At 56.8% G+C, this 57671-nt stretch carries 41 protein-coding genes, 2 pseudogenes and 1 other annotated feature (2 of these 44 running past the window's edge); of the genes and pseudogenes, 21 read left to right on the top strand and 22 right to left on the bottom strand.

Features of this window, described 5'->3' with window-relative positions:
* The 3 genes from ACR2TX_RS13940 to ACR2TX_RS13930 form a co-directional block, all read right to left on the bottom strand.
* Positions 1 to 2963, bottom strand: the 5' portion of a protein-coding gene (locus ACR2TX_RS13940) for a PKD domain-containing protein (protein ID WP_434129858.1). Its footprint begins 4324 nt before the window's first position; only the first 2963 of its 7287 coding nucleotides appear in the window; the start codon lies at positions 2961 to 2963; the stop codon falls past the left edge of the window.
* Positions 2964 to 3056: 93 nt separating this feature from the next.
* Positions 3057 to 3626: a PEP-CTERM sorting domain-containing protein gene (locus ACR2TX_RS13935; RefSeq protein ID WP_077728985.1), complete on the bottom strand. Its 570-nt coding sequence runs from the start codon at positions 3624 to 3626 to the stop codon at positions 3057 to 3059.
* A gap of 720 nt (positions 3627 to 4346) precedes the next feature.
* The gene (locus ACR2TX_RS13930) at positions 4347 to 5714 is read right to left on the bottom strand and encodes an alkaline phosphatase family protein (RefSeq protein ID WP_434129856.1); all 1368 of its coding nucleotides are present in this window, start codon (positions 5712 to 5714) and stop codon (positions 4347 to 4349) included.
* Between the two features lie 173 nt (positions 5715 to 5887).
* Here ACR2TX_RS13930 and ACR2TX_RS13925 point away from each other — a divergent pair, with 173 nt between their 5' ends.
* On the top strand, positions 5888 to 6382 hold the full coding sequence (locus tag ACR2TX_RS13925) for a recombinase zinc beta ribbon domain-containing protein (protein WP_143735086.1): 495 nt from the start codon (positions 5888 to 5890) through the stop codon (positions 6380 to 6382).
* Complete coding sequence (locus ACR2TX_RS13920; RefSeq protein ID WP_434129855.1) at positions 6379 to 6867, top strand: hypothetical protein; 489 nt, start codon at positions 6379 to 6381, stop codon at positions 6865 to 6867. Before ACR2TX_RS13925 ends, ACR2TX_RS13920 begins: the two co-directional genes overlap by 4 nt.
* Before the next feature lie 396 nt (positions 6868 to 7263).
* On the opposite strand, the gene ACR2TX_RS13915 is transcribed toward ACR2TX_RS13920, so the two are convergent.
* From ACR2TX_RS13915 to ACR2TX_RS13865, 11 genes are all read right to left on the bottom strand, one after another.
* Complete coding sequence (locus ACR2TX_RS13915; protein ID WP_434132476.1) at positions 7264 to 7881, bottom strand: alpha-isopropylmalate synthase regulatory domain-containing protein; 618 nt, start codon at positions 7879 to 7881, stop codon at positions 7264 to 7266.
* A 23-nt stretch (positions 7882 to 7904) separates the two neighbouring features.
* Positions 7905 to 8825, bottom strand: a complete 921-nt coding sequence (gene cimA / locus ACR2TX_RS13910) for a citramalate synthase (protein ID WP_205781110.1) — start codon at positions 8823 to 8825, stop codon at positions 7905 to 7907.
* A 131-nt stretch (positions 8826 to 8956) separates the two neighbouring features.
* A complete protein-coding gene (locus tag ACR2TX_RS13905) occupies positions 8957 to 9397 on the bottom strand; it encodes a hypothetical protein (protein ID WP_086134835.1) in 441 nt (146 codons plus the stop codon).
* A 232-nt stretch (positions 9398 to 9629) separates the two neighbouring features.
* Positions 9630 to 11492 (bottom strand): inositol monophosphatase family protein, encoded by a 1863-nt coding sequence (locus ACR2TX_RS13900; RefSeq protein ID WP_086134834.1) that lies wholly within the window; start codon positions 11490 to 11492, stop codon positions 9630 to 9632.
* Complete coding sequence (locus ACR2TX_RS13895; RefSeq protein ID WP_086134833.1) at positions 11489 to 11845, bottom strand: hypothetical protein; 357 nt, start codon at positions 11843 to 11845, stop codon at positions 11489 to 11491. Before ACR2TX_RS13895 ends, ACR2TX_RS13900 begins: the two co-directional genes overlap by 4 nt.
* 93 nt (positions 11846 to 11938) lie before the next feature.
* Positions 11939 to 12826: a WYL domain-containing protein gene (locus tag ACR2TX_RS13890; RefSeq protein ID WP_086134832.1), complete on the bottom strand. Its 888-nt coding sequence runs from the start codon at positions 12824 to 12826 to the stop codon at positions 11939 to 11941.
* A gap of 3 nt (positions 12827 to 12829) precedes the next feature.
* Entirely contained in the window at positions 12830 to 13045 is a 216-nt protein-coding gene (locus tag ACR2TX_RS13885; protein ID WP_086134831.1) for a hypothetical protein, read from the bottom strand.
* Positions 13046 to 13603: 558 nt separating this feature from the next.
* The gene (locus ACR2TX_RS13880) at positions 13604 to 14278 is read right to left on the bottom strand and encodes a hypothetical protein (protein ID WP_139841121.1); all 675 of its coding nucleotides are present in this window, start codon (positions 14276 to 14278) and stop codon (positions 13604 to 13606) included.
* Positions 14279 to 14443: 165 nt separating this feature from the next.
* Entirely contained in the window at positions 14444 to 15742 is a 1299-nt protein-coding gene (locus ACR2TX_RS13875; protein ID WP_168183855.1) for a diguanylate cyclase, read from the bottom strand.
* Between the two features lie 195 nt (positions 15743 to 15937).
* Positions 15938 to 16117 carry a hypothetical protein gene (locus tag ACR2TX_RS13870; protein ID WP_139841119.1) on the bottom strand — a complete coding sequence of 60 codons (180 nt, stop codon included), beginning with the start codon at positions 16115 to 16117 and terminating at the stop codon, positions 15938 to 15940.
* 184 nt (positions 16118 to 16301) lie between these two features.
* Positions 16302 to 18431, bottom strand: coding sequence for an ATP-binding protein (locus ACR2TX_RS13865; RefSeq protein ID WP_086134827.1), 2130 nt, complete (start codon positions 18429 to 18431; stop codon positions 16302 to 16304).
* Between the two features lie 277 nt (positions 18432 to 18708).
* Between ACR2TX_RS13865 and ACR2TX_RS13860 the strand changes: the two genes are divergently transcribed.
* A complete protein-coding gene (locus tag ACR2TX_RS13860; RefSeq protein WP_086134826.1) occupies positions 18709 to 18891 on the top strand; it encodes a hypothetical protein in 183 nt (60 codons plus the stop codon).
* Positions 18892 to 19548: 657 nt separating this feature from the next.
* Positions 19549 to 20052 carry a hypothetical protein gene (locus ACR2TX_RS13855; RefSeq protein WP_434129850.1) on the top strand — a complete coding sequence of 168 codons (504 nt, stop codon included), beginning with the start codon at positions 19549 to 19551 and terminating at the stop codon, positions 20050 to 20052.
* Here the strand turns inward: ACR2TX_RS13855 and ACR2TX_RS13850 are convergent, their stop codons facing one another.
* A complete protein-coding gene (locus ACR2TX_RS13850; RefSeq protein ID WP_434129848.1) occupies positions 20053 to 21003 on the bottom strand; it encodes an IS1595 family transposase in 951 nt (316 codons plus the stop codon).
* Between the two features lie 457 nt (positions 21004 to 21460).
* Here ACR2TX_RS13850 and ACR2TX_RS13845 point away from each other — a divergent pair, with 457 nt between their 5' ends.
* Entirely contained in the window at positions 21461 to 21910 is a 450-nt protein-coding gene (locus ACR2TX_RS13845) for a hypothetical protein (RefSeq protein ID WP_434129847.1), read from the top strand.
* Between the two features lie 236 nt (positions 21911 to 22146).
* On the opposite strand, the gene ACR2TX_RS13840 is transcribed toward ACR2TX_RS13845, so the two are convergent.
* The gene (locus ACR2TX_RS13840; RefSeq protein ID WP_434129845.1) at positions 22147 to 22458 is read right to left on the bottom strand and encodes a hypothetical protein; all 312 of its coding nucleotides are present in this window, start codon (positions 22456 to 22458) and stop codon (positions 22147 to 22149) included.
* 95 nt (positions 22459 to 22553) lie between these two features.
* Here ACR2TX_RS13840 and ACR2TX_RS13835 point away from each other — a divergent pair.
* From ACR2TX_RS13835 to ACR2TX_RS13825, 3 genes and pseudogenes are all read left to right on the top strand, one after another.
* Positions 22554 to 23290: pseudogene (locus ACR2TX_RS13835) on the top strand (IS3 family transposase); the annotation flags it as partial.
* Positions 22832 to 22948 (top strand) — a sequence feature (AL1L pseudoknot). It overlaps the preceding pseudogene by 117 nt.
* A 512-nt stretch (positions 23291 to 23802) precedes the next feature.
* Complete coding sequence (gene ltrA, locus ACR2TX_RS13830) at positions 23803 to 25044, top strand: group II intron reverse transcriptase/maturase (protein WP_156882039.1); 1242 nt, start codon at positions 23803 to 23805, stop codon at positions 25042 to 25044.
* A 67-nt stretch (positions 25045 to 25111) separates the two neighbouring features.
* A pseudogene (locus ACR2TX_RS13825) lies at positions 25112 to 25607 on the top strand (DDE-type integrase/transposase/recombinase); the annotation flags it as partial.
* Positions 25608 to 25802: 195 nt separating this feature from the next.
* Here the strand turns inward: ACR2TX_RS13825 and ACR2TX_RS13820 are convergent.
* Genes ACR2TX_RS13820 through ACR2TX_RS13810 form a run of 3 tightly spaced genes read right to left on the bottom strand, consistent with a single transcriptional unit; the run spans position 25803 to position 27248 of the window.
* Positions 25803 to 25949, bottom strand: coding sequence for a hypothetical protein (locus ACR2TX_RS13820; protein WP_168183846.1), 147 nt, complete (start codon positions 25947 to 25949; stop codon positions 25803 to 25805).
* Between the two features lie 33 nt (positions 25950 to 25982).
* Positions 25983 to 26864: an ImmA/IrrE family metallo-endopeptidase gene (locus tag ACR2TX_RS13815; RefSeq protein WP_086134591.1), complete on the bottom strand. Its 882-nt coding sequence runs from the start codon at positions 26862 to 26864 to the stop codon at positions 25983 to 25985.
* The gene (locus ACR2TX_RS13810) at positions 26865 to 27248 is read right to left on the bottom strand and encodes a helix-turn-helix domain-containing protein (RefSeq protein ID WP_086134590.1); all 384 of its coding nucleotides are present in this window, start codon (positions 27246 to 27248) and stop codon (positions 26865 to 26867) included.
* Positions 27249 to 27486: 238 nt separating this feature from the next.
* On the opposite strand from ACR2TX_RS13810, the gene ACR2TX_RS13805 reads away from it, so the two are divergent.
* The 4 genes from ACR2TX_RS13805 to ACR2TX_RS13790 all read left to right on the top strand — a co-directional run bounded on the left by ACR2TX_RS13805 (position 27487) and on the right by ACR2TX_RS13790 (position 30887).
* A complete protein-coding gene (locus tag ACR2TX_RS13805) occupies positions 27487 to 28524 on the top strand; it encodes a CBASS cGAMP-activated phospholipase (RefSeq protein WP_086134589.1) in 1038 nt (345 codons plus the stop codon).
* Positions 28521 to 29723, top strand: a complete 1203-nt coding sequence (locus ACR2TX_RS13800) for a nucleotidyltransferase domain-containing protein (protein WP_086134588.1) — start codon at positions 28521 to 28523, stop codon at positions 29721 to 29723. The genes ACR2TX_RS13805 and ACR2TX_RS13800 overlap by 4 nt, the downstream gene beginning before the upstream one ends.
* 86 nt (positions 29724 to 29809) lie before the next feature.
* Positions 29810 to 30451 carry an SEC-C domain-containing protein gene (locus ACR2TX_RS13795; protein WP_139841101.1) on the top strand — a complete coding sequence of 214 codons (642 nt, stop codon included), beginning with the start codon at positions 29810 to 29812 and terminating at the stop codon, positions 30449 to 30451.
* Between the two features lie 163 nt (positions 30452 to 30614).
* Positions 30615 to 30887, top strand: coding sequence for an IS3 family transposase (locus ACR2TX_RS13790; RefSeq protein WP_086134586.1), 273 nt, complete (start codon positions 30615 to 30617; stop codon positions 30885 to 30887).
* Between the two features lie 42 nt (positions 30888 to 30929).
* Here ACR2TX_RS13790 and ACR2TX_RS13785 read toward each other — a convergent pair whose 3' ends face one another.
* The 3 genes from ACR2TX_RS13785 to ACR2TX_RS13775 all read right to left on the bottom strand — a co-directional run bounded on the left by ACR2TX_RS13785 (position 30930) and on the right by ACR2TX_RS13775 (position 45027).
* Positions 30930 to 33611, bottom strand: coding sequence for a helicase-related protein (locus ACR2TX_RS13785; protein ID WP_205781092.1), 2682 nt, complete (start codon positions 33609 to 33611; stop codon positions 30930 to 30932).
* Positions 33612 to 33615: 4 nt separating this feature from the next.
* The gene (locus ACR2TX_RS13780; RefSeq protein WP_434129839.1) at positions 33616 to 41127 is read right to left on the bottom strand and encodes a sacsin N-terminal ATP-binding-like domain-containing protein; all 7512 of its coding nucleotides are present in this window, start codon (positions 41125 to 41127) and stop codon (positions 33616 to 33618) included.
* A gap of 114 nt (positions 41128 to 41241) precedes the next feature.
* Complete coding sequence (locus ACR2TX_RS13775) at positions 41242 to 45027, bottom strand: AAA family ATPase (RefSeq protein ID WP_086134583.1); 3786 nt, start codon at positions 45025 to 45027, stop codon at positions 41242 to 41244.
* Between the two features lie 281 nt (positions 45028 to 45308).
* Here ACR2TX_RS13775 and mads1 point away from each other — a divergent pair, with 281 nt between their 5' ends.
* The 9 genes from mads1 to ACR2TX_RS13730 all read left to right on the top strand — a co-directional run.
* Positions 45309 to 45518 (top strand): methylation-associated defense system helix-turn-helix domain-containing protein MAD1, encoded by a 210-nt coding sequence (gene mads1 / locus ACR2TX_RS13770; protein ID WP_086134582.1) that lies wholly within the window; start codon positions 45309 to 45311, stop codon positions 45516 to 45518.
* Positions 45515 to 45913, top strand: a complete 399-nt coding sequence (locus tag ACR2TX_RS13765; protein ID WP_434129837.1) for a hypothetical protein — start codon at positions 45515 to 45517, stop codon at positions 45911 to 45913. Before mads1 ends, ACR2TX_RS13765 begins: the two co-directional genes overlap by 4 nt.
* A gap of 21 nt (positions 45914 to 45934) precedes the next feature.
* On the top strand, positions 45935 to 48061 hold the full coding sequence (locus ACR2TX_RS13760) for an HsdM family class I SAM-dependent methyltransferase (RefSeq protein WP_434129835.1): 2127 nt from the start codon (positions 45935 to 45937) through the stop codon (positions 48059 to 48061).
* The gene (locus tag ACR2TX_RS13755; RefSeq protein ID WP_434129833.1) at positions 48061 to 49590 is read left to right on the top strand and encodes a hypothetical protein; all 1530 of its coding nucleotides are present in this window, start codon (positions 48061 to 48063) and stop codon (positions 49588 to 49590) included. Before ACR2TX_RS13760 ends, ACR2TX_RS13755 begins: the two co-directional genes overlap by 1 nt.
* Positions 49591 to 49606: 16 nt before the next feature.
* A complete protein-coding gene (locus ACR2TX_RS13750) occupies positions 49607 to 50800 on the top strand; it encodes a hypothetical protein (protein ID WP_434129831.1) in 1194 nt (397 codons plus the stop codon).
* Positions 50790 to 51950, top strand: a complete 1161-nt coding sequence (locus tag ACR2TX_RS13745) for a hypothetical protein (RefSeq protein WP_434129829.1) — start codon at positions 50790 to 50792, stop codon at positions 51948 to 51950. The genes ACR2TX_RS13750 and ACR2TX_RS13745 overlap by 11 nt, the downstream gene beginning before the upstream one ends.
* 593 nt (positions 51951 to 52543) lie before the next feature.
* Positions 52544 to 56233: a hypothetical protein gene (locus ACR2TX_RS13740; protein ID WP_434132474.1), complete on the top strand. Its 3690-nt coding sequence runs from the start codon at positions 52544 to 52546 to the stop codon at positions 56231 to 56233.
* Positions 56230 to 57057 (top strand): hypothetical protein, encoded by an 828-nt coding sequence (locus ACR2TX_RS13735; RefSeq protein ID WP_086134576.1) that lies wholly within the window; start codon positions 56230 to 56232, stop codon positions 57055 to 57057. Before ACR2TX_RS13740 ends, ACR2TX_RS13735 begins: the two co-directional genes overlap by 4 nt.
* 5 nt (positions 57058 to 57062) lie before the next feature.
* Positions 57063 to 57671 carry the 5' portion of a hypothetical protein gene (locus tag ACR2TX_RS13730; protein ID WP_086134575.1) on the top strand. The gene runs 531 nt beyond the window's last position, so 609 of the gene's 1140 nt are visible here — the first part of the coding sequence; the start codon lies at positions 57063 to 57065; the stop codon falls past the right edge of the window.

Below are 57671 nucleotides of genomic sequence, written 5' to 3'. Positions count from 1 at the left end.
AGATCATTGAGCAGCAACGTGGGATCGAAGGTACCGAGCGTGCCGTTAACCACCGGCGTCGTACCGGTCGCGAGCACAGTGAAATGGGTCTCGCCGGCAGGAGCATAATCGAGTACGTACTTCAGGAAGTTGGCGTCGCTCGCGGTGCCCTTGACTTCCGTCGGATCGGTCACGGTGCTGTCTGCCGCGGGAGCGGTGAGGACCGCAATCGGCAGAGTGGTATCCGAGACCGTCGCACTGACGGTTAGGAGGGTAGTACCAGCGATCGCGCCCTGGCTGGCACGGATCGTCGTGCTACCTTCGGTCAGGGCCGTGACCACCCCATCGGCCGTGATGGCGGCCACTGACGGATTACTGCTGTCCCAAGTCACTTGCCCCGTCATGTCTTGACCGGTGCCGTCGCTGTTGGTGCCGATGGCACTGAACGGCTGGGTCTGCCCCACCAGGATCGTGGGGCTCGGTGGAGTTACCGTGAGCTGGCTCAGAACCACCGGCGCAGCCCCGGTAGAGACAATCAGGTCGACCGGCGTACCGGCAGCCACGTTGGTTCCACCGACCGGTGTCTGGCTGACGACGCTGCCGGACGGGATCGTATCGCTACTCTGCTGGGTGACGATACCGACGCTCAGTCCGACGCCGGTAATGGCGGCCGTAGCCGCTGCCTGGGTTTGGCCGACGACATTCGGCACAGTGACTAGGGCGGGACCGGAGGAAACGACTAGGTTAACCGCCGAACCCTTGGCGACGGACGCCCCGGCCAGCGGATTCTGGCTGATCACCTGCCCGGCCGGGACCGTATCGCTGGCCGCGGGGGTGACCGTGCCGAGCGTCAACTGGGCGGCGCTGATCGCCGCCGCGGCCGCCGCCTGGGTCTGACCGACCAGGTTCGGCACACTGACCAGCGCCGGGCCCGTGGACACCACGAGGGTGACCGCACTGGCCTTCTCCACCTCGGTGCCGGCCACCGGAGCCTGGCTGATCACGGTTCCGGCGGGCACGGTGTCGCTGGCTTGTGCGGTGATCGCGCCCACCGTCAGTTGCGCGGTGATAAGGGTGGCCTCGGCCGCCGCCTGGGTCTCACCGACCACATTCGGTACCGTGACCATGACCGGCTTGGCCTCGATCGTGACCGTGTCGGCCTCGCTGTTGAGCTGGCCGTCGTTCACGATGAGTTGCAGCACATAGGCGCCGGTCCGATCCGCGACGAAGGTGGGGGTCGCGCTGGCAGGATCCGACAGCGTGGCCGTGCTGTCCTGGGGCTTGGCCGTGAACGACCACTGGTAGGTCAAGGGGTGGTGGTCGGCATCGCCGGAGGCGCCGCCGTCCAGCTGCACGGCATCGCCTGCTTTAACCTCCTGGTCGGGTCCGGCATTCGCTACCGGCCGGCTGTTTTCGGTGCTGATGATGACGTTCGCGGGATCACTCGCCAGGTGACCATCGTTGACGATCAGCTGGGCGATATACGAACCGGGGAGATCGACCAGGAACTGCGGCTGTTGCGCGCCAGGGTCGGACAATGTGGCGGCGCTGCCGAACGGAATGCTCGTCAATGACCATAGGTAGGTCAGAGGGTCGTTCTCGGCATCGGAGGAGAGACTTCCGTCCAGCGTAACAGTAGTCTGCAGATGTACCGTCTGAGGAGTGCCGGCATTCGCCACGGGCTTGGTGTTCTCGGTCGTCAGGATCACCGAGGCCGGCGCGCTGTTGGCTTTGCCGTCATTGACGATCAGCTGGGCGACATAATCACCGGGCAGATCGGCGGTGAATTTGGGTTTGACCAGGCTCGGATCGGAGAGAGAGGCAGTGCTATTGGCCGGTTTTCCGATCAGCGACCACAAGAAGCTGAGGGTGTCGCCGTCAATGTCCATGGAGGCACTGCCGTCCAGCACCACTTCCGCCTGGAGCGCGATCTTGCGGTCCGACCCGGCATGGGCCACCGGCGGCGTGTTTTCGGTGCTGATGATGAGCGGCGTCGGAGTGCTGTCCTCGGTGCCGTCGTTGACGATGAGTTCGACCGTGTACTGGCCGGCCTTGTCGATCGGCAGGGTCGGTGTCACGGTGGCTGAATCCGACAGAATCGCCGTGCTGCCCGCCGGCTGGCTCGTGAGGGTCCATCGGAAGGTCAGGGGGTCGCCGTCGACATCCGATGATGCGCTGCCGTCGAGCTGCGCGGTTTGTCCCACGCGAACCGCTTGGTTCAGACGGGCCACCGCCACGGGCGGAGTATTGAGCGTGCTGATCGTGACCTGGGCCGGCAGGCTGGATGCCTTGCCATCATCGACCACGAGCTGGAGGGTGTAGTCGCCGGGCCGGTCGATCACAAACGTCGGCTTGATGGCGGCGGCATCGCTGAGCTGCGCCGTACTACCCGGGGGGACCGCCACGAAGGACCAGGCATAGGTGAGATCATCGCCGTCCGGATCGGACGAGCCGCTGCCGTCCAAGGTGACGGTGCCGCCCACGGCCATGGTTTGGCCGGCCCCCGCGTTTGCTGCCGGGGCTCGATTGGCCTGGACCGTCCACACCAAATCGTTCGGATTAAACGGGACGGTGCGGTTTTGGCGAATGGTGAACGTGTCCTGACTGAACAGCGTCGCGCCGCCCGTTACTTCGCCGAAAAACACCGCGCCATCGACGATCATCGTGCTGGCGGCCTGGCTCACCACGGTGGCGGCGACGTCGGGGAAGGTCTCCGTACCGCTGTTGGTGATCTCCGCGCGGTAGGTAAAGTCGATCAGCGTGCTGGACACGCGCTTGGACCCGATCAGCTGGTAGGTCCCGGTGACCGCTAACTCGGTGACTGCCGCGGATGATGGAGAGTCGGAAGGCGTTGCAGCAACAGCGGGGGCCGGCAGACCGAGAAAGATTTGAGTGAAGATTAAAAGCCGCGCGAAAAAGCGGAATAGCGCGGTCTCGTTGAAATGCTCGAGAAATCCTTTGTAGGTATCGGTCTGCATGGACATCGCCATAATCCTTATCTCCCCTCAGATTTAGTAGGCGGCAGGTGTAGACGAGCCGCTTTTGTCACTGCCAACAATCCGGCAGCGGAAAAATGGCTACGGCTTGGAAAGCTCGCGTTGGCTGCGCCGGGTCCGAAACCAGGTCAATCCGAACAGTCCTACGAGCAGCAACGCGGGAACCGCGGGTTCTGGGATCGCTTCACCGAACGGTCTGGTGCGCCCGGCTTCGAGGATGTCGAAGTTGGCATCGTAAATCGCAAAGCTTTGCCCACCCGGGGCTCCGGTCCCGGGCCAGACAAAGTTGACGCTGAAATAAGTATCGGGAAGATTCGGTAGAACCGGCGAAACGGCGACGATCTCGGCATAAAAACGGCCGTCGTCCGGCAGGACCGGGTCGGGCTGAAGGAGGACGACCGTCCAGTCGCCATTGGGCGCCAGCGGATCGCTCAAGTCGCCCGCCTGGTAGCCCTCGCTCAGATTGAAGAACACATCGAACCCCACGGCCGATCCGGGCAAGCCGCTAACGTCATAGCGGTATTGCCAGAGATCCTGACCGACCACGCTGTCGGCGAGATCGATCGCCTGATAGCGAATCACCGTCGCACTTGCATTCGAACCAGAACAGATAAGGAGCAAGCCAAGACTGGCTTTTAGAAGACTTTTCATCCGGATCCTTCCCCAATCAAAGCGGACAAAATGGGCTTGTTCGTAGACGCCCTATGGTTGGCGCTCGAAACCCGTCGACGTCACTCCGAGCGAGCGGCCTACCGGGATAAGCGCTTATTACCGTCGAACATCAGAAGCGTACGGACGACTCAAATGACTTGCCGACCATAACTGCCTCATGTACAAGGCAAGGCCTGTGCCATAAATGCAACAGATATGATAATAAATTGATTTTATGGAGCTTTTTGTGTGATGCAGGGAACTTTAGCAACTCAGGTCCCTTATCGGCCGGCGAGACCGTAAAAGATTTCGACACTCGCGGTGAGGTTTTTTAACGAGTGTTCTCAGACTGATACACCTAAGCACATGTTTGTATTGAAGATTGAGCACGCCGCACCGAACTCTGGTATGTAAAAATTTTTGACATTGCAACTCCGGTTTAAGCCACCTCGATAGCCGAGAGTGCCGGAACTTCCGTTGCCACCCCGCCCCGTACATCACCGCTCGTGGTTATCGCCTGATTCAATAGGGCCCGGCCCTCGGCTTGCCTAAGGGCGAAGATCGCGCCCCCGACGATCATGTGCGAACGACTGAGATAACCGGAAGAATGAACGCCGAAGTTTCAAATGAAGAAATGATGGTGAGCTATGCCGGAGGCGAACCCATGACCATGGACCGGTAGACCCTAAATCCAGTGAATGGCTTCTACGGAAGCCGCTGTCAATTAAGGCTATTCAATATCAGTTGTTTAATTCCGGTTATCGGCAACTGATCAACCGCAAAGTCGCGCCGGGAAGAGATCAAAACGGGATTCAAGTCAGCCGATTGGTGGCACCGGCCATGAGTGCCCTTAACCAGGTCCGGTTTGAGTGGAATCACATCCATCAACATTCGGAAGCCTAGTTGCTTTTGGAGCAGCCGAAACCCAATTTTCAGCTTTGGCCACCGGATGTCCGGATCGACGAAAAGCTCCACCGGATCGTAGCCCGGCTTGCGATGGATATCGACCGTACGGGCAAAGTCAGGACTCTTCGCATCGTCCTGCCAATAGTAATAGCTGAACCAATGCCCGGGTTCGGCGATGGCGATCAATTCCCCGGAGCGCGGATGATCCAGGCCCATTTCGGCTTTTCCCTGCTCCGCCAGTACTCGCTCGATACCCGGTACCGTGCCAAGCAAGCGTTCCACGGCAGGACTGTCCGAAGCGTTCCGCACGTAGACATGGGCTATCTGATGATCGGCCACGGCGAAGGCGCGCGACGCGCCGAAGTCCAGCAACTCGTAGCCGAGGGTCTCGCGCACGGCGATGTAGCCCTGTTCGCGCAAAACTTTATTGATATGGACACAGCCCGTGGCCGGCTCGATGCCGTACTCGGAGACCACCATAACATCGGCTCCCTGAGCCCTAACGTGGTCGATCAAGTCTCCCGCGACGGCATCGATGGCGCGGACGTCTTCCCATATTCGCGGATCGGCCGGCCCGAGGCGCTGAAGGTTGTAATCCAGGTGCGGCAGATACACCAGTTGCAGTTTGCAGGGATGATGGTCGAACGTCCATTTGGCGGCATTTGCGATCCAGCTCGACGATCGTAAGTCCGCCGCCGGGCCCCAAAAGTTAAACATCGGGAAAGGACCCAATTCGGCTTCGATCCTCCGGTGCAGATCTGCGGGATTCGAGTAAAGCGCCGGAATTTTCCGCCCATCCGCGGGATAAATGGGGCGTGGGGTAACAGAGTACTCCACGTCAGCGTACATGTTGTACCACCAGAAGAGTTGAGCGCAGCTGAAATCGCGGATGGACATTTTCGCTGCATCCCAAACCTTCTCGCCATGGACGAGATGATTGGACTGACGCCAGAACCATACTTCGGCAAGATCGCGAAAATACCAGCCGTTGGCGACTATTCCGTGCTCCCGGGGAAGGGAACCGGTCAGCATCGATGCTTGGGCGGTACACGTCACGCCCGGAAAAACCGGCTCCAAATTAGCGACAAATCCATCCGTAATCAGCCGGTTCAAATGTGGCGTGTGCTCGCCCAAGAGCGAAGGATTAAGCCCAACGATATCGATCACAACCAGTCGTTTCATGGTTTAGCATCAATCATTAATAACGAGAAATTTGGAGCTTAAGCTCAAGAACTTAACTTCACAACGGATGAATAAGGACCAGTCGGAGCAATGGCGATATGGGTACGGAGTCCCGAAAATCAATTGAGAACAAACACCCAGACCGAACAGGTTGTATCCGTGCGATCTTTCAGATGTATGCGGGTGGACATCGCTATACCACCCTGGTCAAGACCCTGAGCGGCGATCCAACCGATGCTGCGTCGGCGGCGCTATCTCGGGTGAATCCCGTTTGGCGAGTACCGAAACACCCGTCAGGGCGGATCGGCGAAGAAGCGGATGCCCCAGGCGGACCATCTCGAAATCCGTCGGCCCGAAGCTCGCCATCGTATCTCAAGACCTCCGGGATGAAGTCCAGGCCGGCTCGAAGCGGCGCCCCAAAATTATCTCAAAGCGACCGGAGGCGAGCGCTTCTATCGCCCCGATCCCCGAAGGAATCGAAGTATCTTCTCTCGAGCCTGGCCTGCAGCAGTCTTTGCGGGAGCAACATCGTGGCCTTGGGCGGCAAGCGGAATCACTACTACTATGACTGTTCGTACCACCACAGCCGCGGCGCCAGCGTCTGCGTGAACGATCACAAAGTCCGGGTGGAGACGCTCGATCAGGAGATCCTGTCCGGTCCCGGGTGACGATTCTCACGTCCGAGGCGATCGATTATGTGATTGAAAAGGCCCTGAGCCTCATCAAGCAAGCCCTGACGACTGAGCCGCCCGACTATCTGGGCGAGATCCAAAAGCTCAAAAAGGAACTGGCCAACTTCATGGCGCTGATTGCCTCGGGCCAGACGTCCACCAGCATCCTCGCAGAAACCCCCAAACGCGAACCCCGGATCCAAAGCCTTGACGAGGACATGAGGCGTTTGAGCGAAACGCCGGCCGCATGGGATCCGCGCCAGCTTCGCCAGCAACTTCATGACGAGATTGGATGCTTCAAGATCCAGATGCAGGGCGATGTGGCCGCGGCACGAAAGGCGCTCCGGAAACTGCTCAAGGAACCGATTCGGCGTATTCCGGTGGAACGGGACGGCAAGAAAGTCTTGCTGGCGGAACGACAAACGACCGTTGGGACCTTGCTGCCCCAAGGTTATATAAACGTGGCGTGCCACAGAGGATGAATCTGGGCACTGGAAGGAATCTTTAGTCTGGCGCTAACGCCGCAAGATGGCGTACTCCTGCTACGTTAAAGAGGAAATATCAAATCCTTGCCGCCTGGTTGCAGGACACCATCCGCTGGCAGTATTCCCTTCTGATACGGCGAAGATACGAGTGGCTCAAGCCAGCACAATCGGGGTCGGGTTCAGGCGTAAATCCCAGCCTTGCCCTTAGCTATCGGCAAAGCCAAGTGGGCTGCTGATGAAGTGAGCCAGGTCCGGCGGGTCGTCTGTTACCGAACTTTGGGCAGCGCTCCGACATCAGACACGGCAGGTGAAGCTCGTGCGGATTTCGGGATTGTTTTCGTTGGGCGCACTGCTTATCGAAATGGGGGCGCCCTCTACGAACGCACCGAAGCCTCACCGCTGGCGGAGTACGATCAAGGCATATTCCATACTGTCGGACAACGCTCGCCAGCTGGCCTCGATAATGTTGGGGCTCGCACCCACCGTTGTCCACGCGCATTCGCCATGGCAAAAATCCATAAGGACGCGCGTAACGGCTCCGGTACCCCGCTCGGTGTTCAGGATGCGCACTTTATAGTCGGTCAGCTGAACCTGTTCGAGCTCCGGATAGTACCGGCAAAGCACTTCATGGACCGCTTGGGCCAGCGCATTCACCGGCCCATTGCCTTCGGCGGCGGCGAATCGCACGTCTCCCCCTATGCGGATTTTGACGGTCGCTTCGGACAATAAACCGCGGCCATGGCGGTGTTCCGCCAACACCATGAAATCGATGAGCTCGAACGGCGATTGGTAATCCGAACCGGCGCGATGCAGCAGAAGGTCCACCGAGGCTTCCGCGGCGTCGAAAGCAAACCCCTGATGCTCCAATTTTTTTATCTGATGCAGCACCCGCTGCGCCGCATCCTCCGAGAGTTCGAGCCCATGAAGCCGAGCCCGGGAAAGCAGATTGCCGCGCCCGGATAACTCCGACACGACCGTACGGGTCACATTACCTACCAGAGCGGGATCGATATGCTGATAACTGTCGGCACTCTTCAGGACGGCCGCCGCATGGCCCCCCCCTTGTGCGCGAACGCGCTCTCCCCAACGTAAGGCTGCTGCTTGGAATGGCTCAGATTGGCGATCTCCGCCACATATCTCGACAGGCTCGTGAGCTCGCGAAACTGTTCCGAAGCCAGTACCGAATACCCCATCTTGAGTTGCAAGGCCGGGATGATGCTCGTGAGATCCGCATTGCCGACACGCTCTCCGTACCCGTTGATGGTGCCTTGAATCTGGACACAGCCCGCACGCACCGCCGCCAAGGAGTTGGCTACCGCGCACGCGCTATCGTTGTGGACATGAATCCCGAGCCGGCCCGGGATGCGGCGACTGACCGCCGCCACGATCGCTTCGATTTCCCAGGGCAAACTGCCCCCATTGGTGTCGCACAGGACCAGAAAGTCGGCTCCGCTTTCTGCCGCAGACTGCAGCGTCGCTAGAGCGTAGTCCGGGTTTGCCTTGTAGCCGTCGAAATAGTGTTCCGCATCAAAGATCACCTCGAAACCGCGCTGCTTCATGAACGCCACGCTGTCTCGAATCATCACCAGATTCTCTTCAGGCGTAGTATTCAACACCCTGCTGACCTGAAAGTCCCAGCTTTTTCCAACCAGCGCCACGGCAGGCGTGCCGGCACTGATCAGGGCCGCAAGATTCCGGTCGTCCTCACAGCGGCTGTGCTTTCGCCGGGTGCTGCCGAACGCCACCAGCCGTGCCTGTTGGAGCCCGATATCACGGACGCGGTTGAAGAATTCGGCATCTTTCGGATTGGATCCGGGCCAACCGCCTTCGATGTAATGGATCCCGATCCGGTCAAGCCGCCTCGCGATCGCCAGCTTGTCCTCACAGGACCAGGAAACCTCTTCCCGCTGGGAGCCATCGCGGAGCGTGGTGTCATACAGGAAAAGTTGAACCATTCTCGTCTCTCTTGTTAAGTCATCGGCGGCATGGATGATCTGCGTGTACCCGCGTCGGATAAGCTAAGAGCACGCAGGAGTCCCTCGAACGACGGAGCTAAGCAAGGGACATCAGCAGGTCTTTTGATCTTTTATGGGCATTGTACGGTTGAGTCCGTCAAGGTGACATGAATTCGGAGGGTGAGCTCGATAACGACCGTAAATACCTTCATCGATTTGGCCGCCCGGGCTATGTCATACACCCGCCGAGCGTTCATGCTATTGCCGAGGTCCATGGCGATCACGATCAGATCGGCGCCTTTGAGGACGTCGGGCAGCGGAATCCCCGCTTTCGAAACTTTCTTAACCGTGTTTTCGATGCGGTAGAGCGTGTCTGCTTGGGTTGGATCGACATGGAAAAACTCGACCTCCCCGAACCAAAGCCGATGTTCGGCGATTGGCTTGACGATTTCACATCCACTATCGCCTATAGCGATAATCTTGATGCGAGGGGTATCGTCCCAGAAAAGGGGCTGGATTTCAGGATCGAAAGTGTTCTCTCCCCTATTCTCCAAGATCGGATTGTCGTTCATGCGCCCGATTCGCTTGAGTTGTTATGCACTGGAAAAGCCTACGTGATCGATACGATAAGTAGCGTCACATCCACTCCCCGGAATTGTGGTTTACTTAATTTATCCCATTGGTATGCTGGTGAGGATATGAATAGCCGATGTCATGAGGACTGACCGCGTGGCCTTTGGGATCGCCTCAAATCGTGCGGTGCCTAGCGCCGACCACGAATCACCTAAGCCTTGGTGCGGGGCTTTAACCACCCGATACCGCTGGCAATTCTGTCTTGCGCAACAATCGCTCCGCCACGATCAAAGCATCCACCGGCCAATCGCACGCCGGCCGCGGCCGGTGAACACCGGACAGTCCGTGGATAGGCCGGCAGGTGAGGAGCCGATTCAGCCAGGCGGCGGGGATGGCCTTGCGGCCGTACACCGCGCCAAGTAAAGCGCCGCAAATGGCCGCGTTGGTGTCGGTATCGCCGCCCCGACCGATCGTATCGACTAGCCCGTCTTCTAAGGACGGTGCGTGCAAGAGCTGATACAGCGCATTTTGCCAGGCGATCAGCACCCAGCCCTGATGTTCCAGAAAATCCTCGGGCGGTGCCTTGTCGGCCCGCCGGGTAGCTGCGAGAACAGTGTCATCGCCCCCGAGTTCATCCGCCCACGTCAGGATGTCGCGATAGAGGCTGGCCGGATCCGGGCCGTTTCGAACCGCTTCCGCGATCGCCCGGACATAAAGCTGATTGATCTGCCGACAAACCGGATGGGGATGGGTCAGCCCCGCATCTTGGGCAGCCCAATCGTCCAATTGAGCCGGATCGGCGTTTGCACCGAAGATCCCTAGGGGACTCACCCGCATCAGGGCGCCGTTCGCCTGGCTGGCCGGATCCGCTGCACGCGACGCCGCCACCACCGGCGCTTCGCTCGCGTTGCCGGCCGCCCGCAAGGCCCGTTCAGTGGCCGCCCCCATGTCGAAGGGCTCCGACCGATACCAGGCTGCATAGGCTTCGGCAACGGCCGCTACGTCATAGGTGCCCTTGGCCACCAGACTACGCGCCAGAGCCAACGCCAACTCCGAGTCGTCGGTCGGCTGCCCCGCAAGCGTCTGCCACACGCCGCCGTCGGCAAGCTGTCGAACGCCGTCAGGATAGTTGCGACGAATTTCATCGGGCATTTGGAATTCCACCAGGCTACCCAAGGCATCCCCGGCCAAATGCCCGAGCAGGCAACCCTGGGCTCTCGCCAGCATCCCTGCATCGATGGGGCCACCGCCTTTCACCGGCCATAACAAGCCAACACAGTCCTGAGGCAGCGGTCGTCGGAAAACCGACTCCCATGCCTTGCCGGCCAAATGCCGGACCAAGGCTTCGGCACCGCCGAACACATCGCCGGTATGGTTGCATTCGCCTTGGGCCGAATAGCGAATCGGTTCGCCACGATCGTCGTAAAGTTCAGCCCCGGCGCCTCGAAGCAGCGCATGGCCGGCCGCCAAATCCCAGGTGGTTGGCCCGTTGAGCGATACGCCCACGTCGCCCTCCCCCGCCGCAACGAGCGCAAGCCGATAGGCAATGCTGGGGACCGCGCGATAGCGCATCGGCGCGACGATCTCCGCGTTCGCGCGGGCATTACGGTCGGCACTTTGCGAAATCAAGGCGGTACAGTCGGCCGTGACCCGGTCGGGCCAAGTTCGCCGAACAATGGTGCCGTTCGGACACACCGGGCTTCCCTCTGCCCACGTGATCAGATCCCCATCGTCATCCGGATAGTTGTAGGCGTAAACCACGCCAAGCACCGGCTCCCCCCGGCGCAACAAGGCGATGGACACGGCGGCACCGCGAAAGCCTTTGAGATAGGCACTCGTGCCGTCGTTGGGATCGACCACCCACAGCAGCTCATCCGCGTTCGAGGGCACTTTTCTCGATCCGAGTTCCTCCCCGAGGTAACCGTACTCGGGAAACGCGGTCGTGAGATGTTCGAAGATCAGCCGTTCGGCCGGCTCGTCCACCTCGGCATGTCCGCCCGATCCTCGGGGTCCCTCTCCTCGGTTGAATTCTGAGCGGAGCAAATTGCCCGCCGCGAGAGCGGCTCGGATGGCGGTCTCGAGTTCCAATGTCATGCGGTCTCCATCCGGTCGACACCGTCCGGTGACCAGCCGAGCTGCTCCAGTTTCCGGAGCGCAGACGCTCGTGTCTCCAGTGAGAAAAGTTGCCGCCAATCCGGGTTAAGGGTCAGAGCTTCCACGGTGTTATCCAGGGCACGGTGCTCCCACATGAGGGTGAGATAGTCGGAAAATCGGGCATTCCCGACGAGCCGCTCGGCGGCCTCCACTGCCCCATGGCAATCGATCATCTGCAAGAGGCGGTTAGGTCGATAGCCGAAATCGCGTTGCGCTCGCTCGCAAAGGTGCTTCAAAGCGCGGTGAAACGACTGCACGAGGTCGGAGTCCGGTGAATGGGTATGTTCAGGCATGGTATGGCCTCCTTAGGCAATGAGATCAATCATGGAATGCGTGTCAGATTACCTTGCCGGCGCGACATCCGATGTCGCGCGGTGAATGACGACTTATGCCCTTACCGTTTCCCGACGGGGTGACATATCCTTGGCCTGGGCATCACGTTGATCCGATACGGCACTGCAAGTTGCTCCCAAGGGCTCGAACGGCCAATCGAAATCCTCGGTTTCGTACATCCGAACGAAGTGACGGGCCATTGTCCGGAACTCCTCCCGAAGCGAGGTCGGCTCCAGGACCTCGACCTGATCGCCGAACTCCCGAAGCCACCAGCGGAGTTGGTGGGTATTCATGACCGTGGCGCTGAGAAGATAGGTGCGGTCGGTTTCTTGCGTGATCACCTGATCCTCGCTTAGCGGCATTTCCATGAGATTGTTGATGGCGAAACGGCTGAACCGGCACTTGAGGCGTAGCGGCCCGCCTCCGTCGTGCAAATAATCGAAATGACGGGCGCGGATATAGTCCTGGAGGTTGAAGCCCTCGGGCACGACGCTCGGCTCCTCCAGAGCGTCGGCCGTTTCGAAGCGGTGCAGTGCAAACTGGAGGATGGTTTCGCTCCCGGCATAGGTCCCGACCAGGTAGACGGCGCTGCCACGGAATACCAGCCCCAAAGGATCGATCCGGTAGGCTCGGACGGGACCGCTTCGTGGCCGATAGCGTCCCTCAAGACGTTTACCCAAGAGGATACAGTCCGAAACCACGTCTGCCACCTCGGCACGGACCTCGGCCGGAATCAAACTTTGGGTGCGCGGCAATACCTCGACCCGCTCCGCCCATTGGTAAAGATTTCCCCCGCGCTGTTCCCTGAGCAATGCCGAGGCTCGTTCAAAATAAAGTTGCAAGTGATCGAGGACCGTACGCGGCATCAGATCCTTGAGAAACCGCTCGGCGAGCACGAACGTCATCGCGGTATTGGGATCGAGTCCCGGCAGCTCGCACACGGGCTACTCCTTGGGCCATGACCAGCCGGGCACGCTTCGTTCGTCGGTCGTCAGCGGGAACTGCGTCGACAGGGTCGTCAAATCGCGTTGGACTTGACGGCGGGACACCCGGAAGCCGGCGCGATCGAGCTTCTCGTGCAGTTGTGCAACGGTAATCGCTTTGGGTGCTCTCGGTATCAATTGAAGCGTTGCGATATGCCGCATGATCGTCTCGCGCACGCGCGGTTCCTCGCGGTCGGTCTTGGGTTGAGTGCATTGCCTCTCCACGATCCGCGGCCGTTCGGAGATGATGCCAAACCGCCAGCCGATGTTCGGAGGCTGGGTTTAGCGTAGTCGAGAATCGAGAATGTGAAAGGTCACGGGATGATCGTTCAAACGATCGACAGGCGCCCGCCCCCGACTGGGTTTGTTGTGCCCACGGATTACAGCGACCTCGTCTCCATACCACAGCGAGGTTACGATGATCACGACTTTGAACGACGCGCTTGCGGTCCAAAAACGCCGTGTCTAGGCCAATCGCCTGGGTGATGCCAAAGCCGTTCGGCGGTTCCTGCTCCGCGCACAAAAGTCCAATTATCGCGAGGTCGCGAAAACTTTGCCGGTCATGTGGCGATCGGCCTGAACTACAGACTACAGGATTCCCTCAGATAGCGGTTTGTCTTTGTTCCTACGTGAGATAGACCCAACAAACTAATATCCCTGCACCCCAAGACTGAATGTCGCTACTGAAACCTCGACGCCCGATTCCAGAGCGACTCGCCGCCTTAATTCCGCAGGCTATGCAGCGAAAAGCTCTTCCGACGCATCCCGTGGCTTGTGGCCCTGTCCGCTCGGTTGAATCACTAACGAAATCAATTCGCTAAGCGGAACCGGTTGTTTTTCTTTATCGGTTCCCACAATCGCATCTTGGTTGAATAACCCGAGGGCCTTCCTAACCTTTTCCAATATCGTCTCTCGGTCTTCTATATCCCGTTTTCTCAAGCACAGCATCTCCTTGAGAATCGCGAGGTCCAGCAGTGTGCCACTGAACCAGTCCACCGAATGCCGGTAACCGATAGTCCAGCAAAGACGGGTATCACGCAGCAGTTCCTCCAACTTCGCAGTTTTGGAACCGAACAGGCATGAGCCGAATAGCACTCCTTCCAGGTTTTGTGCTTCGGCAACGGGGGTTATGCCACCGTAGAGCAGTTTCCGATCCTTGATCCCGGCAATCTCATTGGTTTCACCGTGGGCCGCCACATAGAGCACATACTTTTCATAGGAACCGTCGATGTAAAGTTCAAGTGCCTTACTGAAGCTCCCCAAATCGAAAAAGGTTGCGTAAAGGAGATCGAAATCGCCTTCGAGCTCTTTCAGGCCGGTGAGGAACGGTTTGACGCTGCACTCATGACTAAACTTGCCGTTGGTCGACCATGGATTTTCCAGAACCACTAACGCTTTCTTTTTCTTCATAACGCATTTCACCTTATCAACTTGATTTTTCATCCGACTGGATCGGTCTAACGTATCTTCGAACTCACATTCTCATCCGCACGTCGAGAGGGATTGGGGTCGGTTGCCCTTGTCTCCCGCCCTGAACGCCAACTCTTACTCTTCTTTTTAAAACCCATCACTGCCTCATGCTTCCGGCTCCTGACCATCCCCCTTCGGGGAGAAACCGACGACCTGATTCCTCCCGTTCTGTTTTGCCCGATAGAGGGCTTGATCCGCGGCATCCATGATGGCTTTCGCCAAACGCTCCAAAGCATCCGGGTCCGCAGCGCCGCTTGGCGTCAAATCAGCCTGTCTCGCCACAGCGTCCGGAAACTCCGTGAGACCGATGCTGACGGTGACGGCGATCGAGTCACCCTGTGCGCTCGTCCATGGCCATGCGGCAATCTGGGTGCGGATACGCTCGGCGATCTTGATCGCCTCGGCGACACCGATTCCCTCCAACAGAATCGCGAACTCTTCACCACCGTAACGCGCCGCATCGTAGGCACGAATCTGTCGGGCGACCTCTTCGAGCACCTGATCGCCGGTCAAATGGCCATGGGTATCGTTGATCGCCTTGAAATGATCAAGATCGAGCAGCAGCAAACAGAAGCGGACCGAAGGCTCGCGCCGGCAGCGGGCGATCTCGCGCTGGAGCAGACGTTCGAACTCGGCGGCGTTGACCAAATTGGTGCGCCCGTCGAGTTGCGCCTGTCCGACTTCCCGGCGCAGACTTTTGGGCGCCAGCACCCGGACCGCATCGCCGAAGCCCGAAAGCCACTGGCGCAGACGCAAGGTATCGGGCACCCCCGAGGCGCTCAGCGCAAAATAGCCGGGATAGACGTATTTGTCCGGCGGCGTGAGGGTCACCTCGTCGGCGACCAGGGGATTTGACTGGACATAGCTGTAAGCGCTGGCGGCGAATTCCAGCCGAACTTCGTCAAAAGTGCCGGAGCTCAGCGGAAAGTTGAGCTGCGTGTCGGTGAATGCCTGGAGATCGAAATCCGGCGGCGGCGAAGCCGCTAGTTCGTCAGTGAGCTGAACCGCACGGATCTTTCGAACCGTCAGCACGAAAGGTTGGGCGTGCTGCCAATATGAGCCGATCACCAGCAAGGCCCGATCGCGCCGCACCAGACCAAATAGATTGAACTGGAAGCGCTTGTCCTTGCCTTCGTACTCGATCCACACCTTGCGGTTTTCATACAGCGCGGTGGACAGCAAGGCGGCATGCGCCTCGAAATCGCTGGACGATGTTAGGACGCCGTCCCAGTGCATGCTCCACAGGACCTTGTTGGTCCAGTCGATGAGCTTCGGCGACGTCCCCAGGATCGCCGCCGCTTTTTGAAATCGCGGCGCCAGGGTGTCCTGGACGGTCCGCGGCAACAAGGGGCTCAAATAGTTTGCGGTCAAGTGATACAGAACCGCTTCTTCCGGTGTCATCATGTGATCCAATGACTGCTCCTTTCCTTTTTCGTTACCTTCAGGGCCGGCTTGATGTCCGACTCGCATCACGTGTTGTTGTCGAGCTCCGCCCCAGCCCGATTTAAGTATAGGCGACCTACACGGCTCGGACGGTGAACGGCCGTGGACCGATCTCGAACGACCGTCCGCGGACGGCAACCGGCGCACTCGCAACGCTCAAACCATGGCGCGTTGGTCTCGAGAAACGCCAGATTGGCTTCTCTTGGGTCCATAGGCTGCAAGGGCCGGCTCAAGGCTGAGCTGCGCGTCACAGCTCACTCCGGGGTCGACCGAGTACGGCATCAGGTTGCGTTTTTCGGTCGCGAGCGCGATGCGGTCGGCGCGCTTGATGGCCACGAACTATGGCACCACCGCAATAAGCGGCTCGAACCAGTTCCCGGAGATAGGCTTCCGCGGCATCGCGCTACCAGGCACCCCGCTTCAAACTGTCAGCCACGAGCTCACAAATGCGGATACTTGTGGTTCGCTGCTTGACAAGCTGCCCACCCGGAACTGAGCGCCCCGGAAGTGGGCTGGTCGATCAACTCGTCACAAACCCGATGGCCCGCGCCTTCGCTCCCGGCTTCATTCGGCTTTCCGCTGCCAGCCGTTCGAGCAGTGCCTCGGCACCCGACGCCCCGCCGGTCAGCCGCACCTGCCAAAACACATTGGCAAAGTCTCCCGGCGTCAGATTATAGAGCGCCCGGAGCGCCGTCCGGATGCCTTCCGGCACATCCCGATCATCAGCCCCCGTTTTGGCCAGGAGATCCGCAAACAGGCCAAGGACCTGGTCGGGTGTCAGATAGTCGAAGCGGATCTTGAAGTCGAAACGGCGAAGGCTCGCACCATCGAGCGTCTCCACCAGATTGGTGGACATGATGAGGATTCCCGTAAAGTGTTCGATCTGCACCAACAGCTCATTGACCTGGGTGACCTCCCAGGCACGCTGAGCGCTGGCCCGATCGCGAAGAAAACTGTCGGCCTCGTCGATCACCAACACCGCCTGATCCTGGGCGGCCTCCCGGAACAGCTGGGCAATCCGCTGCTCGGTCTCGCCGAGATAGGGCGACAAGAGGTCAGAAGCCCGTTTGAGCCGCAACGGGCGATCCACGACCTTGGCGATGTGCTGCGCCAGAGCACTCTTACCGGTGCCGGGGGGACCGTAAAAACAGAGTCGACCCTGCCGATGGCGTTTGAGCCCTTCAAGGATCGATGCGAGATCGCGATCCGGATTGAGCCAGTCCAAACGGTAGTTCAGGGATTCGAGCCGCGGTTCGCAGGTCGAGAGTGGCGCTGCGTAACCTATGACCTGGAGGGTATTGCCGAGCACTCGTTCGAAGGACCGCTCGATCTGCAGCGTGGCATCGGCCGGCAGGTGCCGGACCACTTTCACGGCGCGTTCGATATAGGCCGGCACCAGGCGATCGCACGAGGCCAGACGCTCGACACATTCGCGGCGCAGGGGAATCTCGTGTAAATGGCGCTCGATCATGCGTTGCCGCACCGACTGCGGGGGCGGCGTGAATTCCAGGATGAGATCGAATCGGCGCAGGTAGGCGGGATCGATCTGCTCGATCGCATTGCTCACCCAGATCGTCGGCACGGTGTTACTCTCCGACACCCGGTTCATCCACGCCTTGTGCCGCAGATCCGCGCGGCTGGGGCCAAACCAGCCTGTGGTCTGCGGAAACACGTCCTCGATTTCATCGAAGAGCAGCAGGCTTTTGTCTTGCCGCCCGAGGAGGCGTTGCGCAAGCTGATAGGCGGAAAGGCGTCGGGCGCCCGTTAAGGGCTCGCCATCGTCCTCGTCCGCGATTTTCACTTCATAGAGCGGCACCGCCAAGTCCTCCGCCACAGTGCGCACGAACTCGGTCTTGCCGGTGCCTGACTGGCCGTAGAGCAGGATATTCACCCCGGCCGTGCGCTTTTCCAGTACCGCCTGGAGGTACGAGAAGCAGAGGCGATAGTCTTCGTCGCAGTGGGCAAAATCGGCGCGGCGCAATGTCGGTGGGGCCGCCCGTTCACAGAATCGATTCAACAAGGCGTCGGGCCCGGCTTGCTCAATCAGCAGAAAATCGGCCAATCCCGGCATGAGATCGAGCTTTCCGGGGAGTGCATAGGTACTTCGGGCATCGACCCTCACCACGCCGAGCGACGGCAACAGCGCCTCCGGGGCGAGCGCCCTCTGAACCTCCCTGAAAGACAACTGGAGGATCCGGGCCAAAATCTCGAGCGCGTCCCGCGTCGTGAGCTCATCCCCGAACAATTCGGTCGTCTTATACAGCGACTTAGCATAGTGCATCAGTACGGTGAAGACGAGAATCCGTTCCTCGGCCGGATTCAGTGGCAGCGTATCGTGCAGCAGCGCGAGGTTGCGGGAAATCACCGGCGGCCAAGCCTCAAGCCGCGGCGCCAGTTTTCGATAACGCTGTACAAGATGCTTGCGGAGAGCCGCCGCCGGCAGTTCGTCGAGTTTGCCGACCAAGCTACCAAGCCCAAGCGCCTCGAGGATGGTCTTCTCATCCCCAAAGAACGAAGCCCGGGTGAAACACCGATCCAGTTCGAAATCGATCAGGAGGCGCAGACACCAGGCGGCGCTGCAATCGCGAATATCGGAGGCCGAATCGGCGGGGAGGGTTGAATGGGCGGCAGCGGAACGGCGTCGGATCATCGAGACTCACCTCGCGGAAGTGGAGAACGCGGCCAGAATAACCGGGACCTGCGACAAACCATGTCCAACCCACCGGCCACTGCCCTGCCCGCTCATGCTTCCGAGTCCCAACCGCTACAATACCTCTCGAATCCCGAACCGTTTGATTCGCATTCATTGGACATTGGATGTCGCACCTGTGGATTAGGCTTCCTTCCGTCGACACCGGGCGACCGTCGCGTCGACGGAGCCTCGTTCGATTCCCCGCAACGTTCCCTGTTTCGAAAGGAGATGAGCGATGACGATCCGACAATACCGCTTCAACGTATCCCTCCAACGTCAACATCCGAGCGCGGGCCCGAATGCGACGCTGCGTGTCATCGTCACGGTGCCGGTCAACAGCGATCAAACGGCTAAACTCACGGCCGAGTCGCAGTACCGAGGCTATCGGGCCACCGGCGCCACTCGGATTTTGGATTAAAGCTTTGCATTCAGAAATGCCCCGTTACAAGCCGACGATTGCGTCGCCATTTTTTACGAAACCTTTTGGGACCTCCCAGTCACCAAAAGGAGTAAAAAATTGGCGACGAGTATTGCCTTCGGCGGCCCGCGTTCGTCCTGCGTTCGACCGGTCCCGACCCAACAAGGGGATCGGGACCTGGCTCCACAATGACTTGACGCCGTGTCGGTGGCCTTATGTTTGATCTCCGCCTGCGCTATCGCTACGACTCCGATCCAACATCCGGCCCTATGGCTACGCGGGGGTCGTCGCACTTCGCTCCGCTGCCGCTACGCTTCCTGTGCTCCTTCGCAGACTGAACAAATTGCCACCTATTCAAATGAGTGGAATCTCGATTCGGCGGGTGTAACGAAAGATACTGTACGCAGACGAAGATAAAGTGCGGGATAAAATCACATGATAATCCTACCGGAGTCCACGAGAAGTGGCTCACCTACTCCATTGGTGTTAGTCAGAGCTTCACATGAACAACCGTCGGTGACGCTAGGACCAATACAAGACAAATTTGGGGAAATGATGGTCAGGATAGAACCTGATCCCTTTCCTCCGCGCAATACTATGATTAATGCGCCTTCTATTGGGGGTTAATGCCCTTTTACTAAAACGCCAGGAATTCGCATGAATCGAGCCGAATACTTGAATATCACTGTAATCGACCGCTTTGTAACGTGGGGATCAGCGTATTTATCAAAGTGGACTAAACGCCATGTCGTGAAGAAATCTGTCCGCTCGCCGGATTTTGTTTTCGATATCCAAGGCATCGAAGCGGCCTATGAGCAATATTATTGGAAGGCAGCTTGGACGCATCCAGTGAATGGCAATCCTGTCCCATCGGACAATGCTGAAAGTACAACACGTGCTCTATTGGAGCTTGCCAACGGACTCGCACAATCAATCAATGAGCCGGCTCAACACGCGGCATGGTGCTACGCAGTGCTCGAGTGGGGTGGCGTTCCCATGTCTCGCAATTTCTATATGCAAGATGTAGAACGGACGGTTCGACACCATGTCCGATGCCATGTGAATCCTGGAATTTTGATCCCGGAAAAAGCGAACGACATTGACTGTGCCAACCATACTCCGATGAGCTCAGGAATTACAAAAGTGCATGCACTTTCCTGATTAGCGATGAACTTCAGCCAAGCGAATTTGCCACTCGGGTCGAGGCTTAGCGAACGCCGCGGCGCGCGCCAGCCGTTGAAGCAGGGTTTTGAGATTGAAACGCCGATTGAAGCGGTATTGGAACTCGGCCAGGTACCGCTGGGCGTATTTCTCGAATTTGAACGCGTGATAGGTGCCGGAAATGGCTGTCTTCAGGTTGCTCAACAGCGTATTTACCCAATGGAACGCCGGATGTTGCGCCGACTGCCGCCCAGAGCCCAGGATCAGGCGATGATGGCAAGCGACGACCTGGTGCAGCCTCCGAAACCCGCTCAGGCCATCGGTGAGTGCGTAGGTCGACGGGGCCAAGGCGCGTTTGGCCCAGACCGCGATAGCCTGCTGCGTGAACGGCAGGGGATCGACGCGCAGGAACAACGGACGCCCGTCGTCCGTGGTTTGCACCGCCATCACAAAGGCCGACTTGTTTTCGGAACCACGCCCCGGTTTCCCCGGCCGCTCACCGCCCAGGTAGGCATCGTCGATCTCGACCCGCCCGGCCAGCTGCCGATCCGTTTCCCGTTCCGCCATCACCTGGATCAACTTGTGCTTCACCAGCCATGCCGTGCGATAACACACCCCGAGATGGCGCATCAGTTCCGGTGCCGAGACATTGTTCTTGGCCTGGGTCAGGAGATACATGGCCAGAAACCAGGTGGTCAGCGGCAGCTTGGTCGCTTGGAAGATCGTCCCGGCGATCAGCGTCGTTTGGCTCCGGCAGTGTCCGCATTGCCAGTATTTCCGCCCGGTCCGTTCGAACACCGTGTGGCGCGCGCCGCCGCAGACCGGACAGCGGAAACCGTCCGGCCAGCGCAGGGCCTCCAGTGCCGCTTCGCACTGCGCTTCACTGCCGTATTGCGTCAGAAACTCGGCCAACGACAAACCCTTTTGAAATTGCACCCGGTTCATAGGCATGGGACACCCCGCTTGTGATAGATGCCCATAGTCTAAGGACCCTAGCGGCTCACTATGTGAGCCTGTACTGAACTTCGTCGCTAATCAGGTGCACTTTTGAGCATCTCATCCACCGCTCCCGCAAACAGTACTGGCCTAGTAATCTATGACACGCGGGTGGCTGCTGCATTCAACGATCTGGTAGCTTGCTTTTGTATGGACCAGCAACTGGCGTCAGTGCCCCCCCGAGCTGCTGTTCTCTTGCGGAAACGCACGCGGCTCTCAACATCGAAAACCGAATCGCATCGCGGAGCAGCAGTATCCAACACTCAGTACACAATCGCCTGGAAATTGGACCCGGGACGCGTTGCGAGTAAGCTGGTTACTTGATGCTATGTTGCGGCACTCGAATTCGAAACTGATTTTCCCTGGACTGCCGCTGCGTGAACGTTTCCTCCGGACTCAGATGGGCCTTTTTATGATCGGTTACGATTTGAATGATGGTTCCAAGACTCTATTGGAACAGCAGATTGATGAGAACGATATTCCAGATCCAAGTGATGATGATTTAACCAATGAACCGCGTCGTTTGAGGACACTCGGCCGTGGAAATCAGGCTCGAGAGTTCTGCTATTCGGGCTCTGTAGTGGAAGGGGTCGAAGTTACGATGGGTCATGGGACACGAATGAGCTTCCAGTCCGAGCTTTTTAAGAAGCTCATTGCTCATTTTGCCGGTAAGGAGATCCCAGGAGGATTCAACATGACCGACCCAACATCGGGTGGAATCGGAGAATGGGTGGCACAGCACTACCGCTCATTGACGCCACGGCATGCGTCTTTCGTCGCAGCTGTCCTAGTCGCAGAGGGTTACTGCTCTCATTTTTATCAGGGCAATGGAGTCGTGTTGAAATTTCCGGCGGTTGGATAAGTACCGATGATCTGGTGCGACATGCTATTTATAGCAAGTACATCATTAACACAAACAAGCTGCTCGCGATCGAGCACAAATCGTGTCTCGATCCCCGAGCGGCGTACACCAACAAGCAGGTTGATGAGTCGCAACCCCACTCCTCGATAAATCCAGCCATCTGCGGAAGCAGATTGCCGCTAATGCTAATCTCTTGATTTGGGCGGTTAGCCTGATTGATATCGAAGGTATTACCGTCAAGGCACGGCGTTGAATGGCCCGACGCCCAAGCCCAGTCGTTCGATCTCCCGGCGTGCGGCCTGATAGGCGCTGGTGCGCGAGAAATACCACGCGGTACTCGACCAGACCACCTCGCCGCGCGCATTGCGGATCTGCCACGTGTAGCGCCACTCTTCTGATGGGTCCGCACATTGGAGTAGCTCCAGAATGTGATGACCGGGCGCTTCGGTGGCATAGACCTTCTTCAGTTCAAGACCGGCAGGAATCTGCACCGGGCCTTCGATGACCCGATCGATCAGATGATCGGAAAGGTGAGTCGTTCCTATCAAAGCCTGCCTCAGATATTCGGCCAACGCCGTAGCGCGCGACGGAAATGAACCGCCCCGGGATTTCCGGAGACTCCATTTCTTGAGAGGATGGAGTCATGAAAAAGTCATCGAAGTTTTCGCCAGAAGTCCGAGAGCGGGCGGTCCGCCTAGTCCTTGAACATCAAAGGGAGTACGAATCGCAGTGGGCGGCGATCTGCTCGATCGCGGGCAAGATGGGCTGCGCCGCGGAAACGTTGCGCAAGTGGGTGCGTCGGACGGAACGCGACTCAGAGCAACGGGGCGGCGTGAGCGGTTCGGAGCACGATCAACTCAAGGAATTGGAGCGGGAAAACCGCGAGCTTAAACGGGCCAACGAGATTCTGCGTAAGGCGGCGGCTTTTTTCGCCCAAGCGGAGCTCGACCGCCGACCGAAATGATGGTGGCGTTCATCGACCAACACCGGGTCGCCTATGGGGTCGAGCCGATCTGCGCCCTGTTGCCGATCGCCCCATCGACCTACTACGAGCACAAGGCGCGGCAGACGGACCCGGCCCGGTTGCCGCCGCGGGTGCAGCGCGACATCGAGCTCTCGAGGGAAATCCGCCGGGTGTACGAGGAGAACTTCCAGGTTTACGGTGCCCGTAAAGTCTGGCGACAACTCGAGCGCGAAGGCATTCGGGTGGCCCGCTGCACGGTCGAGCGCCTGATGCGCTCCCTAGGCTTGGAGGGCGTCGTGCGCGGGAGGAAGTGCCGGACTACCGTCGCAGATGAGGCCATGGATCGGCCCGTTGATCGAGTAAACCGGCAGTTCAAGGCGACTCGGCCGAATCAATTGTGGGTCGCCGATTTCAGTGTGCCGCAGCAAGCGGCGTAAGAGATGAGGGTAGGCCCCTCGCCATCGGCTTGCAGGAGCAGGTGGCAAACCACCGTAAGCGGCGTGCGGCAAAAGCGCGGGTCGTGAGCGTTACGGAAAAGGCGTCTTAAGGCGTCAGGTATGGATCAACGAAGACGAACAACCGTGAACTGCCGTTCAAGTGTCGAAAGTACTCAGATGACATCAAAACCGGGGAGTGATGTTGCTCCGGGATCAGTAAAGGCGAAACCTGCTTACGGCCTTTGCGGTGTCCGGCATAGAGGCAGCGTGAGCGTGATCCGGGCTCTTACGTTGAACTGCGGGAACCTTCGGCGGCGATGCGAAGGGAAAGGCGCAAGCCCGAAAGGCGAGGCCGACAGTACCGATGCGCCGCCAAGGGGCGGAGCGACTCGTAGTAGTGCTGAAGCCGCTGTAATGGCGGTGGAGCGAAGGGGTCGCATCATCCGGTCGTGGGGTTGGGTCAACTGCGCAAGCAGGAGGAGCCCGGCGTCATGACCAAGCCGTACGACATTCCCAAATCCTGGGTTTGGGAAGCCCATCAGTGTGTGAAAGCCAACGGAGGATCAGCCGGCATCGACCGGGAAACCATTGAAATCTTCGAACAGCGCTTGGGCGACAACCTGTACAAGCTTTGGAATCGGCTCTGTTCCGGCAGCTATTTCCCGCCGCCGGTCAAAGGCGTGCCGATACCGAAGAAGTCAGGGGGAGTGCGTTTGCTCGGTGTTCCGACTGTGGCCGACCGAGTGGCACAGACCGTGGTGAAGCGGGTGCTTGAGCCGAAACTGGAACCGGTGTTTCACCGAAATTCCTATGGTTACCGGCCCGGGCGCTCGGCGCATGATGCGATTGCCCTGGTCAGGCGGCGCAGTTGGGAGTACGACTGGGTGGTCGAGTTCGATATCAAGGGACTGTTCGACAACATTGACCATGAACTGCTGTTACGGGCGGTTCGCAAGCACTGCCAAATTCCCTGGGTGTTGCTGTATGTCGAGCGCTGGCTCAAGGCACCCTTGGAAACTACGGATGGCCAACGGGTCGATCGGACCAAGGGCACGCCGCAAGGCGGTGTCGTGAGTCCGTTGCTGGCCAACCTGTTCCTGCACTATGCCTTCGACCGGTGGGTCAGCGAGCATCTGCGGAGTGTGCGATTCTGCCGCTATGCCGACGATGGGGTGGTCCACTGCAAGAGCCTGGCGCAGGCGCAGTTGGCGTTGCGGAGGATCGGCGAGCGTTTTCGCCAGTGCGGGCTGGAACTACATCCGGAGAAGACACGGATCGTCTACTGCAAGGACGTCAATCGACCGGGGGACTATCCGACGACGGCGTTCACGTTCCTGGGCTATACGTTTCGACCGCGAAAGGCGGTGGATAAATATGGCCGGGTCTACGTGAATTTTGCGCCGGCGGTCAGTCGTGACGCCCTCAAGGCGATGCGGCAAACCATTCGGGGATGGCATCTTCAGTTGAAGTGCGACAAGGAACTTCGTGATCTCTCCGTCATGTTCAACCCGGTGCTGCGGGGATGGCTCCATTACTACGGACGGTTTCATGGATCGGCGATGGCTTCGGTATGGAAGCACCTGAATGCCTATCTGGGGCGCTGGCTGATGCGCAAATATAAACACCTGGCTCGCCATAAAACGCGGGCCAGGCGTGCGCTCGGTCGGCTCGCTGCCAAGATGCCAGGGGCATTCGTTCACTGGGAGGCGGGGTATGCCCCGATGGCTGGATGATGGGAGCCGGATGAACTGAGAGGTTCACGTCCGGTTCTGCGAGGGGCTGAGGGTGCAATTCCCCCGGTCTACTCACCCCTACGTCGCGACCTGGGTGGGTTTCGTCTACACGGCCTTCGTCGTGGACGTGTTCGCTCGCCGGATCGTCGGCTGGCGGGTGTCGAGGTCGATGAACACCGATCTGGTTCTGGACGCCCTGGAACAGGCCCTCTGGGCGCGTTCTGGTGCCGCTGGTGTCGTGCATCACAGCGATTGGGGGGAGCCAATACCTCTCGATCCGCTATTCCGAACGCCTCACCGAAGCGGGCGTTGTGCCCTCGGTGGGCAGCATCGGTGATTCGTACGACAACGCCTTGGCCGAAACCATCATCGGGCTATACAAAACCGAGGTCATCCATCGTGGGGGGCCTTGGCGACACCTCGATGCGGTCGAGTACGCCACCCTGGAATGGGTGGATTGGTTCAATCACCGTCGGTTGCTGGAGCCGATCGGCCATGTGCCCCCGGCGGAGTTGGAACGGGCGTATGATCGCCAACAGGCAGAGTCGGTCATCGCGGCCTGACTCAACATTAACTGTCTCCGGGAAAACCGGGGCGGTTCAAAAACCCGAGTGGCTAGTGTAAATCCAGGGATCATCCACGCAAGACAACATGTATGTGTAATCCTGCATTCCAGCCGTTCCGGAACGAGGGAATATCGACAATTCGAAGTGCTCGGACACAGAGGGTAGGTCGATACCTCCCGTTGGCGTCAAGATTCACTCGGCCTTCTCCAGCTCGTCGATCAGCGCCGCGTAGTGATCGCGAAGCTGACTCTGCTCGGCGAGCTCGGCTTCGCTCAGCTTGTCGGTGGGCAGGTTCCGTTGATACTCAAGCTCCGCCAACGTTCGGTACAGATCGGCCACAATCTTGTGGTCTGGAATCGTGTCATGTCACGCCTACTTGCGGCGGCCCTTAGACGGCCATGGCAGAATGCCATCAAGCTCCTTAAGCAGCGGTTCGTCGTCTTCGTTGGCTTCGCGCTGCTCTCGTGCCGGCTTCAAGCTTTCATCGAACCAGAGCAGAGAGAGGCACTGGTCCCATTCCTTCAGGAGGAGGGCTTCCTCGGCGACCAAATCGAAGTTCCTGACCCCGTTGTTAAACCATGTTACGGTGGCGATCTCATCGTAGTCTTCTGTCTTCGAGGCTCCCTGCATCAGACGGTGCGTGACACTGCCTCGGGGAACAGGAACGTTGAACTCGATCCAGCCATTCATCTCCCGCAAGAACTTCGACCGTGACACGTAACGGATCTGTCCGCCTTCGCTCAGGACGAACGCGCAGGGTTCGTTCGCGTTAACAGCAAACCGCGAACCTGTTGAAGTCACTGACGCCTTATACTTGTCCGCCAACATCTTCACGGCCTCCATCGAAATATCAACGTCGCTGACATCCTTGCTGAACACCTCGTGTGGCAGCAGGCACTCTGCGGCGAAGACATCGCACAGCATTTCCTCCTGCGGGCGGCGCCCGTAACGCATGAGGGCGCCAGTCGTCAGTTTCGGGCCGTGATGCTGCGAGGGCAGTTCGAGCACGATGTGGGCGATCTCATGGAGGGCCGTAAAGCGCTGCCGCTCCTCCCGGTGATTGCCGTTCACTGTGATGATGTGCTTGCCCTTGAGGGGAAAGGTTTGCCCCGATTCGTCGTCGTTCAGATCATGGACAATCTTGATCTTCGCGTTTGTGGCGGCGGCCAGGCGTTCGATATCGACCGGAACGGACGTGATGCCGGCATTCCGGACGAACTGGCGCGCCTTGAGAATAGTTGGGAACTCGTCCATTCACTCCTCATCATCTTCGAGTAGCCGACTAAGCTGGTCGGCCTTCTTACGCCAATCATCTTTCGTTTCCGGCCGGACTCCCCGGAAACTCATCTGCGCAAGCGGTTGCAGAAGCTCAAGCGGCCGGTCCTCGTCCTCAATAAACACATCCACCAGCGTCTCATTCACCGTCTTTCCGACGAGCAGACGCAAGAGCCGCGCCCGCCGCGGGCTCAACTTTAGCGCTCGGATGAACGACTCGATGACCTGTTCAGAGGGTGCGGTCTTTTCTTCTTTCTCCAGCCTATGGATATAGGCGTGGTCAACCTCACTTAGCTTTCCGAACTCCCGAAGGCTCAGATTGCGGTCCTCCCGGAACTTTCGCAGCGCGTACCCAAACGACATCGGCTTCCTCTTGACAGGGGATCAAAAAATCTCTAGCGTGTTGTCTATTCAGACAACGGTATAAGAAAAAATCCAATAAAGATCATAGGATCGGCATATTGCATAGTATCTAGCTCGTCGTCTGTTCAGGCATACACCTTAGCGAAACGAGTGCCCGTTGACAAGGCAAACCGCCGTAGGTTCGAGGCGCGATCCCAGGGATCAAGTTTGATAACCGCAACAAAAAGGCGAACGATTGATGAAGAATGAAGAAGAACCGCACACGCCAAAGCGCCGCATCCTGTGCATCGATGGGGGCGGGATACTGGGAACATTTCCGGCTGCCTTTCTGGCTGGGCTTGAACAGCATCTGCCGCACCCGATCGGCTCCTATTTCGACCTGATCGCGGGAACCTCAACCGGCGGGATCATCGCCATCGGTCTTGCGATGGGACTACGCGCTTCAGACCTTCTCGACCTCTATGAAAAGCGCGGCCCGGAGATTTTTGGGCAGGGGCGCGGACCGGTAGCGGATTTTCTCTGCGACAAATTGCGGCTCGGGCGCTGGCTGGTCATGAACAAGCATGACGCCGGACCATTGCGCGCCGTTCTGGAGGACGTGCTGGGCGGGAAGCGGATCGGCGATGCTCGGACAAGACTGTTGATCCCGGCATGGAATCCGGTGGCGCGCTCGGTCTATATCTACAAGACCGCGCACCATCCGCGCCTGAAGAACGACTACAAGGCCTTGGCGGTCGATGCTGCATTGGCTACGGCCGCCGCACCGACCTACTTCCGCCAGCACGTCACGCAGCACGCGGTCGGCCTGACCGATGGCGGTACCTGGGCGAACAACCCCATGGCACTGGCCGTGGTAGAGGCGATCACTCTGCTGCGATGGCCGCGCAACTCCCTCCATGTCCTCAGCCTCGGGTGCCTGGAAGAGACCTACACTATCAACAAATGGGCGGGAATCGGAACACTAGGCTCCAAAGTCATCAAGTTGTGCATGGACGGGCAGTCGCACGGCGCGATGGGGATCGCAAAGCTCCTGACCGGTCACGAGCACGAGCGGACGGCAATCCACCGGATTAATCACACCGTTCCGTCCAATACCTACAGGATGGATGACACACGGGTTATCCAGGACCTCAAAGGTCTTGGTTACTCCTTCGCACGCGATCGGCAGCCGGTTCTCGATCCCGTGTTCTTCGGCAGTCCGGCGGAAGCGTTTAGCCCGATCTATACGCTGGACGGTGAACCGGTTGTGACATTACGAGAGAGGTTGTCGGCATGACGGTTGATATCAGGAAGTATTCGGAGTTTCTCGAACAGGTCGCGAGCGAGATCGACATTCCGCCCGGCAAATACCAGGACACTGTGGACCGTTATCAAGCAGTCGGGCACTGGCTTGAGGAGGGGGCCTATTCGAACTGCGCGGGTGAACTCAGCATCTACCCGCAGGGCTCGTTCCGGCTCGGTACGGTTGTCAGGCCGATCCGCGATGGAATCGAGGCGTGTTACGACATCGACCTCGTGTGTGAGATGCCACTGCTCAAGGACCGGACAACACCACAAGCCGTCAAAGCCATGGTCGGCGAGCGGCTCCGTGAGCATGGAACATACAAGAAGCTCCTCGATCCCGAAGGCCGGCGCTGCTGGACGCTCGAATACGCCGAGCAGGACGGGGTGGGATTTCATCTGGATGTTCTGCCCGCTGTTCCCGATTCGCGCGAATTTCTCGATACGGCCATTGCGATTACGAACAAGAGCGGCACCGCTTATACGTGGTCTGCGAGCAATCCCTGCGGCTACGGGGCATGGTTCGACGGCAAGAATGCCGCCGCGTTCGCGCGGGCCGTCGTCGAACAGAAGCAGACTATCCAGCGCCGCGCATCGCTGATCTACGCGAGCATCGACAAAGTGCCGGACCAGTTGGTCCGCACGCCGCTTCAACGGGCGATCCAGCTTATGAAGCGCCACCGGGACCTGCGCTTCAATCATCACGAGCGCATTGATTACGCGCCGATCTCGATCATCATCACCACGCTCGCAGCTCACCTTTACGGCAATGAGCTGGATGTGTATTCGGCCCTTTCGGGAATCGTCAGCAAGCTCCAGGCGCATGCAGCGCTGGTCGAGGGAAAGGCTATCGACCGCTCGTTGGCGACGATGGGGCTGATCCAGAGACGGCCCGACGGGACGTGGCATATCGGAAACCCGATCAATTCGGAGGAGAACTTTGCGGACCGCTGGCACGAGGACAACCACGCCCGCGCCCAAGCCTTCTTCTCATGGGTGGACGCGCTTCAAAAAGACCTCTTGAACATTCTGGGCGAAACCAACCCGCGCCTTCTGCAGGATCATCTCAGCCGGGTGCTGGGTGCGGCCGTAGTTACGAAGAACTTCGATGTCCTTGTTCCGCCCGCTCCCTTCATCGATACGCCGCCGCGCATTCATATCACCGGAGCCGCCAAGCCGTGGAGAGATGTGTGAGAGAGGACTTGTGGCAGCAGCTCGTTGAGCTGACAAGCGTTCACAAAGGACTCACAAACGTTGTCGAGCATAATCATGAAACGGTTGTGTCTGGCGCTCTGCCGTTCGAGGCGTCTGCCGACGAACTGGAAACCATCACGGAGTCATTCGAGATCGAACTGATAATCCCGCACAACTTTCCGGATACACTGCCGCGGGTCAAGGAAACGGGCGGTCGGATTGGAGTCGAATACGAGCATCGCAACCCCAGCGGCACGCTATGCCTCGCCGTTCCGGTGGAACAACGCCGGATCGTCTTCGAGCAGCCTACATTACTGGGATTCGTCAACCGGCTGGTGATCCCCTATCTCTATGGATACTGTTTCTGGAAGACCCACGGGCGCCATCCCTTCGATGAGGCCGCTCACGGACATGAAGGGATTCTGCGTCACTACATGGATACGCTCGGGCTTGCAAATGAAGTCACGGTGCTCGCCGTGATCTGCTTCCTCTTTGAACATGGCTATCGCGGACACCATGACTGTCCGTGCGGGAGTGGCCTGAAAGTCAGAGCGTGTCACGGCCCGGCGCTTCTGGCCCTGCATCGGAACCATACGCCGCAGACCCTGCGGACCGACTTCATGGCGATCTTCGAGCTTTGCTATGCGAAGTTTCAGGAGGGCCAGCTCTTCTTTCTGCCTCTACTGCGGCGTCAACTCGTCCGGCTCTTGAACAGGTTCAAGAGCTAGCAGCAACACGCGCCGGCCCCATCAGCCCATCCGTCAAGGCCAAGCCCGTTGGGCGTCCCGCACCGGGCCGTGCCTCGCCTGAAAGCTGCGGCCGGACCACCCCCGGCGCGGTCCGGCCTTGACCGATTCCTCCCGCTCTTGTGATGGTTCCCCATCGGGGTGCATGCGCACCCAGTCATTTCAATCCTTTTCATTTCAATCCTTTTGTTTGTCTGTGGGTAAACGTCCGAGAGTTAACGCTGTGGCCGAGAGCTTCCTTGGCACGCTCAAATCCGAATGGGTCCATTGGGTCAGCTATCAGACCCGGGAAGAAGCGCACCGGGATATCGCCGAATACATTACGATGTTCTACAACTGCCGTCGACTGCATTCGTCCCTGGGTTACCGCAGCTCGAACAAATTTGAAAAGAACGGCCATATGGCCAATGCCACTTAACTGGCGTATCCGCTATCGCTTGACCAGGTTATAGAGAATGTCTTAGGCATCCAATGTTTTCCCAGTGCCACCGTGTTCACAAATTGGAGTAAGTAACGCATGTTCGCGAATTCCTGGTACTTTATATGGCAGATTAAGTATGGAAATCTGCTGAGAAAGGAAATTCTTGGCTGACCCTAACCATTCTGCCAAGTCAATCTCGTCCCAATTAATTCGATGTGTTTCTTCCTCTCTCAATTTGTCTGAATCTTTAGATAAGACCAGCAAAACCTCCCAATCCTTCATAACCTCAAGCCCACTTGAGGACAGCCTAACACCAACCAAAGTTTCCCTGACGTGCCCTCCAGTATCGGTAACCCTGTCGAAGACAATGAACAGAGCAAGTGGTCCAGAAAGATGGGGAACACGAGCAGTTGGAGACTCAAGGGCCAGTGCCTGTTCCAAAGCACGGTCAAAAACCGGATGACCAACGCCGCAAACGCTGCCAAATTCCGACCTGTACCCTCTGTCGAAATAAAGTCGCGAATACGATGCCTTAATCGAAGGAACAGTCATCCATGACTGCGGGGTCTTGAAGGAAATTTCCTTGCCATTGATTTCTGGGCGCCGCGAGTTAAAAGCCAAGCTGGCAAGAAAAAAGCTGCGCAGGTTTGGTAAATCCATTGGAGGGACACTCTGCAGGCCGCTTAGATCAAAGCTTTGCGCATTTCCTACCAACGCTTTGATGGTCTCAATGGCCGACTCGCCTCCAAAAGTCTTGGCTTTCTCATCAAACCACTCCGATAGCCGTGCTCTAGGAACACCCGATGCATCAGAAAATATTTCATTGAACACTGACGATCCTGTCATCCCAAGAACAAGTTGCAGCAGGTCCTCCGGCTCATCCATCGCATTGCCAAGCGCACGCATGATCGCGTTAAGCTTTGATTCGAGCTTGCTCCAGACAAGCGATTCGACGGTATCTGGATTACGAAGCGAGACAACCTGGACTGGTTGCGTCTGCCCGTACCGATTAAGTCTTCCCACTCGCTGATGAAGTCGCATCGGATTCCATGGCAAATCAACATGGATCAGACAATGGCAACGCTCTTGAAGATCGATCCCTTCCCCGCCAGCCTCTGTCGAAACCAGGAAACGGATGCATCCCTCATTGAATGCCGCTGCAATATCTTCACGTTTAGACTGAATCTGTCGAACCTGACCATCAGGAAACTCAACAGCCTCTAGACGGTCATCACCGTTTATGAAACCGACACAATGGGTGCCATAGGCTCTCATCAATGCTGATATAACCAACGACTGTGTCGCCTTGTATTCGGTAAAAAGCAGCACCTGCTCATTTTCAAAGCGATCCTTGATTACCTGCACCACGCGCTCTATGCGCGTTTCTGTCGTAATCTTGGAAGCATTGGATACCAACGCCTGAAGGTGCTCGATCTCGTTTTCCATCAGTTGGAGAGATCCTTTCTTCGTCTCCGTCGTCCACTGCCGAAGGGCGTTCTCTAGCTCATCGTCGCTCTCATCCTGAGTGTCGAAATGCTCGATCTCATTCCGATACTTTTCCGCTACGCCGGTAATCCTCGTCAATCTCGTTTGAAGTGCAATTCGTACAGCTGCAATCGAGCTTGAGGCAAGTTTCTGCAATGCAATCAAGACGAGCATTACCTGTCCGCGCTGCGCTTTACTGAGACTGGACGCATATGCCTTTCCCGACAGGATGAAAGCGGTCATCAATTGGTAAAACTTGTCCTCTTCATCCGTATAACGATACGTTTCTGGAAATTGCTGAACTGGCTGAAAAAGCCGTCTTCCAGACATATCGACTACTTTCTGCTTGGCGTTACGCAGCATAAACTCCGGGAGTCGTTTCAATTGCTGATTAACATCTTTTTCGGCCCCAAAGGAATTACGATCAAGCAGACTCATCAACGACCAAAATCCATAATCTTTACCACGATGCGGCGTTCCAGTGAACAGCAAACACGATTTGATCTTCCCCAACTCTTCGAGTTTTTCGAGCAATTGAAAACCGAGCGTCTTCCGACCATTTTCCTCAACATGCAGGTGATGAACTTCGTCCACAATCACCATGTCCCATGGATCGGAATCCAATAAACGCTCGTGCCGCTGGTTCTTGTCTAGTCGCATCGTCGGCAGCGAAGCCACAACCTGCTGATGAGTTGCCCAAAAATCAGTACGCACGTTATCAACCTCTGGGCGATAAACAGCGAGCCTTATATCGAACATTGTACGAAGGCGTTGCTGCCACTGCTCAACCAGCTTCGCGGGTGTCAACACGAGAAGCCTTTTTACGGCACCCTTCGATAACAAAGGCCAAAGTATCAGTCCTGCTTCGATGGTCTTGCCCATTCCCACATCGTCTGCTACGAGCAAACGAATTGGCCAATTTCTCAATGCCTTATGACAGACCCAAAGTTGATGCGGCAATAGGGAAATACGAGAGCGGGAGAATACTCCCCAAGCGTCGTTTACCGATCGAATAGCGGTCGCCTGTGCTCTAAGCAATGCTTCATCAGGGTCCGACCAATCGTCGGATTGAAGCGCATCGATCACAGAAACCAGTTTTTTTATCTCCGTGACAGGTACTTCTTCGATGCCGTGAACGAAGCGAACAACGACTGTCTGACCTGACACCATCAAGACTTGGCCGTGGCCGTGCCGAGGATGCAATACATCATGTGAAGGGGATATTGTTGAAATCATGCGGCTATCTCATGAGTATCGTTGCGAGCTGCACTTCGCCGTGCGCTACGATTCGGAGCGGTATATCGTAATCGCCACCAAATGTCGGATCATCGATTGCATCGGAAAGAATCTGATATATCTCTTCACTTGATTGTGGTTCGTCAAACCCTAGATCAACGAAGAACTGTCGAACGCTCCAACTTGGAATAAATGCTCGCCGTTGAGCGTGGTCTGAACAGAGAATACCGGTGCGTAAAAGCTCGCGAATCACAAGGTGCTGACCATTTTTCAAACTACGTTCCAGCGACGGTGCGGAAGACTCTTCATCACCCTGAAAAATTGGATCAACACCGGGACTCAACAACGACGCAAACTCGCTGCCGGAACGCTGATCAATTGTCCTAAAGACATGCACATACACGTCCAGCCAACGAGCCACACGGTAAAGGCGCGCGAAGTTATCCATCCATAGGCCGTACTCTTCGCTGTCAATCTGCTTTTCGCCGTATTCTTGAAGCACCTTCAGCCATGCAGCTGAGTCTTCCTGGGGTTTCACATTACAGAAAACATTCCACCATCCTTTGCTATCCAATGACTGAATAAAACCCCTGTGCTGGCTATCCTTTACCCGCCCCATTCTTTGAGTGAGGCCGAGGCCGAACAGCGTCATCCACGCGCGTCGATCCGCAGGGTCGGCAGAGAAATCACGGGACACATTTGCCGGCCAAAACTGTTGCTCGTACCGAAGCAAATGTCGGTCGCGGCCTTCTGATTCCCACCACGAGGCTATCCTTGCCAGCTTCTCCGCCCCATCGATTGCATCCGTTTCATCTGTCTCTGAAAACATTGGAGCCTGGTAAGTAATCGATTCCGGCCGTAGACGGAAGAGAGTTTCCAATTTCACTTCGTCCGGAAGTTCCCTAAGTAAACCAAGGTGGTCATCCAATTTCTCAAGCCATGTGTCACTGATACGATTGCGGAGTAACTGCGCAACATCTCGGGCTTGTTCCCCTTTCCCGAGATAAAGCAATGCGCCCCGGCGGGCCTCGTCGGTATCGGCCTGCAGGACAAATTGCGCAATTACATCGGCAGCAAGGTTGCTTTCACTCCTGCACTGGCAAAAGAAGAACAAGCTGTCGTCCACATACTCATTGACGAGTAAATGCCTCTTGGGCGCAAAACCGGTAATAAGCCTTTCATCGGGATCATTCGACCCGCTGCTAACAAGAGATGATGCAGGGCTCCAAGAGCCCGCCTGAGACAAAAATCGTAGCGATACAAAACTGGTCCTAGCTTCCGCTTGCTCTAGCCAGGACGCCTCTACTAATAACACCGCTGTAATTTGTTGTAAGCAGGCCGCTGTAACCGCATCACAACGCTGGTCGTCGATGCTCGCGATGATGCTTTTAATGGAGAGTTTTTGTAATTCCTGGCAACAAAGCTCAGCTGCAAAGCCTGCGAGGTCGTCCGCAATCCAGTGCGACTTAGGATAGCGGTTCAAAAAGGCTGGCCACTTTGAAAGCGCACGAAGGACAGCCTCGGATCGCAACCAAGCTGTGGGGAATGCTGCTAGGGGCAATGTAGATGCAACAAATCCCCCAAAATCCCCTGGAATGCCATTTGGAATGAAACCGCTAGCTTTCATTAGTTTGCCAAACGCTTCGCTCACAATCTCATGGGCAAGTCTGTAGACTTCTGCTTCGATCGCCTCGCGTCTCTGCTGAAATGCACGCCACAGACTTGCCCAAAATTCAGCCTGGGATACATCTGATGCTAGATCAAATTGATTGCGAACAGCGTCCCAGTCCGACTGACCGGCTCGATAAATATCCGAAAAAGCGCCCCCTAACTCACGTCCAAGCTGCTTGGCAAGCTCATAGTTATGGCTGCTGTGCGATGCTAACCGTGATCGACCTGCATCAACTTCAAATCCCGCATTCACAATGAAGCCGACGGACTCCGATTCGCGTGTCGGTGCTGTCACCCAGAAAGGCGGAACACGTCCATCAAACTTATCGACGCTACGCGATCCAAGTTTAAGCACGACAGTGCCGGACTCTCCGCGAAACACGAGCAGATTAGCTTCGCTCCACCCTGTTGAAGTGGGTATATCAGCTGTCCCCACTTCGAACATGCCGATCTTGGATCGTACTTTCCAATGTCCGCGAGGTACGGGCGCAGCTATCCCAGAAATCCGAATCTCATGGATCGCCCGGCCGAAAATGGCCTGCAATCCGGACAGCACTGTGAATCGCTTAAGAACCTGGTCCCGTAAGGACTCATCGTCGATTGGAATCTCGGTAACGGTTCCTCGGCGCCGGATGTGTGATGACCATTTGTGCAAAACCTCTGCAGCTTCTTTAGAGCCGCCCCACGGCTGGGGGAGGACACCACCGACAATTTCAAACCGAAGATCACCGCTGAGAACTCGAGGAGAATCGGTTGCTAGCAGAACACTTTTGAATCCAAGGCCGAATTTTCCGGTAACACCGGAGGACGAGCTTTTATCTGATGCGGATAAAATCAGCATTTTTTCGAGGTCGCACCGAAAATCATCGGCATGTTCCTCTTCTACCGGCGGACAGTAATTGATGGGACGCCCCCAATGGCACGCTCGAACTACGTTATCGCGTATATCGACGATGAACTTATCAGCTATGTCATCTTCGTCCATGCCGCAACGAAACCTTTGACTTAGTCTGTTAAGTTCTATAGATGCATCATCCGCGTTCTGAAACAGCTCAAATAGAATTCCGGAAGGGTCATATTGATAGTCGCGCAATTTAGCACGCACGGCCTCCAACACGTCCGCTTGTACGTCCTCTCGCTTGAGGATGTCTGCTAGTTCGTCAAGAGATCTGCGGAGGGCAGTATTCGACCCGTCCGCTTCATGATGGACTTCGTTTCTTGACTGTTCTGCCTCAGTCTTTGCACGACGAGCCTTGTTATAGCGTTTCAATGCAGCGGCGAGATCCGGGTTCTTTTTCTGAGCGCCAATTTGGCGAAGAACAATCGGCAGGTTGTCGAGAATCAATGCTCGTGCGACCGACAATTCGAGTTGATCACTCTCCTCCAGTTGCTCCCATAGCCCCCGCAAGTCGGCATGATTTTGGGCGTATGCCTCGCGCAAAATGAAAGTCGTGCTATTCTGCAGGATCTGCGATAGCTCTGCCGGGGGTAGTTCTGCCAAGTTCGGAATTTTGCGAATGCGCACTTCAACCGAATAACCCCCTCTCCAGTAGAGCCCTCCCGCGACGAGGTTTTCAACGGTGCTTGTCAGCGGAACTTGTATGGAGTCCGCAAAAAGGTTTGAAACCTCAATCGAGTCACCATGAATTTCTCGAATACCTACACGAAGGAGACCAAATGCCTCCTTCGCGGACGTGTCCTGCATCCATCCGCGCACGCCATCGCTTCGCTCACCGGGCACGTGCCAATTCAAAGAGTCATAGACCCAATCAACCGAATGCGGCTGTAGCCACTTCTCGGACAGCGAGCGAAATCGTGTCCCGAGTACGCTGATGAACGCACCCACGGTAGGTGATCGCACCAACGGTTCCCAATCATCGAAGTAGTGCGCGAGAACTCCCGGTGCAGCGTCGACCATCAACTCGAATCCAGCGAGCTCACACTCCGACACCGCAGCCTGATCGCCTTGACCTCCAACTCGGACGATCAGATCACCCAGAATTTCCGACAAGCGGTGGTCGAGAACATGGCTACCCTCCAGTTCAGCTCCCCCATCGCACAACTCAGTGCTGGGTCTCCAAGAGCCAGCTTTTGATAAAAGATCTAGCGAGCGCAAGAGACGAATGGCGTCTTCGCGCGGATAGATGGGCAGAAGTTCCAGATATAGCGAAAATGCCGCGATTTGACCACTTTCGTCTTGCGAATGGCTCGAAAGCTCCTTAAGAGCAAAGGCAATCTTTTCGATGGGTATCTTTCGCCGAATATTGGGCAGAATTTCAGTACAGACCAGATCCGGGTCGAATACTTCGAGGCAGCGTCTGACAACCTGCCACCCAGGAAGATCCAAAGAGCAGACGAAAGGGAGGAGTTCCCGAAGGTCGGACACCTGCAGGGCACGGATCTCTCCTACGTAGTAGTCCTCCACCTCACCCAGCAGCAGACCTAACTGTTCGGCTGCCACCGGGCCGCACGAAAACAGGCACTCCACACTCGCAAATCCACGGTGTGAACGGAAGGCTTCATTAATCGCGCTTACACCAGCAAAGCAATAATCAGCTTTCGAGGCGAGCCGGTCTATGTCGTCGACAAGGTCGGGCACATCAATGACATCCATCGGACGGACGATTCCGCCGTTACGCAGCGGGACCCACTTGGCCGACCGAAGCTGATCCAGAAGTTTCGGAGCCAAGTCATTGCACGATGCATGACACAGCTGATCAAGAATCAGATGCCATATTTCCAGAGGACGATCGAGATCAAGAGTGATCCGAATTGCGGCATTGGCATCGAAACCATGCAGGAAACGACGCTGGTTATTGGAGTGAGCGGAATCATCGCTAATTTCGATGATTCGACATCGCTCTTGCAGCTCTGGCGGTACCCGATGATCTGTCCTGAGAAAGCACCACTCGTCGATGGGACCTAAGTCGCCATGCACATCTCGATGCAGGGGGAGCGATAGCCAGAGATGCCGATCGTCGATCGCCCCCAGTATTGCATCCCGTTCAACGTCCGAGAAATCTGACGAGTCGATGACCGAGAAATCTTCTATCTGTTGGAGCCGTGCTATCACTTGGCTTCGATCAACGGGTTTGATCCCAATTTCTTCCCACTGAACCCGTGGTATCGAGTTAGCCAAGATAGACGAAAGCACGTTCCAATGCGCCTGATCAACCATTTTCCATGTCTTGATCCACGGCGAACTGCTGTGGCTAGGTTCTATCCAAAGAGGACTTGCATCATCATGGAAATGCTCGGACGCCCCATGAAGCAGATATCGCAATCCACGCCGTGTCTCGATATCTCGCATCCCTTCGTGAGCCTTCTTGATCAGCGCAAGCCGATCGCCCTCGCTGCCAAGGTACTTTGTGCCCCCGTTGATCGCGATACATCTCAAGGCATCCGTCGGCGATCCGCTCTGCAGGATCACGCCTGCGCCTGCTTCGCGGAGAATTTTCCCGGTTGCGCTATCGATGACGAGGATGGATTCACTCGGAACGGCTCGCGCGATCAAGGGAACCAAACCCAGCCGATCCTGAGCCGACGTTCCGCCTGAAAACAAGAAAAGATTCCCTCTTCGATGCAAGTCCATCAGCGCCGTCAGACTGCTCGCCACCTGCTTTCTTGTCCGAGGACAAACTGCCCGAATAATGCGGAGGTTCGGGTTGACGCGGAGAAAGCCGGCCCGTTCCACCTCATTCTTACGAAGACCCAGGAGATACTCAGCCGTTCCCAGTAGGTGATCGACACTGTTGGAACCAGTTTCGCTTCCTACCAGACCATCAACCACCTTTAGCCACGCGGAGAGATCGTTCTCGCTCGGTTCAGCCACTGACGCATGACCATCACCTGGATCGAGATCTAAGGGTAAGAGCAACGTGGCAGTATCCACTGTGAAAAGCTGATCAAAAACGGCTGATGGAATCGCATTTTTTGCAGCCGGATCTATGGTCCCAATCGCAACTCGACGTCGTGGCTGCAAAAATCTAAGAACAGTACGAAAACGTTCCCTGTTTTTCCGAATTTCCTTTAGCGGAATGGTGCGAAAAACCCTGCGAAGAAGTGTGAACAGTGCATCCTGGATCGACGAGACAGATACGTACCTTCGTTCTTCCTGTTCGAGAAAACTGGCAAGGTAATCCAAGCCAGTAGAGGTCCCGAACGCCCGCATCAAATCGATTCGCTGGGGAAGTTCGAGCGCGCGCGCCAAGCTCGCTTCATCCCATGTCGAATCGCTCAACGACAAGCACGGCTTCGTTGCATCATAAAAAACAGCATCGGGAAGGTTGGAAAGCCCAGGAAGCACCATCCAGGGTCTCTGTGGGTGGTCATTCGGTGCCTTTGGAAGCGGCAACAACTTCAGTCCGCTTCGGCTATTGATCAATTTCCATTGGCGCCCTTCTGCCGACATCACACAAGCCCATGACTGGCCGCTACAGATGTAGGTCTGATATTTTGAATAAAAGGACTGCCCACTGTCCGAACGAGCAGATCGGAGAGCCTCTGTTAGCTGAGTGATGTCATCGTCGGACAAGCGGTTATTGGTGACGAAATCCGCAAGAACCACGAGGATGTTCGGCAACACAAGACCTTGTGCTACGGATTGGTTCCATGTGATGGCCAAAGCCGCTTCATCGAGATCATCGAAGTTTGACAGCGGAGGTTCAGCTAGCTTGCCGTATCCGTTTATTCCCCGGCGCCCGGCATCAACAAAGAACTGGCCATGCAATATAAATCTGTATTGGCGCGAAGTACCCGGAATCGGCACGGAATATGTGTTTTGCCCTTCTTCCACGGGCAAGAATACCGCCCAATCCAGAGATAGTCGCCCAGCGTCACCCTCGATAGCCTGCAGGGCCACGGCCGCTTCCGCGCGAGACTTATCTGGAACTTGCTCGAATTGCCTTTGCTCGTTAAGTCGAAAGGATTTTGGCCAGGACTCTAGTGCACGAAGCCGCTCAAAATATGTAGCTGCAGGATCGTCGTCCGCCGGAGCCCGCTGAACACCGCTAAACTTGATGACCGACTTGGTCGAACTGGATCCGACAACACGACCGGATACCTTCACGTTCGGAGTCTTGTGATCCAGACGGAGGTTTTCATTGCTCTCAATTCGAATAGTGAATCCCGGAAACGTAGCATCTCCAACATGCTCGATGACTCTGAGATGCTTGAGGAGAGGCAACACGAATCCAAGAGCTTTCTCAAGATCGCCATTACGGAGGAAATGCAGTTCGTCCGAGCCGGAATCGCCCGGATAACGCTCGACAATCGCTCCGACTTCGCCACCCAAATCGCTCTGCTTGTGACTCTTACGTCGTAGAGGAATCCACATCAGGAACCACGAGTCGCCCTGATCGACGTATTTCTCCCCGATCTCTTGAAATTTCTGCCAGTCCGAATCGGATACGTCTTCCCACGCGTTGTGAAACTGTTCCTCAGCAATGTCTGAATACCAAGGATTCAATATGCGTTTATGTGTTTCGCTCCCGTCGAACGCGACGTAAAAGAAGGCTTCGCAGAGATGAAATACGCTCTTCATCCCGAGCCCAAACTTGCCTATCGCGCTGTCGTCTCCCGCTTTTGTATTGATGCCAAAATACTCAATAGCGGTGGCGTCAGACTTCTTGAACTTTCCGTTGTTGAATATCCACAAAGCGGGTCCCGCCAGTAAAGGATGTTGCGTTGACGAGCCGAAACCGGAATGGTGACCAAAAACGATCCGTGTGGCCTCTGCATCGTCGGCGTTCTGGATTAACTCTTTAAGAATTGGAAAACCGCTGTGATACCGGTCGCGTAGCGTCCGAGCGATTTCAGTAACTAAGTGCTGACGTAAACCCGGCATTCCGTCAATCTCAAGACTCTTGTTCGACGTATTGAATGCGAAGAAGGATCGATGCCCGCTTTGGGCGCTGCGATACTTTCTTATTGGTTGTGATCACAGATCCGTCGACGCTAGTTAGGACAACACATCGTCGATGATCCGGTTGATCAGGCTCGAATCAATACCACCGTGCTCATCGTCTTCTGTCACGATGAGGCTGGCGACTTCTCCACCGCCTTCCTCATAAGGCAGCACCCCGTTTTCGCGATACCACGCCAGTTTGTCCTTCCAGCGTCTTCGATACCCTTCATCGGTCATCATCCCGCAGTGCTCCCAAATGAAGGTCTGCCCGGTAGAGGCGTTCTCGATTGTGAAGTCCGGCAACTTTTTCGAACCGTCTTTGCCTAGGAAGGGCAACTCATAGGCCGCTTCAATACCCCTGGAGTACAGTGCATCGTCGATGATGACCTCGGACTTAGATCGCAACCAGGTGCCACGGCGAGAGCGGTGAATCAGTCCTTCTTCGATATACCGTCCGTCCTCTAACTTGACGGGAGCAGGCTTGAACTCCGGCCTCTGCTTTTCGAACAGGTTTGTGAATCGCCTGGGTGTCTCGGCGCGTTCATCCGAAGCCAAGTTGCGCAGGCTGTTGATATCACCTTGATGGAGTATGACTACGCGCTGCTGCTGGCGAGTCAAAGCCGTGTAGAGAAGTTCTCGAGTGACCAGCGGATGCTTTTCCGGAAGAACCAAGATCGTGATGCCGAATTCGCTGCCTTGTGCTTTATGCACTGTTACCGCATAGGCCAGCTCGAGCTTCGGGGTGCCTTCGTCGTCAAAGTCACCTGCGTTGTAATCGTATGAATACCCGGGTTGCGATGAAAACTCGACTTTGGTCAGCCACGGAAGCCCTTTCCAGGTATCGGTAACTCTTTTCATCTGCCCGGTAACGACCCCAATTTCACCATTGGCGATATAGCCGATGGCTCCTTCCGTTGGATAAACGTTCGAGCGCTTGTGATTGCGCACGTTGATGACCTTGTCACCATAAACGATCTCTTCGGGGCCGCGTGCCTTGGTGATACGGGCCTTACGTCGATCGAACGGTGGTGAATTGGACTCGCGAGCCCAGTCGATAGCCGTTTGGCGAAAAGTCTTCTGGACCAGGCGATTAATATCGCGCGAACCGAGGATCTGATTTCGAAGTGGCGTCAGTATCTGCCATGCTTCCGCTCTGCTCGCCGCACCGCGATTGAAGTAAACACGCTCGTTATATAGCCCGCCCCCGTATGTCTGCTCAAAGCCATTTCGGTCACTACGTCCCGACAGCTTCAACTCTTCACAAATCACATTAAGTAAGCGTTCCCGAAGTTCCTCATTGGTATTCCAAGGAACCCTGCGGATGCGACCGTCGATGTCATCGTGCGAAGTAAGCCTCGACCAGATTTCATCCTCGCCAGGAGGTAGTGGACGGCCACTGAACCAATTGGCCAATTGAAGGTCCGCCGGAAAACTCGCCGCCTTGCCGGATTTTTTATGGCGACGCTGAATGGTCAACTCGGCGTATCCCCTCCCGACCTTGGGGAAAACGCCTTCAAGATCGTCGGGGGTCAGAAAGCGCACGATGTCCACAAATGGACGACCCGCACCAATCGGCGGCAGCTGGCGGGGATCACCCACCAGTATTAAGCGCTCTACGCCCTGAAGAGCACTCATGAGGGCGCCGAGCATATCCTCCGTAAGCATCGACGATTCGTCGACGATTACGGTCTTGGCCGCGTTAAACTTTTCTCCCTTGGTCATGCGATAGGTGCCGGTTTCCGGGTCGTAGCGTTTGCCCCATTGTCCGAGGAACTGAGCAAGCGTCTGAGCATCGTGACCGCATTTCTGCCATAACTGGACACGGGCCTTGCCCGTTGGCGCGAGAAGCAAAATGCCTGAGCGAGCGATCTCTTGGTTTTTACATAGCAGTTGAAGCACCGTTGTCTTTCCGGCACCAGCCGGTCCGACAAAAACGGAAAACCTCGACGCCGCCAGTTCGGCGAGTGCTGCTGCTTTTTCTTGCCGTGCCTTTAATTCGTCCTCGTCCCCGGCATCGGCCGGTCCCAGCAGCTCATCCAGTTCGAAAGCCCAGTCCGCCTTGATTTCGTGCCGCTTAGGGCTCCTGACTCGTGCATCGATATCCTTGGCGACCAAATCCCTGATCTCGACATACCGAAACAACTGGTATGCGGGCTTCTCGTCTTTCAAAGTCACCGGCACGACTTCCGGCGACAACTGGTCGTCCAACGCGTCAAAGACGTCACCCGATACCGGACATGGCGGCTCAAGTTTCGCTTCTCGGATTGCCAGTACGATCGTGTCCCGTGGTAGCAACGTATGCCCCGCCAGCGCCCCGATTTCGAGTTGCTCGATCGTGAGGGCTCGAATACGGCGGGGATCGAGCGGGCCGCTCAAGGCCGAAGGTTCCGGCAATGGATGCTTCGTAGCGACAATCTCCGAAGGAAAAGTACCTCGATCGATGGTCATCGCCGATACAGGTTCAATCCTCTCATCGTCATTACCTGAATGAGCGAAACGATCCGCCTCGTAGATCAAATAGGGGTTTTTCAGCAACTGGATATCCAAGTACGGTATTCCGGCCTTCTCCCGTACCTCTCTGACGAAGTAACGAATCGCCTGCTGATTCGTAAGCGCAAACCGGGCCAGCAGTTTCAGCAAACTCCGACGCTCATCGGGCATCTTGATCCAGAGGTTCGTCAGATCCCGATTAACGAGCCGCTTCAGCTCATGAGGTAAATCCGACGGATCGCGCAGCACCTTGTCGACTAGTGGCCACGGATCGGCGTTCTCGTCGAGCTGCGAGGCCAGATAAAAAGCCAGAAAATTGCCGTGTTCAATACCAAAGGCGGTCAGCGCCGGACCGAGTCCCGGATACGGACCACGCAAGTTCCAAAGATCGGCTAAGCGTGCATCGATCCAACGCAGAGCACGGGCAATCGATTCGGTGTCAGCCAAATGCTGGCGTGCCGCTTCCAGCGCCGACTTGCATTCCAGCAGGGTTGCAATTGCAGCATCGTGGCTGACATGCTCGGTTGCGTAAGAAAATTCGGTCAGCCGATCGGCCGGGGAGAAAGCCAAGCACCGGGACCAGTCGACTTCCACACCGGAGGATGCCACCCGATCGGCAAGCTCCTTATACGGCATCAGGAAACCATCCTTGCCGTCCGGGGTGATTGAGTGCTCAACAACGATGTCCCAAATATATGGCGTATCGGCATCGGCCTTACCGGCTGTGCTGAACTGGATCGGCTGCCCGAATTTCTTTACCCGGCCGACGCCTACTACGACACGGCGTGGGTCCTCCGAGAAAGGGGTTTGCTTTGCATAGAAGAAGCACAGCGACTTTTCCGGAGAGACCGACCGAAAGAAACCCTCCAACATTGCCCGCTGATTTCGTCCGTTCTGAACCCATCCCGATTCGGCAAGCCACCGCGGCTCGGTGGGTTCACGTTCGGGCGAAAAATCGAGACGCCACTTTTCCGCAAACTCTTTCGCAAATTCTTTGTTCATCCACCGAAAGGGTATCGCCGACGCCGAATATCGCGGCTGGTGCAACGAGAGGGGCAACAGATCACGATGCTTCTCGCTCGATTGCTGGTATGGGTGCACAAGCGTTCGGTTAATGGAGAACGGCGCCATGAACGTCGCGCGTTCGGCCACGCAGGCAGGCAAATCGTCCGGAGCAAGCTGATCCACCCGCATTTCTGGGCGAAGCTTTTCACAATCCTGACGCTTCAACTCGGCGATGCGTGGCAGAATGACGCAAGCCCCGTTGTCGAGCGGCTTATTACAGACTGTTCCCTGCCAAGCATTGTCGTGCCAGGGAACGCGGATCGAAAGGTGATGAATGGCAGGCATGGTTTCTGGATTCTTAGTGTTGTTATTGAGTTAACACGAGTTTTGCGAGAACACCTCGGACGCCAGGCAGCGGACATTCTCATGACTAAACGGGAATGAACGTCGCCGAGTACCGCTGCCTCCCGTCAAGCCGACTATCGACATCACACGCCACTGCCGGTGGCGCGCCCGGCATGTGAGATTCGCTGGTGTCGGATGGCAGATGCACTAAATGTAGTCTATTGTATTTCTTTGACAATTCCCGTCGCCGCTTGGAATTTTCCGACTGAGGAAAAAATGCTATGAATGATGAAATCTTGACCATCAATGAAGTGGCCGAATACCTCAAGGTAAACGAGCGGACGATTTATCGGCTTGCCGCCAATGGTGAGATACCGGCTTTCAAGGTCGGCAACTCATGGCGCTTCAAGCGAGCCGAGCTGGAAGCCTGGATTGCGGCCAAGCAAAGCGACAGGCGCGCAACGGGAGCGGAGGGGGATCAAAAGAAATGAATCCTGCCCATCTGTTGGATACTATCCAGCGCACCCTGACCAATGGCCACTGTACGCTCGACCAGATTTGGCTTGATCATGCTCCGATCTGGCAACGACTGGGCTGGTCCAGGGAACAGGTTAGTCTGTATTTGGCCTGCCTGCCCGGCGTGCGGCAGTGCAGCATGCCCACTGGTGAAAAAGCATATGAGCTAGAAAGCTCGGTCAATGCTTCATCGAATAAGCTTGCGGACGAATTGGTGGCTTTGCTGGCCAAGGCGGGAAGGCCCATGCCACTGGCACAACTGCTTGGAAAGCTGCCCGCGGGCATGGTTGTGACCGAACCCATGTTGCGTGCTGCCGCCATGCAAGACGCGCGACTCGAACTGAGAGGCCCGTTGGTGAAGCTGGCTTAAAAACTGAAATCTCGAACAATAATGACGACCGAACAAACGCTTGAGCAACGCTATCAACAGATTCGCAAACACTATTCCGACTACACCGAGCACACGCCTCTCGGCTCAGACCACGACTTCGTGAAAGCCGGCCTGATCTGGGGCGTAATTCAAGGCAATCAAACCCCATCGATCCTGCTGATCGCGCTGGAACCCGGTCATTGGGAGTATTCGCGCGAAGACAAGCTGGATCAGCTCGCCTACGAACTGCTGGCCAGCGTCAGTGGCGACTGGCCGGTGTTCGCCCACTTGCAGGATGACAAGAACAGTCGCTGCTACTGTCTGTTTGGCGTCGATGGCAGCGACGGTACCCACTCGGTGGATGAAGTGCCCTCCATCGAGCTGATCCGGAACTACGAGAAACTGGAAAAGGACCCGACTTTCCGCTGGTCGATGCGCATCTACACCCGGCTGATGCACCGCTTCGATGCCTTCCACGAGCAGGTATTCCAGACCGTCAAGGACCGGGTCAATGATAAGAACGACATCATCGAGGAGGTGGCGAAGCTGCTCTTCCTCGAAACCTTTCGGGTGCATCACAGCGAAGAGCTGAGCTTCACCGATCACGAAGGCAAAACCCAACGCTTCCGCGAGGTGTTCGACTACAAATATGTGGCAAAGCACGGGGCGCATGCCGTCAAGCAAATTCAAGCCGCATTCGAAGCATTTAAAGGACATGACGATTATGTGGTGGTGAGCGACGACGGCACCCCTAATCCCATCTTCCCGCCGGATTCCCACTTGCGGCTGTCGCAGCCCAAGAACTTCGAAACCTTGCTGGAAGCCATGCAAAACCTCGGGCCGGTGACGGACAACCAGGGCCGGCCGATCCTCGGCAAAGAGGTCGGCACCCTGGCCGATGTGGCGGGCGACCTGCTGGGCCGCGTGTTCGACGTATTCTTGCGCGCCAACTTCGAATCGAAGGGTGGTTTGGGCGTTTTCCTGACGCCCAATCCGGTGAAGCAGGCCATGCTGGAAATCGCCATGCACGATATCCAGCAAGACAACGCCGCGATGGAGCGGCTGACCTCGGGCGAGTTCAGATTCTGTGATCCCACATGCGGCTCCTTCGGTTTCGGCTCGGTGGCGCTCAGCCATATCGAAAACGTGGTCGACCGTCTCGGCGGCATGAGCGATGCGCAGAAAACCAAACTCAAACGGACCCTGCGCGATAACGCCTTCACCGGCGCCGACACTGCTCCGCGCATGGTGATGCTGGCGCGCGTGAACATGGCCCTGCAAGGCGCCCCCAAGGCCAAGATTTTCTACACCGACAACTCGCTGACGACCAAAGCATTCAAGCCCAATAGCTTCGACCTGATCTGCACCAATCCGCCGTTCGGCACGCCGAAATTCACCAGCGATAAGAAAGGCAAGGAATCCAAGGAGCGCTACGAGGCGCAGATGGAACAGGTGCTCGGTGGTTTTCGCCCCGCCGTAAAAACCGTCGACTATTTCCACACCTATTACAGCTACACCAAAATGAAATGGGAAGACACCGGCGACCTGTACCTGGATGAGGACGGCACGCCCAAATGGCCGGGCTACCGCACCGATTTGCGCAATGTTTCCACCGGCAAGAAGCCGCAATACCGACTTTCCCCCACCACCAGCGGCTTGGCCCTAGGCAGCAAGCCCGATGGCAAGGGTAACTGGAAACCGGTCGGCGCCACCATCGACCCCGCGGTGCTGTTTATCGACCGCTGCCTGCAACTCCTGCGCCCCGGCGGCCGATTGCTGATCGTGCTGCCCGACGGCGTGCTGTGCAACTCGGGCGAGCGCTACGTGCGCGAATACATCATGGGCAAGAAGGACGAGAAAACCGGCCAATTCGTCGGCGGCAAGGCCATCGTCAAGGCGGTGATCTCCTTGCCGGCGGATACCTTCAAGCTCTCCGGAACCGGCGCCAAGACCTCGGTGCTTTATCTGCAAAAGCGCCAGGCCAGCAAGGAGCGTCCCGAGCAGTTCCTGCCCGAGCCTCAAGGCGATGTGTTCATGGCCGTGGCGGAAACATTGGGCTATGTGGTGAAGAACAATATCGAGGATTACTCGGTGGGTGTGCCTAATGATCTCGATAGGATTGTTGGTGCTTATAAGAGGAGTGAGTGATGGTTGCAATCGTTAGGGTCCCAGTTGCTGATTTCTCTCCTGAGCGACTGGACACGGGGTTTTATTCCCAGGAATTTTATGCTGCAAGGGCACAGATTCATCAAAGCGGCTTTAGCCTTGAACCTATCGGTTCAGTGTGTGAACCCTGGCAATTCGGTGCCTATGCGCTTTGCAACGATATCGTCTGGGCGGATGCTGAAACCGGTGTCCCATTTATCAAGGCTGAAGCGATCGAAAGCCCCTTGATTGATGAATCCGCACTGTCTCACGTCACTGAGGCCACTCATTCTTTGCTATCAAAGTCAGCACTGAGAGCTGGCGACATCATCATGTCGACGTCTGGCACAGTCGGCCGATTGGCTGTTTTGCCTGAGACTATCCCCGTTGCGAACTCAAACCAAGACACTATCAAGTTCAGCCTCAGTGAAACAAGTTACGACTCGCACTTCGTAGCAGCTTGGCTTACGACTAGATATGCGCAAGCCTTTATGTCCCGTGAGGCAGGAGGGGCAGTTCAGCAACACATATATCTCTATAACTTTAAGCGGCTGCCTTTACTCAAAGTGTCCGCTGTAGCCCAAAAATACATCGGCGACAAAATCCGACAAGCCGAGCGGCTACGGGCTTGGGCAAAGGAGTTGGAACAGCAACTCGATACTTTTGTTTCGGCTTATCAGCCTAGTCAAAAGTTACCATCCAGTCTGACATCGAAAGTGTCGCCAGATCTATTGACCGATATGCTGACTGCGACAACCTATCGAGATCATTACCTCAATAACCAGAAAAATCTGCGTTCCCTAGGAAAAACAGTTTCGGTTTTCGATCTTCTCGAAAGTGTTACCAATGGATTCGACGAACGAACAGAACTGAAAGATGGATTGCCCTATGTAAAAGTGGCCCATGTGAAGCCCGGATACATCGACTTGCGACATGCTCCTAGAGTCCGAATCGCTGCACTTGAAGATGCCAGCTACAAACAAAAGCCAAAAATAGGTGATCTTCTGCTGACCCGCAAAGGCACTTTTGGAATCGCTGCGGTCGTGATGGAAACAGAAGAATTCCTGTGCTCTAGCGAGGTGTTTGCTTGTAAGCCCAAAAAATCAGAACTCATGCCAATTCTTTCATGGTTCTTGAACTCCATGGCCGGAAATATGCAGTTTTGGCAGTTCTCGACGGGGACAACAATGCCAGGCATCAATCAAGACAACTTGGGCAACATTGTTATTCCTGACTTTTCCAGAGCAGACTTGGACAAGTTCAATCAAATTCACGAGCTGAGGTTTAAGACGAAGAAATACTCGGAACAACTGACTGAGACAGCAAAATTTCTCGTTGAAGCTCTAATCGAAGGCCAGCTCGACGGAAGTCTGCTGATCGCCGCCCAAAACGGGCTGCAAGCCAGCGACGACACCCTCGATCGCAGCATCCTGACCCATCTAAAAACCGACGGCGTCGATGGCGCTGGGCCACCGCTCTTCGCCGACCTCGACCAGCTCTATGACTTGCTCGCACAAGCAGAGCAAACCTAGGCACAAGAGAACCGGGATGGCAAAGGCACAGCACGATACATTGCCCCACTTGGGACTACACTCCCAACTGCATCATGACATGCCAACGCTATTCCAATGGCTAGACCGGCAGGGGCTCACGGAAGAAAGCGGAGTATTCGATCGTCCGACTGACGCTGCCGAGCCGGCCCTGGAGATGCTGAGCCGGAACGTCGTGCTGGCGCAGTCGACGAGCCGCCGTGAATCGCGGCCGAGCAAGCGGGACGATTTGAAGGCTTTGAAGGAGCGCTTCAAGGACAGGCAACTCGGGGTCAGCCAGGATGCCATGTGGGGTGCGGTGAAGAACGCGGAAGCCGCTGTCCGGGAGTTGCAATGGACCAAATTGCCGGCCGATGCCCTGGCATTCTACCGGCCGTTCCACTTCCCCCCGTTCGATCAATGGGGCATTTATCTGCTGATAGGCCCCCTGTTGAATTACCACCATGAACTGGTGCAACAGAGCCAGCAGCTCAAGGTATTTTCCCCGGAAACCTTGATGCACCTCGTCTTGTTCGAGGTGTTTAACCACGAATTTTTTCATCATCTCGTGGAGGCCACAGCGACCACGCTGGAAATCGTCTTTGCGGCTCAAGGACGAATTCAGCCGGTTTTCCTGCGGTACTGGGCTCAACAAGCGGCAAACACCTTCAATCATCCCCATGCCCCTCTGGAAGAAGCGCTGGCGAATGCCTATGCATATAACGCCCTGGGCTTCATCAGCCGCGTCAAGGTCGGATTCAAAACCGCGAGCGTCAAAGCCTATCAGCAGGCTATCGCCAAGCACTGGCATTGTGAACCTCCGGGTTATCGTGACGCCGGCCGTTATATCGGCGGCGACTATGTGGGCGGAGGTGCGAGACTGTTGGAGCACTTGCTGGACGCTCCCGAGATAGCCAACGAAGTTCCTCTAAGTGTATTGGCCAAACACGTCATGCCTGCCGGTTTCTCTGCCTTCATGGCCAAGCCGGACATACCGACCTGGCTTGTGGGTGATGAAGCCGAGCTGAAGTTGCTTCAGAAACTGGTACCCGCTCCGAACGAAGCCTATACCCAGTTGTTCTGGCCCTACAACACAGACAGCATCGATCAATTCATCGCGAAAAAGCAGGCTGAAGAGAAGGCACGCAAGGCCGCTCAGAAGTCAGCTCGCATTGATGCGGCAAGAACCGGGGATCTTTTCGATGGATTCTAAATGGATCGGCGCTTTGTCCTGTCTGCTCCGGCAAGGTTTCTTGTCCGACCCCGAGCGTCGCTTCCAGGCGATCTTACAGGGAATCGCGTTCCCGACCTCCGACGGCTGGGCAGCAAGCCGCTTATTGCTCGCCCAGCGTGAGGCATTAGGCTCCGATAACGAACTGGTGATGGCTTTACTCGCCTTACAGCCGGAGTGGCGTGCCCCTTGGCTACGCATCCTGGCGGCGCGCTGCCGGGAGGCCGGGCAGATGGGGGGCGAAGCGCTGGCGGATCTGGTGACCCAAGTGGGCAGGGCGGCGGCATGGGTGGAGGCGCAACTGCCACACGCCTCACTGGAGCCCACCCCCTCCGCAGCTGTCGAGCGGGAGCTGTTAGGGGTGAGCGCCGAACAGGCGGCCGCAACGCCCATGCTGGCGCGGGCGCTGGCTGTTGCGTTCGAGCTATCTGTCTCCCGGAACGACACTCTTCCGATATTGCCTATGATTGACGGCAGCGGTGTTCAGGCCGATCAGAACTGGATCAAGGGCCGCCTGCTCGCCCTGCCGGGGACCACTGTGGAATCCAACTATTTGCTGCACGGTAAATTGGCCGCGTCGGATGACACCGGCACGGATGATACCGCGATGACTTGGGTGCTACGTACGCCTTGGGCGCTGCTGCTGACAATGATCGTTTATGCACAATATAACTGGGCGGCGGAGACACGCGGCGGTTTGCTGCTGGAGCTGACGCCCGGCCAGAACGCATTCACTCCCGGCGAGATCAGCGTGCTAGTGGCAGGGCCGGAGGGCGATGAAACACGCTGCGGTACCTTGGCCGATTTGGTACTTCGCAGCCTGTCGCATCTAGGCGTGTACTGGTTCCCCTACTCTCCCCGGCCCGATGAATTGAATACCTTGCTGGCCGGGATCGTCGGGTCGCTTTTGACCCGCCATGTGTGGCGCTACCAGGATGGCGCCAGCGGCCAGAACGGCCAATATCTCATTCATCCCTTGTTTGCTGATGCCTGTTTCAGGCTGCCGGCCAGCAAGGTATTCAATCGAACCGGCCGCCTGTTGTGGCAGGCCGTCAGAATGAGCGCCGAGGACATGCGCAGCGAACGAATTAGCGCTTTGCCGGGTATGAAGCGCCCAGGAGATGACGAGTGAACAAACATGACCCCGTGACCGATGAAATGATCGCCCATCTGACCAAGCGTCATGTCTGGGCCGCCACCGGTGTTTCCGACTATCCGCCACGCGACCCACTGGTGGGTCAGAGCCGTTTCTTCAAGCGCTACCGTACTTTCATCCATACGGTGGATCAGGATGCCGACAACTTCGCGCATGTATTCGCGGTGGAAGCGGAATGGGGCCGAGGCAAATCCCGCCTGGGGCATGAACTGATCGCACAGATCAACGACTGCTCCAAAGGCTGGTTTGTGCGCGATCAAGACGGCAACCTTGCCGATCAGAAGTTGTTCGATCAGGCGACGCAAGACCAGTATCTTGCCCTGTACATCCGCTATTCGCAGGTGGCTTCCGATTACCAGAATTCGGACAACTGGTTTGGCTTTGGTCTGTATAAAGCTTTGCTGCCTTTGGCGACCGGCCGGTTCGACGGTTCGATCCAGAGCAGGATCGCCGAGCAAGCCTTGCACCGATTGACGCCCGCCGGGTTTGACTCCAGCCAATTGGCCGATCGCTTGGAAATAGGCCAACAGCACAACGATGAAGCGCTGTACGAGGAAGAAGGCTTGGTCGTGCGCCTGGTTCAATCCGCCTATACCTATTTGCAGCAGTTCGGCATTCGCTATGTGCTGGTGGTATTGGACGAACTGGAAACCGTCGCCGAGGCGGCCACCTTCGGCTTGGAACAGGACGACGCGAAACGTCTGGATGGCCAAGCTATCCGCCTGATCGGAAAGGCCATCAAGGAGGAAGATCCCCGTCGCAAGCTGCCCTGGTTGCGCTACGTCGCGCTGTGTTCTCCGCTATTGGGCCAGCAGTTGCGCGAAATTCAGTCCGTGGCGCGACGCTTCGAACTGGTGGAACTCGAACACAATGCCTTTGCGGATGTGTCCGACTACGTGAAGCAACTCAAGTTGGAACGCAAACTCGCTTATGACTACCCGAGGGGTCTGGTGGAAGCCGCCTATGGCATGAGCGGCGCTAATTTCGGCTGGTTCAACGTCATTATGGCCAATGTGGATTCCGTACTGGCACAGTACGAATCCGCCGGCAAGCCCATTCCCGCCATCGGGGAGTTGTTTGATGCCGTGATCGAGAGCTCGGGCCGCGTAGCAGAGCATGTGCTGGACGCTCACGCGATCGACGGCATCAAAACCGGTGACTATGAGCTGAAAGACGTTGCGCGCACCTTGCTTTACGGGCAGTTGCCACTGGCGTTGAGCCAATGCCCGCCGCGCTGCAAAGAACTGTTGAACCTGCAGAATGAAGACGCCGAGCCGGTCGCCAGCCTCTATCGCAAGATCCCATTCGATGCGCTGAAGTGCCGACAAGCCCTGGAAGACGCCAAGTTCAAGCGGGAAAAGGACGCTTGGTTTTACCCCGCCGTGGAACAGGCTCTTAGTCTGACCGCGTTGCTGCAGAACCTACGCACGTTCGCCATCAACGAAACCGAAACCGACGTACTGTTGCTACCGCTCTCCCGAGCCGAGTTCAAGCACCTTTTGAGCCTGCTGTATGACCATCCAGCGGTGGAATTTGCGGCCGATGCGCTGTGGCAAAAGCTGATCGGCAACGAGCATCAGCTCCCCGACGAGGACGCCACACATATCGGCCCCAGCGTGGCAATGCTGTTGCGGCTGGATCTGCGTTACCGGAATCAACAGCACAACACGATGGTCTTCCGCGACCCGGCCGATGCCGATGCGCACGAAGCAGCGATGAAGCGCTTCCTGCTCGATGGCGGCAAAAATGTGTCGCTGCGCTTCCAGGTGCGACTCACGGGCTTGATGCGCCTGCTGGACAAAAACTGGCAGTATGCGCAGGCGCCCTATCCGAACCATGAACATCTCACGATCCAGGCCAGCCCGCGGGGTCAGGCAGCCGGCCAACGGGGCGGCCTGCTGTTCTGCGACGGTTTGAAATTGCACCCGGATAACCTGGCCTGGTTTGCCTGGGTAAATAACCGCGACGAACTGGATCGGCTGCATCGTCTAGCCGCCTTGCGCCATGGGGAAGATGGCCGCTTTCCGGTCATGGCTTTTACGACATCGACGCATTTGATGGAGCAATACAATCGGGGCGACGTGAGTGACAAGCTCAAGGACGACGTGCTCCTTTACTACCTGAATCAAAGCGAAGTCGATCAGTTGGAACGTATTGGCCTTCTGACTGAATACTGCAAAGACTTTGCGATGGCCGAGAGCGCCTTGACCAGCAAGTTTAAAGGCAAGCTCAATGCGCTACGTGACTTCGCCTATCAGGCCATGCACCAATGGCGGCAACGGCTCAACGAGCGCGGTCTGATTGCGTGGCCATTCAGGCCCACCGGAAAGATAAATACTCACGAACGTGAGCTGCTCTTCCGTACTTGGAAGCTGTTTGCCGTCGATGAGCCGAACCTCGCCAGCCTGAATGATTTGGACATCCGGCACGGGATCAATAGCGAAGATGTGGCGGCGTTATTGCAGCGCCTAGCCTTACCCAATAGGTTCTTGGGCTTGGGATATACAAAGACAGAAAATGCCGGATGGTTCTCTGAACTTGCCAATCCGCAGCAAGCGCAAGCACAGCTGCCACACTTCCTGGCCCGTATCGGCAACCCGGCCAAGACGCAGGAATGGACTTTGGACAAGGCCAAAAGGGACTGGTATTGGGGGTACTTGGCGCACGCCGGCCTAACACCAAAGAACGTTTTCGATGACTGGATGTGGTGGTGCGGCGAACTGCATTTGTTGCAATTGGAAGATGCCACGGCCCCCCATGCTAAGTGGCGGTCCTATCCGCGTGCAAAACTGGATTACGCGATCACCGAAGCCAGGAACTGGTTTGAAGGCAGTGCCGCCGATAGCTATAAGACCACTGTCGCCAAGCTGGAACGCGTGTTTGGCTATGACCGCATTCCAGCCCTGTTTGCGCCTTTGGGCAGAGTGCCGGTAGGAACCGAGACCGTCGAGGCGAATGACCAACTCCAGGCTGCCCGCACGGCGTTCGACAAGCTCAAAGTCGATGAAGAAGCTTTGGGGCTGGTAGGCGTAGACGAGCTGGCGTTGATCGCAGAAAAACTGCCGTCGCTCTTAAAAGGTCGTTCCGAAGTGCTTCATCGGGTAGCCCGCGTCAAACCACTGATCCCACCGAGCATCAGCCTCGGCAATATCAATACCGTACGTCTGGAGGACAAGGGACAATCGCTCTACCAGCGCATTGAGCAGGCACGACTTTTTGCGGAGTTCGTCGATAAAGCGGCACAGCAGATCAAGCAGCGAATCGCTGCCTTGATCAGCGATATCAACACAGATAGCCAGGGTCTGACCCATTTTCCCCGGAGTTTATTCACACTGTCGTTGCAAACGGTTTCCAACATACTGGACGGAGCGCTCCAGCAACAGAATGACAGCGCTACCGCGGCCACCGAGGGAACCGCGAGCTCCGATACCCTGCTGCACTATCTGCGCTCGCTGCAACTCGACAAGGCGGCGGAACGATTGCACCTCTTAGGGGATGAAGCCGGTGTCAACATCGACTCCAGCACCCACCAAAGCTTTGCCGACATCAGCGGCTATATCATGCGTGCATACCGGGACGGTAAAGAAAGATACGAGCGAGCGGCCGACTATCTGGCTGAGCTGCAGGGGCGTTGTCACGAGGCCGCGCGCAAATTGGAACCGTTACCTTCCGACTATGCTGAAGCGAATCATCCCCAAGCGGTGGCGGTGCTTGTGCAGAAGCTGATTCTGATCGGCGATTACTTCGAGGAGATCGCGGAGTCCGCAAAAATTGAGCGCGAGAAATTTCGCGAGCAAGCGAGAAAAGGTCAATTTGCGGCCATTCTGGAGGTGCCGGAGCGCTTGATGAAGCCCATTCAAACGCAGCTGAGTCCGATCGGTGGTGAACTTCTAAAAATCGAAAATGCCATCGCAGCGCACTGCGAGGCCAAGCTTTCCGCCGTAAACGAGCAGTACCTATCAGTGTTGACCCCATTGCTCCTCGCCTGCAGAAAGCCGGCGCCGCAACCTATTCGACTCGATGAGATTCAACCGCTGAGTCTGCACGACGTGCAGATAAAGCTAGATGCACAATGTCTGCAGTGGGAGAAACAAGCCAACCAATTGCTCGACGGCACCGGACTGGACTTCAATGCGTGGCGGAAACTGGCCGCCGCGATTACGGCCGGGGAAAACCCCATGCTCGATCCGGCAACACAAGATTGCTTGATCAGCAAGGGCATTCTGAAAATGCAACTGAGCTTTGGAGACGGGCCTTGAAGTTCTATCTATCGCCAGCGCTCCACGGGCACAGGCGTGGCCGCTTTCTGGCAAATCTGCTTGCCGCGGAACCATTGCCGAGCCTGTCACTGCCGAACACCGGCGTGCTGCTCATGACCGGAGAGCAGCTTCAAGTGGCCGGCGACCAGCAATCGGAATATACGGCTTGGGCGAGACAACCTGGCCGCATATCGCTGCTGCTGCCCCCGTACCAGGAAGGCCGGATTATTTCTACCCTGGATTGGGTTTGTGAATTCGCGTCCAATCGCCCTGTCGCCCCTGAACCCCATTCGGTGGCGCATTGGATCGCGCAAGAGGTCATCTATCGGATTCAGGGCGTTGACGGTAGCAGCGACACTGATAGCGGACAATGGACAGATCATTCAAGCCACACCCGATATTGGAAGGCCCATTCGAACAGCGGGCTGATTGCCGCTACCGTATTGCCACTGTGGTCCGTTAGCCTACTGGATCATGCCGATTCGGTAATTGCGTTCCTTGAAGCGCTCGGCCGGCACGCCGGCAAGGCATCGGCTCCGGTACCGAGTAAGATCCGCCCGGAAGACGTGCTCCATCCGGAGGATATAACCGTCATGGTGTGCTGTTATGGCTTTGGTGTCGCAACAGCACCCAGGCTCACAGATTGCCTGCGCAACTTCACCGTTCCCTTGCTCGATCTGACCCAGTTTGATTTGCCAGAGAGCTTTGCCCGCCTCAAGCTCATCGGATTTCTGGATGACGGCGGCCTAACCCCAGAGGGATTGGATTATTTACAATCATCAAGATACTGGGCGTTTGCCGAAAATCTCAATGGAGCAGCGTGAATTCGATGAAGACGACAAATCTTGCACAAGCTCTCGCGATAGATAGCCAGCTTCGTCTTCCGGGCAGCGCAGGGCGGCTCTTGAAGCAAATTCGGGATATCGAACACGTTGCCCCTATATTCAGGGATGCAGGGCTGATCAAGGCTGTCAAGAGACCTTCCGTCATCAACCTTGCGGTATCCGGTATCGCTAGCCACTCCTGCATACACCGGGCTCTTGGCGGATTCATTTATGTTTCCGCTGCCGTGAGAACCGATCTTCTCATCCAGGAAAACAAGATCAGCACTACCGGAACGGACTCGGTTTCCGAACTGGACGACATCGATTTCGAAGCACAACGCAAACGGCTGGACCTGGTGGAAATGCGCCACTGCTACGCCTTGGTCGAGCGCCTTATTATTCAGGATGCCGCTCCTAATCTGATATTGATCGATACACCACTTTTTATCGGCAGGGACATGATCCCGTTGAAGCGGAACGTCCGTCACTGGGCGGAGTACGAAAAGACCCGCGATGCCATCGAAGGGTTTTGGCAGAAGCACCGTAAAGACCTATTCCCATGGAATCCGGATGGACCCGTGCTTACCAGTATTCTCGCGGAACGATTCAGCGCC

This window comes from Methylocaldum sp. GT1BB, from assembly GCF_051027545.1.
GTDB lineage: Bacteria > Pseudomonadota > Gammaproteobacteria > Methylococcales > Methylococcaceae > Methylocaldum.
This window is presented reverse-complemented; position numbering and strand designations above follow the sequence as displayed.

Excerpts from the sequence above, each read along its gene's own strand:
- ACR2TX_RS13865 (WP_086134827.1), bottom strand. The coding sequence starts at position 18,431 with ATGATCCGACGCCGTTCCGCTGCCGCCCATTCAACCCTCCCCGCCGAT.
- ACR2TX_RS13925 (WP_143735086.1), top strand. The coding sequence starts at position 5,888 with ATGTATGCGGGTGGACATCGCTATACCACCCTGGTCAAGACCCTGAGC.
- ACR2TX_RS13785 (WP_205781092.1), bottom strand. The coding sequence starts at position 33,611 with ATGATTTCAACAATATCCCCTTCACATGATGTATTGCATCCTCGGCAC.
- ACR2TX_RS13775 (WP_086134583.1), bottom strand. The coding sequence starts at position 45,027 with ATGCCTGCCATTCATCACCTTTCGATCCGCGTTCCCTGGCACGACAAT.
- ACR2TX_RS13860 (WP_086134826.1), top strand. The coding sequence starts at position 18,709 with ATGACGATCCGACAATACCGCTTCAACGTATCCCTCCAACGTCAACAT.
- ACR2TX_RS13765 (WP_434129837.1), top strand. The coding sequence starts at position 45,515 with ATGAATCCTGCCCATCTGTTGGATACTATCCAGCGCACCCTGACCAAT.
- ACR2TX_RS13935 (WP_077728985.1), bottom strand. The coding sequence starts at position 3,626 with ATGAAAAGTCTTCTAAAAGCCAGTCTTGGCTTGCTCCTTATCTGTTCT.
- ACR2TX_RS13850 (WP_434129848.1), bottom strand. The coding sequence starts at position 21,003 with ATGCCTATGAACCGGGTGCAATTTCAAAAGGGTTTGTCGTTGGCCGAG.
- ACR2TX_RS13750 (WP_434129831.1), top strand. The coding sequence starts at position 49,607 with ATGGCAAAGGCACAGCACGATACATTGCCCCACTTGGGACTACACTCC.
- ACR2TX_RS13930 (WP_434129856.1), bottom strand. The coding sequence starts at position 5,714 with ATGAAACGACTGGTTGTGATCGATATCGTTGGGCTTAATCCTTCGCTC.
- mads1 (WP_086134582.1), top strand. The coding sequence starts at position 45,309 with ATGAATGATGAAATCTTGACCATCAATGAAGTGGCCGAATACCTCAAG.
- ACR2TX_RS13805 (WP_086134589.1), top strand. The coding sequence starts at position 27,487 with ATGAAGAATGAAGAAGAACCGCACACGCCAAAGCGCCGCATCCTGTGC.
- cimA (WP_205781110.1), bottom strand. The coding sequence starts at position 8,825 with ATGGTTCAACTTTTCCTGTATGACACCACGCTCCGCGATGGCTCCCAG.
- ACR2TX_RS13755 (WP_434129833.1), top strand. The coding sequence starts at position 48,061 with ATGGTTGCAATCGTTAGGGTCCCAGTTGCTGATTTCTCTCCTGAGCGA.
- ACR2TX_RS13815 (WP_086134591.1), bottom strand. The coding sequence starts at position 26,864 with ATGGACGAGTTCCCAACTATTCTCAAGGCGCGCCAGTTCGTCCGGAAT.
- ACR2TX_RS13800 (WP_086134588.1), top strand. The coding sequence starts at position 28,521 with ATGACGGTTGATATCAGGAAGTATTCGGAGTTTCTCGAACAGGTCGCG.
- ACR2TX_RS13790 (WP_086134586.1), top strand. The coding sequence starts at position 30,615 with ATGCGCACCCAGTCATTTCAATCCTTTTCATTTCAATCCTTTTGTTTG.
- ACR2TX_RS13780 (WP_434129839.1), bottom strand. The coding sequence starts at position 41,127 with ATGCCGGGTTTACGTCAGCACTTAGTTACTGAAATCGCTCGGACGCTA.
- ACR2TX_RS13900 (WP_086134834.1), bottom strand. The coding sequence starts at position 11,492 with ATGACATTGGAACTCGAGACCGCCATCCGAGCCGCTCTCGCGGCGGGC.
- ACR2TX_RS13810 (WP_086134590.1), bottom strand. The coding sequence starts at position 27,248 with ATGTCGTTTGGGTACGCGCTGCGAAAGTTCCGGGAGGACCGCAATCTG.
- ACR2TX_RS13855 (WP_434129850.1), top strand. The coding sequence starts at position 19,549 with ATGAATCGAGCCGAATACTTGAATATCACTGTAATCGACCGCTTTGTA.
- ACR2TX_RS13845 (WP_434129847.1), top strand. The coding sequence starts at position 21,461 with ATGATCGGTTACGATTTGAATGATGGTTCCAAGACTCTATTGGAACAG.
- ACR2TX_RS13745 (WP_434129829.1), top strand. The coding sequence starts at position 50,790 with ATGGATTCTAAATGGATCGGCGCTTTGTCCTGTCTGCTCCGGCAAGGT.
- ACR2TX_RS13875 (WP_168183855.1), bottom strand. The coding sequence starts at position 15,742 with ATGATGACACCGGAAGAAGCGGTTCTGTATCACTTGACCGCAAACTAT.
- ACR2TX_RS13880 (WP_139841121.1), bottom strand. The coding sequence starts at position 14,278 with ATGAAGAAAAAGAAAGCGTTAGTGGTTCTGGAAAATCCATGGTCGACC.
- ltrA (WP_156882039.1), top strand. The coding sequence starts at position 23,803 with ATGACCAAGCCGTACGACATTCCCAAATCCTGGGTTTGGGAAGCCCAT.
- ACR2TX_RS13905 (WP_086134835.1), bottom strand. The coding sequence starts at position 9,397 with ATGAACGACAATCCGATCTTGGAGAATAGGGGAGAGAACACTTTCGAT.
- ACR2TX_RS13760 (WP_434129835.1), top strand. The coding sequence starts at position 45,935 with ATGACGACCGAACAAACGCTTGAGCAACGCTATCAACAGATTCGCAAA.
- ACR2TX_RS13895 (WP_086134833.1), bottom strand. The coding sequence starts at position 11,845 with ATGCCTGAACATACCCATTCACCGGACTCCGACCTCGTGCAGTCGTTT.